Here is a 55,419-nt window from a genome sequence, read left to right as displayed (position 1 = left end):
AGGCCCTGGTGCTCTGGGAGGCCCAGTTCGGCGACTTCGTCAACGGCGCCCAGTCGATCATCGACGAGTTCATCTCGTCGGGTGAGCAGAAGTGGGGCCAGCGCTCCTCGGTCGTGCTGCTGCTGCCGCACGGCTACGAGGGCCAGGGCCCGGACCACTCCTCCGCCAGGGTCGAGCGGTTCCTGCAGATGTGCGCCCTGGACAACATGACCGTGGCGCAGCCGACCACTCCGGCGAACTACTTCCACCTGCTGCGCTGGCAGGCGCTGTCGGACCGGCGCAAGCCGCTGATCGTGTTCACGCCCAAGTCGCTGCTGCGGGCCAAGGCCGCGGCCTCGGCGACGGCGGACTTCACCTCGGGCGCGTTCCGGCCGGTGCTGGGCGATGAGACGGTGGATCCGGCGAACGTCAGCAAGGTGGTGCTCTGCTCGGGCAAGGTCTACTACGACCTGGCCGCCGCCCGGGACAAGTCGGGCCGCCAGGACGTGGCCGTGGTCCGGCTCGAACGGCTCTTCCCGTTCCCGGAGAACCCGCTCAAGGCGGAACTGGGGCGTTATGCCCCGGACGTCGAGCTGGTCTGGGCGCAGGACGAGCCGGTCAACATGGGGCCGTGGCCGTACCTGACGCTGCGGCTGACCGAGCGGCCGGACACGCTGGGCGGGCGTCGCCTGCGCCGGGTGTCGCGGACGCCGAACTCGTCGCCGGCGGCCGGTTCGCACGCCGCGCACGACGCCGAGCTCGCCGCGATCGTGGAAGAGATCTTCGGATAGCACGTCGCCGGGAAGTCCCCCACGGCCGCCGCCGTGGGGGACTTCTCCGTATAGGGAGGAAACACTGTGTATTTCACCGACCGGGGCATCGAGGAACTGGTCGAGCGCCGGGGCGAGGAGGAGGTGGCGATGCTCTGGCTGGCCGAGCGGCTGCGCGAGTTCGTCGACCTCAATCCCGACTTCGAGACCCCGATCGAGCGCCTGGCGACCTGGCTGGCCCGGCTGGACGACGAAGACGAGTAACGCGATACATCTTGACTTTCGCCTAACGCGACATATCGTGTTTGTAGTGATGTTCGCGTGAAAGGCACTGCGCCATGTCCCAATGGACCGTAGAGAAACCTGAGCAGCTGACGTTCGGCCCGGTCACCGCGCTGTCGGTGCGGATCGTCGGCGGCCATCTGGCGGTGCTCGCCAGTGATGGGCCGCCCACCCTGGAGGTCAGCGAGATCGGCGGCGCGCCGCTGGTGGTCGAGCACGACGAGGAGGGGCGGCTGACCGTCAGCTACGGCGACCTCACCTGGGAGGGCCTGCTGAGCTGGCTCAGGTCGGGCGACCGGCGCTGCGTGCTCACTCTGACAGTGCCGAAGGACTGCCCGGTGCAGGCCGGGGTGATCACGGCGGGGGCGGTGCTGGCCGGCTTCGAGGGCACCACCCGGGTCAAGAGCGTGTCTGGAAATATCGTGCTTGATGGGGTGAGCGGCAGCATCACCGCCGACACCGTGGCGGGCACGGTGGAGAGCCGGGCGCTGGCCGGGGATCTGACCTTCAGCAGCGTCTCGGGCGAGCTGACCGTGGCCGACGGCCTGCCGCACCGGCTGCGCGCCAAGACGGTGACCGGCCGGATCACCGCCGACCTGGAGCTGGCCCCGACCGGCAACGTCACCTTCACCAGCATCTCGGGCCCGGTGTTCGTCCGGCTGCCCCGTACGGTGCACACCGACGTGTCCCTCAAATCCACCTCCGGCACGCTGGAGAGCGAGTTCCCCGGGCTCGTGAACGGCGGCGGCCCCGGGCAGCGGTCGCTGTCCGGCCGGTTGGGCGGGGGCATGGCCTCGCTCCGGACCACCACCGTGTCGGGCGACATCACCCTGCTAAGTAAGGAAACACAGGCATGAGTCCCGTTTTCGGGCATGGACGGCTCCGGCTCTATCTGCTGAAGCTGCTGGAGGAGAGCCCGCGGCACGGTTACGAAGTGATCCGGCTGCTCCAGGACCGGTTCCTCGGCGTCTACTCCCCCTCCCCCGGCACGATCTACCCCCGGCTGGCCCGGCTGGAGGAGGAGGGCCTGGTCACCCACGAGGTGGTGGAGGGCAAGAAGGTGTTCACCCTCACCGACCTCGGCCGGGCCGAGCTGGCCGACCGGATGGACGAGCTGGCCGAGCTGGAGCGCGAGCTCACCGCCTCGGTCCAGGACATCGCCCGCGAGGTGGGCGAGGACGTGCGGCAGACCGTGCGCTCGCTCCGCCACGAACTCACCCAGATGGCCCGCAACATCAACCCGGACAGCGCCAGGGAGACCAGGGACGCCTGGCGCGACCAGAAGCACGAGTGGCAGCGCCAGCGGGACGAGCAGAAGGACGAGTGGCGGCGGCAGAAGCGGCAGTGGCGGGAGGAGACCGAACGCTGGAAGACCGAGTGGCGGCGGATCTGGACCGACACCTGGTCGATGACCGGCTTCCCGTTCGGCCCAGAACGGCCCGGCGGGGTCTCCGAGGAGCGGGCGACCGCCAACGACGCCTCGCTCGGCCACGCACTGGCCGACTTCGTCTCCGACCTCCGCTCCGCGGCGGCCGAGACCCGGCTGTCAGAGGCCGATCTGGCCGCCTGCCGGGCCATCCTGGACGAGGCCGCGACCCGGATCAAATCCCGCCTCGACTCCTAACTCTGGCCTGGTACGCGATCGGCAGGTAACGCAGCCGTTCGGGCAGCCGGGGCGCGACGGCGGCCACCATCCGGCCGAGCCGCCGCAACCGGCGCTCGTCGGCGGCCGACCAGTCCAGCCCGAGCCGGTCCCGGACGGCCGGCGGCAGCGTCCCCACGATCAGGAACAGGTTGACCCGGTTCGCCCCCAGCGCATGCTGTCCCCACAGCCGCCTGAGCACCCCCGGCAGGTACGGCGGCGCCCCCACCCGCCGGGCCGAGTCGAGCACGTCGTGCGCGGTCGGATGATCCTCCAGCGTGTTGGCCACCATGTCGTCTAAGTACGTCCAGTAGTCGGCGACGGTGGCCGGGAACATGCGTTCCGGCACCTGGAGGATCCGCCCGAGGTGCTTGACCTCCTCGTAGGTCCGCCGCTCCTGCTCCGGGGTGAGCTCCGTGCCGAAGTAGCGGGCCACGGTGACCGTCCGCTCGAACGCGGTCAGGTGCACCCACGCGTACGGCTCCGCCGACAGGGCGTGATATTTCCGGCCCTGGTGGTCGACGCCGCTGATGTCCTTGTGGAGTTCCCGGAGGCGGCGGCCCTCCTCGATCGCCCGTGGGCCGCCGTACACCCAGGTGAGCAGCGAGGTGAGCGAGCGGTCCAGCCGCCCCCACGGATCGGTCCGGTAGACCGACTGCTGGCCCACGGCCGCGCCGATCTGCGGGTGCATCACCTGCATGACCAGCGCGCCGCCGAGCACCAGCATCAGCCGCCGGTCGCCCATGCCCTCCCAGAGCAGCGAGCCGGGCCCGAACGGTTCCACGCGAGTGGTCTCCATATATCCAAGTAAATCTTCACTTATGTGGTGAAGACCACCTTCCCGAACAGTTCACCGGCGTGCATCGCGGCGAAGCCCTCAGCGGCCCGGTCCAGCGGCAGCACCCGGTCGATCACCGGCCGGATCCCGGTCTGGTCCAGGAAGACCGCCAGCCGGGCCAGCTGCTCCCGCGTCCCCATGGTCGAGCCGATGATCGACTTCTGCTGGAAGAAGACCTGGGCCAGCTTGGTCGGCGCGACCATGCCGCTGGTCGCCCCGGAGATCACCACCCGCCCGCCCGGCCGCACCGCGCTGAGCGAGTGGTCCCAGGTGGCCAGCCCGACGGTCTCCATCACCGCGTCCACCCGTTCGGGCAGCCGGGCGCCGCTTTCGAACACCCGGTCAGCGCCCAGCTCCAGGGCCCGCTCCCGCTTCTCCGCCCACCGGCTGGTCGCCCACACCCGCAGTCCCCCCGCCCGCCCCAGCGCGATCAGCGCGGTCGCCACCCCGCCCCCGGCGCCCTGCACCAGCACGGTCGCGCCCGGCTGCACGCCGGCCTTCTCGAACAGCATCCGGTAGGCGGTCAGCCACGCCGTCGGCAGGCAGGCCGCGTCCTCGAATGACAGCCCCGCAGGTTTCGGCACCAGGTTGCCGCGCGGCACCGCGACCTGCTCCGCGAACACGCCGTCGTAGCTCTCCGACAGCAGTGACCGCTTGGGGTCGAGGGTCTCGTCCCCGTGCACCGGCGTCCCGATGACCGCGTGCACGATGACCTCGCGCCCGTCCTCGTCCACCCCGGCCGCGTCGCAGCCGAGCACGATGGGCAGCCGGTCCTGGCTGATCCCCACGCCCTTCAGGGTCCACAGGTCGTGGTGGTTGAGCGCGGCGGCGCGGACCGTGACCGTGGTCCAGCCGTCGGGGACCACCGGGTCAGGGCGCTCGCCGAGCGTCAGGCCCTTGAGCGGGTTGTCGGGATCGGTCTGCGTGGCGGTGACAGCGAACATGCCAGAACATTACTCGGGACGGATCCTGATGCCTTCGAGCGCCCGCGCCACGAAGTCGCGGCGGCCCGACGCCGACACCTGGTAGTCGCCCCGGCAGGTCATGCCGAACGAGCCGGACCTGCGGGTGATCTCGGGCGCGATCCGGGAGCTGCCGTCACAGTCCGGCATGGGCGCGATCACCACCAGCGGGCCGACCCCGCCGCCGATCCAGAGTTGCGGGCCGACCGGCTGCCCGGCCAGGATCCTGCCCGGCTCCATCATCTTGACCGGCGGATCCGTACGGAAGGTGAGGAAGCCATCCGAGGTCACCTCGCCGTGCACGCTCTCGGCCAGGGTGAGCCGCTCCTCGAAGGTGAGCGGCATCGGCTGGTCGCGGAGGGTGATCCGCCAGTCGTCGAAGCCGTACAGCAGGATCTGCCCGCCGCCACCGACCTGGCGCGGCCAGAGCGTCACCGCCGGGGTCAGCCGGCGGATCATGGGACCGCCCGCGACCACCTCCGCGTCGCCCTGATAGGGCGCGACCAGCTCGCGGAAGGCGGTCCCCATCAGCACCGTCGCGTACGGCCGCAGCCCCAGCTCGGCCAGGCGCAACTCGGCCGGATAGCTGACCCTGGCCCGGCTCCCGTCCGGGAAGGCCACCTTGATCGTCCGGGTTTCGCCGCCGCTCGCGTCCGGATGCACCATGTTCACCGTCGGCCGGAACGTGGACAGCGCGGGGAGCGGCGTCGGCGTCGGCTCGGGCGCGGGGGTCTCCCGGCTGAGCAGCACGCCTCCCACCGGAACCGCCACCGCCAGCGCGATCACCACACCCGCGATCCAGCGCCGCCTGGACGGCCGCTGTTCGATCACGTCGAACCTTGCCACAGCGAAATCATGGTCCTTCGGCGCGCGGCTGGCAACCAAAACTTTTGGGACGCCTGTTGCCAGCGGGATGGAAATCGATGGAGACCGGCCCGGAATAACTTGTCAACCGATTCCCGGTAGGCCTGTGACCTGCGAGAACAATTCATAACCGGGGGTTATGAATAACGGAAGGGCCACCAAGCGGAGCCTTCTCGTTATAGCTGCGCCGGACGCGGCGAACGGTCATTAACGTTCTATGCGTTTCCTCTGGATTGGGACGTGCCCTCGAATTCGTCCCAACTGTTTAACGAGAAAGGCGTGAGGTGGATCGCCGCGACGACGGTGCCCTGGTGGGTGCCCGCGCGGCCCGTCCAAGCACGCGGGACTCGTTAAGAAAGGAGTCACATTGATCTCCCGAGCACGGCGTATCTCAATCCCCGTCGCCGGCGCGCTGGTCGCGTTCGGCGTCGTCGGCGCCAGCACCTCCGCCGCCGCGACCGACCCCCAGGACGTCACCGCCAAGGCGGCCGTCACCACCGCGGACGCGGCCACCGCGTTCTGGACGCCCGAGCGGCTTCGGGCGGCCAAGGACCGCACCGAGGAACTGGGCAACTCCGTCAAGGGTTCCGGCCAGCCCAGCTCGGCCGAGCCGGACGGAAAGCCCGGCCTGGTCCCGCCGATCGGCGGCGAGGCGAAGACGTCCAACAAGAGCAAGCAGGTCAACCTGCCCAACACGGTCGGCCGGGTGTTCTTCACCCTGCCGGGCAAGAACCCCTTCGACCCGAAGAGCTGGAAGTACTGCTCGGGTACTTCGCTGCAGGGCAAGTACCGCAACGTCGTCGCCACCGCGGGACACTGCGTGTACGACCCCGCCAGCAACCGGTTCTACGACAACTGGATCTTCATCCCGTCGTACTGGGATGGGAACCAGGCCTGGGAGGGCAAGACCCCGTACGGGATCTACCCCGCCAAGTGGTACCAGGCGCACGACGACTTCGTGGTGAAGGAGGACTTCGACTACGACTACGCGTTCGTCAACGTCGCCTCCGGATTCAAGGTCAGCTGGGACAAGGGGAAGCTCACCAAGACGCCGGTCGGACGGCTCGGTGACAACGTGGGCGGCCAGGGCTTCACCTGGAACCGCAGCACCAAGGTCACCGTGTTCTCCTTCGGCTACCCCGCGGGCCCGCACCCCGACGGCGACCGTCCCTTCACCGGGCGGACGATGAAGTGGTGCTACGGCAAGACCGCGCCGATGCCGGCTGCTGCCAAGTTCAACGTGCAGGAGCACATCGGGATCAAGTGCGGCATGACCGCGGGCGCCAGCGGCGGCCCCCTGCTCCTGAACTACAAGAGCAAGAGCCGCACCGGCTACCTCAACGGTGTCAACAGCATCGCCTGGGACACCGACGGAAACGACCGGTACGACCGTCTGTCCTCGCCGTACTTCAACAGCGAGACCTACGACGTCTACAAGGTCGCGGCCAACCGGTGGACCCAGTGATCCATCGATAGCGACCAAAAAGGGCCCGGCTCGCCTGAGCCGGGCCCTTCGCGCTGTCAGAAGTCGAAGATCGGGCCGGTCATCGCGCGCAGTTCGCACGCGTTCCCGTAGGTACGCTCGAATGAGAACGTTCCACCATCCCAGCTGCCGGTGGCGGTGACCGTGACCGGATCGAAGATCAGCGTGCAGACGGTGCCGTCCGGCTCCAGCACGGAGAGGTCCCCCCTGACCTTGGCCAGTTTGGCGCACGCCTCCGCGGCTTTGGGGTGGGTGCCGCGCGGCGGCGAGCAGGCCAACAGCGCCACCCGGGTGAACGGCCGCCGGGAGTCGGATTTGGCGATGGTGAGGACGAAAGCCCTGACTTTTCCGGGTAGCGCGCTATCAGCGGAGATATCAGGCTGGACCGCTGGCGGCGGCGTGGCCGCCGTACAGGTCGCGATGATGGTGGCGGCGAGCAGGGCGGCCAGACGGCCGCCAGACGGCTTGATCATGAGCGCAACGATCTCCCCGGGTCACAGGATGATCAAGCGCCCACTCCGCACCATGGGGAAATCTGACGCAGTCCAGTCTCGTTCGGTTCCCGTTGTTTCATAACGAGAAGGCCAAGAAGGTGTGCCGAACACCTGTTGATCTGGAAAAATCACCCCTTACGATCGATATCACCAGCGGAAAGGCCCCCCGATGTCCAGGCGAACCCCCCTCACCGCCCTCGGCGTGAGCGTGGCCGCCGTGCTCGTGGCGTCGGGACCGGCCCTCGCGCAGGCTCCCCAGACCCAGCTTCCAGGCGACGTGGTGACGTACCCGCTCGGCTCTTCCAGCGCCGAGATGCAGCGGATCGCCGCGTACTGGACGCCGGAACGCCTCAGGTCGGCGAGCACGTACGTGCCGAGCACCAAGCCCTCCGCCAGCGCGCGGGCCGCCCCCTCGATCGCCGAGGTCGTGCCGTCCGGCAAGAGAGCCGCCAAGGCTCCCAAGAAGAAGGAGCCCGGCGAGCCGCCCATGGTCGGCAAGGTCTTCTTCAAGCTCGGCGCCAAGGAGTACTGGTGCTCCGGCTCGGTGGTGCACTCCAAGAACCGCAACCTGGTGGCCACCGCCGGCCACTGCGGCTACTCGCTCCCGCAGAACCGCCCGGTGGAGAACTGGATCTTCATCCCGTCGTACGCCAACGGCAGCACCGACGCCGGGATCTACGTCGGCCACACCCTCTTCCTGCACCTGGACTATCCCGGCAAGGGCGACTTCGACCGGGACTACGCGTTCGTCACCGTGCACCGCGGTTTCACCTGGAAGACCACCTCGGGCGGTTATCAGCGGACCGACGTCGGCCGCCTGGAGGACAAGGTTGGCGCGTTCCGATTCGCCGCGACGAAGGGCACCTCGCTGGCGGTCAACGCGTTCGGCTACCCGGCGGGGGCGCATCCGGACGGGAGCCGGCCGTACAACGGGCAGGCGGTCCGGGCCTGTAGCGGGGTCACCGACCGCAAGTACGTGACCGCGCCGACCTACCTGCTCAGCCACGGCGTGCTGCTGCGCTCCTGCGGCTTCACCGCCGGGGCCAGCGGCGGCCCCTGGGTGCTCAACTACGACCGGGCCAGGCGGACCGGGTTCCTCAACGGCGTGACCAGCCTGACCTGGAACGTCAACGGCGACGGCCGGCTGGACGCGATCTCGACGCCGTTCTTCAACGCCATCACCCAGCGGGTCTACAACGAGGCGGCCAAACAGGCCACCGGGTAAGTGGTCTGCAAGCCACTTGAAGGCGCTGGTCTTTACCTTCATCCCAGCACACCCTCTGGCTTGAAGGAGTCCCATGCACACCCGTGCGAAGAACCTCGTCCTCCTCACCGCGTCAGCCGGCTTACTGAGCGCCGCGCTGGTCTCCCCCGCCGCGGCCGCCGACGACGTCGCCGCCGACCCGCTGGCCGGCAGCGGCATCGCCGCCTGGAACGTCGTCGCCTTCTGGTACGCGCAGAGTAAGGCCAACCTCCTCGCGGCCACTCCCTACGACGTGGAGACGAAGGTCGTCGCCAAGCACCTCTCCAAGGGCGGCCCGGCCGCCGACGGCAAGCCCGGCAAGGTCGAGCCCATCGGCGGCGCCGGCCCCACCAGCTCCAAGAACGTCAACCTGCCCAAGACCACCGGCAAGGTCTTCTTCCTGGACGCCGACAAGAACCCGCACTGGTGCACCGCCACCTCGCTCCAGTCCAAGTACCGCAACCTGGTCGCCACGGCCGGCCACTGCGTCTACGACACCGAGTCCAACGCGGCCACCATGAAGTACTGGATCTTCGTGCCCGGCTACTACCAGGGCAAGACCCCGTGGGGCATCTACGTGGGCAAGCAGGCCTTCACCCACTACGACTTCGACGTGTACGAGGACTTCGACCGCGACTACGCCTTCGTCACGGTCTACAACGGCCTGAAGGCCCCGCACAGCGGCGGCCCGGTCGACGGCGACTGGAAGCAGGTCAGCAAGACCGAGTACGACAAGTACCGCAGCTACGGCAGCAACCCGTGGGTGGTCAGCCACTACACCAAGAAGGTCGGCAGCAAGTACTACATCTGGAAGTTCGTCGACGCCGGCCGCCTCGGCGACAACGTCGGCGGCCAGGGCATCGCCTGGAACCAGAGCCGCACCGTCAGCGACTACGTGTTCGGCTACCCGAGCGGCTCGCACCCGGACGGCAACTACGCCTACTCCGGCCAGACCCAGAAGTGGTGCTACGGCAAGACCTTCGGCGCCTCGGCCGCCGCCATCAAGGCGGAGGAGCTGCTCGGCATCAAGTGCAGCTTCACCGGTGAGGGCTCGTCGGGCTCTGCCTGGCTCTACAAGTACAGCAACAGCACCCGCCGCGGCTTCCTGAACGGCGTGACGGCCGCGGTCTCCGACACCGACGGCAACGACCGGATCGACACCAGCCTCTCGCCGTACTTCGACGGGGAGACCTACGACATCTACAAGCACGCGGCCAACCTGTGGTCGGGTTCCATCGCGTAACAACCCCAGATAACCCCAGAGACCGAAGGGCCCGGCTGCGGCGCACACCAAGCCGGGCCCTTCGCATGCCCTGACTTTTGACTCAGAAAAATTGGCGTAAAACCAGGTAAACCAAAGGGCTCGCTCAAACGACAGGGCCTCTATAGGTTGTGTGATCTGCGTCACACTCGAAAGTGGCCCGTTCCACAGCGGCCTCACCTGCCCCTGGGCCCCGGGGAGCCTCACCAGGCCATTCAGCTGCCCAAATACCGCCAGCACCGGGCAAACCAATAGTTTTTCCGGCAGTCAACTGAATAACGGGAATATCTCGGGTACTCAGCGTAATGATCCGACTCCGGCGATCGGCTTATCGTTCCCAAGATCCGCGCGATATGGTCCGGGCTATCCCTTTCCTGACGCATGGGACGCAAGAAGCGTTCCACGACAGACCAAGGAGTTCCCCCATGAAGCGCACTCTCGCCTTTGGTGGCGTTGTCGCCACCGCTGGCCTCCTGGCCGCGGGCCTCGCCGCCCCCGCCCAGGCCTCCGGTGACGTGGTCGGCACCCCGCTGGCCAACACCGGTCTCGCCGCGTACGAGATCACCGCGTTCTGGCTCACCGAGCGCGCGGCCAACCTCGTCGCTGCCACGCCTTACGACGTGGAGACGAAGATCGTCGCCAAGCACATCTCCACCGGCGGCCCGGCTGCGGACAGCAAGCCCGGCGTCGTCCCGGCGATCGGCGACGAGAAGAAGACCACCTCGAAGTCGAAGAACATCAACCTGCCCAAGACCACGGGCAAGGTGTTCTTCAGCGACGGGTACGAGTGGGTCAAGGTGCCCAACACCGAGAACCGCTGGTACAAGAAGGCGAAGAACCCGCACTGGTGCACCGCTACGTCGATCCAGTCGGCGTACAAGAACCTGGTCGCCACCGCGGGTAGCTGCGTCTACGACACCGTCGGCAACAAGTCCACGATGGACAACTGGATCTTCGTCCCGGGTTACTACCAGGGCAAGACCCCGTGGGGCATCTACGTGGGCAAGCAGGCCTTCACGCACTACGACTTCGACGTCTACGAGGACGGCGACCGCGACTACGCGTTCGTCACCGTCTACAACGGCGTCAAGGGCCTGCACGACGGCAGCGCCGTACTGGGCGGGTACAAGGAAGTGTCGAAGGCTGTCTACGACAACTTCCCGTACGCGTGGAAGGAGAAGGGCTACTACTGCTGGTTCTTCAACGGCAAGTACTACGTCTGGGCGTTCGAGGACGCTGGTCGTCTCGGCGACAACGTCGGTGGCCAGGGCCTCGCCTACAACCAGAAGGTCGGCAAGCCGGTCTTCGTGTTCGGTTACCCGAGCGGGTCGCACCCGGACGGCAACTACGCCTACTCCGGCCAGACCCAGAAGTGGAGCTACGGCAAGACCTTCGCTGCCAGCGCTTCGGCCATCAAGGCTGAGGAGCTCATCGGGGTCAAGTCGTCCTTCACCGGCGAGGGCTCGCTCGGTTCGTCGTGGCTGGCCGGGTACAAGAACACCCGCCGTCTCGGCTACCTGAACGGTGTCACCATCGGCGTCTCCGACACCGACGGCAACAACCGTTACGACACCAGCATCTCCCCGTACTTCGACGGTGAGACCTACGGCGTCTACAGCGCGGCCAAGAACCTGTGGTCCGGCTCGATCGCGGTTCCGTCCTACAGCTAGGACGGGGTCGGGTTACTGGAACCTGACTGACACCACACTCTGAAGGGTCCGGCCTTGGCCGGGCCCTTCATTGTTGTCGGGGCCCGGCTGGGAATCTCCGGGGAGCCCTCTGGGGACCTCTGGGGAGAGTGCTGGGAGGGGCCTTAGACGCCTGGATCGCTCCTGCGGTGCCATTTGGAAACTGTGATTTACGTCACATCGCGTAAACCTCGCGGGCACCCCGCGCCTCCCCGTGCACCACCCCACCGTCCGTAAATCCAGTCAATGATCTGGCCAAACGTCGCTGCGGCATCACAGCTTGACCACCCCGCCTGACTGATCACGGAACCGTAACGGGAATCCGGGGCCTTCCGGGCACCCCCGAACGACTACCCGTTCCCAAGATCGGCACTGTAAATTCCGGGCTATCCCTTTCCTGACGCATGGGACGCATGAGGCGTTCCACGACAGACCAAGGAGTTCCCCCATGAAGCGCACTCTCGCCTTTGGTGGCGTCATCGCCACCGCCGGCCTCCTCGGAGCCGGCCTCGCGGCTCCCGCCGGCGCTGCCGGTGACGTGGTCGGCACCCCGCTGGCCACCACCGCGATCGCTGGCAAGAACATTGCGGCGTTCTGGTTTGCCGAAGGTGCGGCCAACCTGATCGCCGCTACGCCTTACGACGTTGAGACCAAGATCGTCGCCAAGCACATCTCCACTGGCGGCCCGGCTGCGGACAGCAAGCCCGGCGTCGTCCCGGCGATCGGCGACGAGAAGAAGTCGACGGCCAAGTCGAAGAACATCAACCTGCCCAAGACCTCGGGCAAGGTGTTCTTCCTCGGCTCTGACTTCAAGCCGCACTGGTGCACCGCCACGTCGATCCAGGCCGCCTACAAGAACCTGGTCGCCACCGCTGGTAGCTGTGTCTACGACACGGTTTCCAACAAGGCCACGCTCGACCGCTGGGTGTTCGTCCCGGGTTACTACCAGGGCAAGACCCCGTGGGGCGTGTACGTCGGCAAGCAGGCGTTCACCCACTACGACTTCGATGTGTACGAGGACGGCGACCGCGACTACGCGTTCGTCACCGTGTACAACGGTCTGAAGCTGCCGCACGGTGGTTTCGCCGACATCAAGAAGCCGTCCGACATCGGCTCCTTCGCCGAGGTCACCGAGGCCGTGTACAACACGTACTCGCCGTGGGCGCGCTGGAAGGTCGGCAGCAAGTTCTACGTCTGGAAGTGGATCGACGCTGGCCGCCTCGGCGACAACGTCGGTGGCCAGGGCCTGGCCTACAACCAGAAGGTCGGCAAGCCGGTCTTCGTGTTCGGTTACCCGAGTGGGTCGCACCCGGACGGCAACTACGCCTACTCCGGCAAGACCCTCAAGTGGAGCTACGGCAAGACGTTCGCCGCCAGCGCCGCCGCCATCAAGGCGGAGGAGCTCATCGGTGTCAAGTCGTCCTTCACCGGCGAGGGCGCGCTCGGCTCGTCCTGGCTGGCCGGGTACAAGAACACCCGCCGTCTCGGCTACCTGAACGGTGTCACCATCGGCGTCTCCGACACCGACGGCAACAACCGTTACGACACCAGCATCTCCCCGTACTTCGACGGTGAGACCTACGGCGTCTACAGCGCGGCCAAGAACCTGTGGTCCGGCTCGATCGCGTAGCGTTCAGCCAGCAGTGAGCGAAGGGCCCGGCCATCGGCCGGGCCCTTCGTTTTGCCCGGAATCATCAGATAAATCATGAAATCCGCAACAGTCGAGCGATCTTAGACGTAACGAGGCACCCAATCGGTGCCATCTGAGCACTGTGATTTGCGTCACAGCGCCGACGCGGCGCCGGCCCCTCTTGTCACAGGACCATCTCGGACTCCACGGTCATCATCCAGTCAACCAACTGGACAAACGTCGCTTTAGCATCACGACTTGACAAGAAATCCTGACATGTCACGAAATGATAAAGCGCACATGGGCGTCACACGGTCCCCTCTGAACGGGTTCCTATGGCCAAGATCCGCACGATAAGTTCCGGGCTATCCCTTTCCTGACGCATGGGACGCAAGACGTGTCCCACGACAGACCAAGGAGAACCCCCTTGAAGCGCACTCTCGCTCTGGGTGGCGTCGTGACCGGCCTGCTGGCCGCCGCGATCGTCAGCCAGCCCGCCACCGCCAGCTCCGACGTCGCCAGCGACACGCTGGCGAACACCGGTATCGCGGCGTACAACGTTGCCGCCTTCTGGCTGGGCAACAAGGCGGAGAACCTCGTCGGCGCAACGCCGTACAACGTGGAGACCAAGGTCACCGCCAAGCACGTGTCCACAGGCGGACCGGCGGCCGACAGCAAGCCTGGCGTCGTCCCGGCCATTGGCGACGAAAAGAAGTCCACCTCCACGTCGAAGAACGTCAACCTGCCCAAGACCCAGGGCAAGGTGTTCTTCACCGTTCCGGACGGCTCCGACAGCGACACCAAGCCCGACGCGCGCTGGTGCACCGCCACCTCCGTGCAGTCGACCTACCGCAACCTGGTCGCGACCGCCGGCCACTGTGTCTACGACACGGTGACCAACAAGGCCACCCTCGACCAGTGGGTCTTCGTGCCGGGCTACTACGACGGCAAGGTCCCGTGGGGCCTGTACGTGGGCAAGCAGGCTTTCACCCACTACGACTTCGATGTCTACGAGGACGGCGACCGCGACTACGCGTTCGTCACCGTCTACAACGGCATCAAGTACGTCCCCCGGCCGGGCGAGACCGGCACGCCTTTCGTGCCGTCCGCGACCCTGACCGACTGGCGCGAGGTCACCAAGGCCGTCTACGACAACCCGGCCATCTGGTCGGGCTTCAAGTGGACCAACGGTGGCAAGTACTACCTGCGGAAGTTCACTGACGCCGGTCGTCTCGGCGACAACGTCGGCGGCCAGGGCCTGGCCTACAACCAGGCGGTCGGCAAGCCCGTCTTCGTGTTCGGCTACCCGAGCGGCTCCCACCCGGACGGCAACTACGCCTTCTCTGGCAAGACCCTCAAGTGGTCGTACGGCAAGACCTTCGCCGCGAGCGCCGCGAGCCGCAAGGCCGAGGAGCTCATCGGCGTCAAGTCCAGCTTCACCGGCCAGGGCTCGCTCGGCTCGGCGTGGCTGGCGGGCTACAAGAACACCCGTCGCCTCGGTTACCTGAACGGCGTCACCAGCGCCGTCTCCGACACCGACGGCAACAACCGCATCGACACCTCGGTCTCGCCGTACTTCGACGGTGAGCTGTACGGCGTCTACAGCGCGGCCAAGAACGTCTGGTCGGGCTCGATCGCGTAGCGATCTGCTTGCGAAAGGCCGGGCGCGACGTCGCCCGGCCTTTTGTGCGCAGTTAGACGGATTCGTCGCCCTCGTTGTAGGTTCCCAGTGATCCATTTCTGACGTATGGGGCGCAAGAGGCGAACCACGACAGACTGAGGAGTTCTCCCCCCAATGAAGCGCATCACCGCAGTCAGCGGCTTAGTGGCCGCGGGCGGCCTGCTGGCCGCCTCGTTCACCGGCGCCGCCAACGCCGCACCCAAGTTCACCACCTCGGCCAAACTGAACACCCCCGCCCAGGCCGCGGCCACCCTGGAGTTCTGGACCTCGGACGGCGGCGCCAACCTCAAGGCCGCCGACCCCTTCGGCCTGGAGCACAAGCGGGTGCCCAAGCACGTCTCCACCGGCGGGCCCGCCGCCGACGGCAAGCCCGGGGTGGTCCCGGCCACCGCCGACATCCCCGCGGCCGCCGCCAAGACCAAGAACGTCAACCTGCCCAAGTCCACCGGGCGGGTCTTCTTCGTGGTCGGGGACGACCTCTACTCCTGCTCCGCGTCCTCGGTGCAGTCGACGTACAAGAACCTGGTCGCCACGGCCGGGCACTGCGTCTACGACCCGGTGGGCAACACCGGCACCCTCGACAAGTGGATCTTCGTGCCCGGCTACTACCAGGGCAAGTCGCCCTGGGGCGTCTACATCGGCAAGCAGGCTTTCACTCACTACGACTGGGACGTCTACGAGGACGCCGACCGCGACTACGCTTTCGTCACCGTCTACAACGGCATCGCCAGGTCCAAGGGCCAGTGGATCGATGTCGGCCCGCTCGGCGCCAAGGTCGGCGGCCAGGGCCTGGCCTACAACCAGGCGGTCGGCAAGGCCACCTACGTCTTCGGCTACCCGACGATGGCGCACGAGGACGGCGACTACGCCTACACCGGCCACACCCTCAAGTACTGCTACGGCAAGACGCAGTACCCGCTGGTGGAGTCGTCGGTGAAGGTCGAGGAGCACGTCGCGCTCCGCTGTTCGATGACCGGCGGCGCGTCCGGCGGCCCGTGGCTGATCGGCTACAGCTCCAACCGGCGGCTCGGGTACATCAACGGCGTCACCAGCCTCGGCGGCGACACCGACGGCAACCTGCGCAGCGATCTGATCACCTCGCCCTACTTCGACAGCGAGACCTTCGGCGTCTACAAGGCCGCGGCCCCGCTGTGGTCGGGCTCGATCGTGAAGAAGGACGGCACGCTCGGCCTCACCGAAGTCAAGTAGCATCCCCGGGGTCCGGCCCAGGCCGGACCCCGGTCTCCAGCACCGCCGCCACCGCAGGTTCCCGCTCGTACGGGCCGAGCCGGCGGCACAGATCCTCCAGCGAGGAGCGGGTCCTGGCCGACTCCAGGCCCTCGCCCAGCGCGACCGCCTCGACCGCCACCACGCAGGCCTGCTCGACCTCGCCGGCCAGCACGTGCGCGGAGGCCAGCAGGGTCAGGTTGAACATCCGGCCGCGCACGTACCGCCCGTCCATCTCCAGCGACCTGGTGGCGTGCCTGACCGCGTGCGGCCCATCGCCGAGATCGCGGAAACACTGCGCGAACCTGGCCGACAGGTAGGCCTCGTCGAAGTAGCCGATCCACTCGGGCTCGTTCCCGCCGGCCCGCCGGTCGAAGGCGAGCTCGGCCGCGTGCAGCGCGTGCGCGCAGGCGGCCGGGTCGGCCAGCAGGGCGTGCGCGTGGGCCTCCAGCGCGTACGCCTCGGCCTGGAGCGCGGCCACGCCGGAGCTGCGGGCCGCCACCTGGGCCGCTCTGGCCAGGTCGAGCCCGTGCCTGGGCTGGCCGACGTAGAGGGCCTGGTGGCTCATCCCGGCCAGGATCTCGCCGCCCAGGCCGTCGTCACCGGCCCGGCGGGCCAGCCGGAGCGCCTGGATCAGGTAGCGCTGGGCCAGGCCGTGCTGTTCCAGGTCGTAGGCCATCCAGCCGGCCAGCCGGGTGAGTTCGGCGGCGGCTCCGGCCAGGGCGCGGCCGGTGGCTTCGCCGTACGAGCCGGCCAGCAGCGGCCCCACCCCCGTGTCCAGATATTTCACGACCGCGGCGCGGACCCTGCCGCCGCCGAACCGGTTGTCGAGCTCCCCGAACGACCGCGTGACCTCGCGGATCGCGCCGACGTCCGAGGCGCCCACCCGGCGGCTGCCGGCCACCGGGGACGGCTCCTCGCCGGGGAAGGTCAGCCAGCGCACGATCCCCGCGGAACCCGCGCCGATCGCGAACGTGGAGTCGATCAGGAACCGGCGTCTTTCCACGTCGGCCCGCCAGAGTGCTGTCACGATCCGCACGCCCTCCTGCCACGAGTGGGAGAATTCCTGTCCGAGGTCGAGGGGCGTCGCTTCGCGGGGCATACCGATGTCCTCGGCGGAGACCGGCCGGCCCAGGCGCAGCGAGAGGATCTCCGCGAGCAGCCCCGGCACGGGGTCGCGCGGGCGCTGGCCACTGATCCAGCGCAGCACCGAACTGTGGTCATACCGGAGACCGAGCAGGCCACGGGCCTGTCCGAGGTCGTTCAGACGGCGGGCCAGGCCCTTGTGGGACAGGCCCGCCTCGGTGATGTGCCGGTGTAATGACGGATTGGGCTCGCGTCGCATCGCTCTCCCCCGGTAACGGAGAGCTTTTGTTATAGCACTTTCTGTTAAAGGAATCTCAAATTTACTTGCGAGCCACTCCGTCGAGCCGGGCCTGGCCGGCCACCGCGGCGGTCACGGCCGGGGCCACCCGGGCGTCGAACGGCGACGGGATGACGTAGTCGGCGGCCACCTCGTCGCCGACCACGTCGGCCAGCGCGATGGCCGCGGCCACCTTCATGTTCTCGGTGATCGTGGTGGCCCGCACGTCCAGCGCGCCGCGGAAGACGCCGGGGAAGGCGAGCACGTTGTTGATCTGGTTCGGGAAGTCGGAGCGGCCGGTGGCGACCACCCGGGCGTACTTGGCGGCGACCTCCGGGTGCACCTCGGGGGTCGGGTTGGACAGCGCGAACACGATCGAGCCGGCCGCCATCCCGGCGATGGCCGCCTCGGAGACGGTCGCGCCGGACAGCCCGATGAACACGTCGGCCCCGGCCAGCGCCTGCTCGGTGGAGCCCTTCAGCCCGCGCCGGTTGGTGTCCCTGGCCAGCGCGTCCTTGATCGGGTTCATCCCCTCGCGGCCTTCGAAGAGCAGGCCCTTGCTGTCGGCCACCGCGATGTCGCCGATCCCGGCGTTGACCAGGATCCGGGTGACCGCCACCCCCGACGCGCCCGCGCCCGCCACCACCGCGCGCAGCTCGGACAGCGGGCGGCCGGTCAGCCGGGCGGCGTTGCGCAGCGCGGCCAGCACCACGATCGCGGTGCCGTGCTGGTCGTCGTGGAAGACCGGGATGGACAGCAGCGCGCGCAGCCGCTCCTCGATCTCGAAGCAGCGCGGCGCGCTGATGTCCTCCAGGTTGATGCCGCCGAAGGAGGGCGCCAGCCGGGCCACCGTCTCGACGATCTCGTCGACCCCGGTGCAGGCCAGGCAGATCGGCACCGAGTCGACCCCGCCGAACTCCTTGAACAGCAGCGCCTTGCCCTCCATGACCGGCATGGCGGCGGCCGGGCCGATGTCCCCGAGCCCGAGCACGGCGGTGCCGTCGGAGACCACGGCGACCACGTTGGAGGTCCAGGTGTAGTCCTGGGCCAGTTCGGGATTGTCGGCGATGGCGCTGCACACCCGCGCGACCCCTGGCGTGTACGCCAAGGCCAGGTCGTCCGCGTTGCGCACCGGAATGGTGGAACGGATCTCCAGCTTGCCGCCCCGATGCAGGGCGAACGCCGGATCAAGATCGAGCGCTTCGAGGGAAGCAGTCATTGATGACCCCAGTTGTCTAGAAAGCACGTTAGACGCCGCAAGAGAACGAGGGCCCAGGCATGGGTATATGCCCCTGCGCCGTCGCCGTTGACGGTGTCTCCTGACGGGGTACGGGGGTCACCCGCGTGTCGTTGATTGTGCCACATGCTGAGATGGCGACACCCGGGCGGGGCATCCAAGCAGCGGAGGGAGATTTACCACCGTCACAACCCCTTTGGAACTTTCCTCAACCATGTAATACTCAAAGTCCGGAGTCACTTCTTACAAGGTCTCACGGTGGATCTGACGTCTTATGCAGAACTCGCCGTGCTTCTGGTCAACCGGAAGCACGGGCTGAGGAGCCTCGAAGCGCTTCGCGATCTCCTGTCCGAGACGGGCAGGACCGAGGCCGCCGCCCGCGCGACGCGGCGCGATCTGGACGCTATTTGCGAACTCCGCGAAGAGCTCACCGGGGTGTTCGAGTCGGCCGCGCAGGGGGATGCGGCCGATGTGGTCGAACGCCTCAACGGTTTACTGGTCCGCCATCCGGTGCATCCGCAAATTTCCGGTCATGACGGGCAGTCCTGGCATATGCACCTGACCGAGGGCGGCCGGGTCGCCGACGCCGTCGCGGTCGGCTCGGTGATGGGCCTGGCCAGCGTGGTGACCGGGCTCGGCCCCGACCGCCTGGGCATCTGCCAGGCGCCCCCGTGCCGCAACGCCTACCTGGACACCTCGTCCAACAAGTCCCGCCGGTACTGCTCGGAACGCTGCGCCAGCCGGGCCAACGTGGCCGCCTACCGAGCTAGGAAGCGGAACGCCTGACCGGCCAGTAGCGCAGCAGCACCCGGCCGAGGACGTCCTGCTCGGGGACGGCGCCGTAGTCCCAGCTGTCCTGCCGTCCCGCGGCCCGCTGGTTGTCGCTCTCCAGCCACCAGCCCCCGTCGGTACGGCGGAACGCGCGCTTCACGATCAGGCCGTGCGGGCGGCGGGCGATGACCAGATCGCCGGGACGGACCGGGGCGCGGAGCCGTACCAGCAGGCAGTCACCAGGGCGAAGACCCGGCAACATCGAATCTCCGGCCACTCGGACGGTGGTGAACATGATCAGCCTCGGCGAGGGGAGTACGGTTGGATGTTGTAGCCAGTCTGAGGAAAGGAAACCCCGATGCTTGCCAAGCACGTGGCATCGGCCCATTGTGACCTGCCGTGCGGTGTCTACGACCCCGCGCAGGCCCGCATCGAGGCCGAATCGGTGAAGGCCATCATGGCCAAGTACGCCGACAACGATGACCCGGTTTTCCGCTCGCGCGCGCTCTCCATCAAGGAGGAGCGGGCCGAGCTGGTCAAGCACCACCTCTGGGTGCTGTGGACGGACTACTTCAAGCCGCCGCACCTGGAGACCTACCCGCAGCTCCACCAGCTGTTCTGGGACGCCACCAAGCTGGCGGGCGCGGCCGGCGCCAAGGGCACGGTCGACCTCGGCAAGGCCGACGACCTGCTCGCCAAGGTCGACGAAATCTCCAAGATCTTCTGGGAGACAAAGGCGGCCTAACCTTTGCCAAGCCGGGCAAGCCCGCCGTGCCGAAGGCGCGGCCAAAGTGACGGACCCCGCGCGAAAGTCGTGCGGGGTCCTCGCATTTCGGGCATCGGCGCGTCCAAGCCGAGCAATCCGGTGCCGAGGGCGGTAGGTTGCAGGGAAGCGGCCCCCAAAGAACTCGGCCGACAGGGCAAGGAGGAACGTGACCGACGCAACTGATGTCACAGGGGATCTGGCTGGGATCAGGGACGCGGTGAGCGTCCGGCTGCCCGCCGCCAGCGCCTATCTGTCCGTGCTGCGGACGGCTACGGCCGGCCTCGCCGCCCGGCTCGATTTCACGCTCGACGAGATCGAGGACCTGCGGATCGCGGTGGACGAGGCGTGCGCCATGCTGCTCAGGCAGGCGGTGCCGGGCACCGATCTCACGGCTGAGTTCGAGCTGACCGGGCAGGAGATGTCGATCCGGGTCGAGGTCAGCACGGTCGGCATCGCCGAGCCCAAACGCGATGACTTCGCCTGGATGGTGCTCACCGCACTCGCCGACGACGTCGACGCCGTGTCCGACTCCCCCGATCACATGGCGATCGTGCTGCGCAAGCGGCGAGGCGCGGCGAGGCCGGCGTGACGGAAAGGACCCGTGCCATGGCCTCCAGCGACTCCGGCGTGCCGGATCGGGTGCGCGCGCGCACGCTGTTCGGAGAGCTGGCGGAGCTGCCGACCGACGACCCGCGCCGTCAGCGCATCCGTGACGAGCTCGTGGAGCTCCATCTGCCGCTGGTGGAGTATCTGGCCCGCCGGTTCCGCAACCGCGGCGAGTGGCTGGACGACCTCACCCAGGTGGCCACCATCGGCCTGATCAAGTCGATCGACCGGTTCGACCTGGGCCGGGGTGTGGAGTTCTCGACGTACGCGACGCCGACCATCGTCGGTGAGATCAAGCGGCACTTCCGCGACAAGGGCTGGGCGGTCCGGGTGCCGCGCCGCCTGCAGGAGCTCAAGCTGTCGCTGACCAAGGCGATCAGCGAGCTGTCCCAGCGGGAGGGCCGCGCGCCCACCGTGGCCGAGCTGGCCGCGCACCTGCAGATGACCGAGGAAGAGGTGCTGGAAGGCCTGGAGTCGGCGAACGCCTACTCGACGGTCTCCCTGGACGCGCCCGACTCGGGCGACGACGACGCGCCGGCCGTGTCCGACTCGCTGGGCATCGTGGACGAGTCACTGGAAGGGGTCGAATACCGGGAATCGCTCAAACCGCTACTCGAACGGCTGCCGCCGCGCGAGAAGCGCATTCTGCTGCTCCGGTTCTTCGGCAACATGACCCAGTCCCAGATCGCCACCGAACTGGGCATCTCGCAGATGCACGTCTCCCGGCTGCTGGCCCGCACGCTCACCCAGCTCCGTGAAGGCCTGACGGCCGAGGATTGAGACCGCGCGCACCCGGCGTGCGCGCGGTCGATCATGCTCGTGGCGACAACGTTCAACCCCGCGCTCAGTTCGCGGCGTGCTCCTGCGTGAGCAGGGCGCCCAGCCGTTCCACGGCCGGGCGGGACTCGATGTGCAGGCGGCCGACGTCCAAGCCCTCGTCGGCCAGCACCGCCAGCAGCGCCACCTGCCCGACCGCGTAGACGACGATGTATCCGCCGCGACAGCGGATCACCACCTCACGCAGTTCGCCCATGCCGACCTCGTGGCCGGTGCGCTTGCCCAGGCCCAGCGTGGCCGCCGCGAGCGCGGACACCACCTCCGGCTGAGCTCCGTCGGTGTCGGCGACCACCAGCAGCCCGTCCACGGTGGCGACCGCGGATTCCATGACCCCGGTGACTTGGTCGCGAAGCCAATGCAACTCGGAAAGTAACGCGTTGTGCGCCATGTTCTGACCTTCTATTTCTTTGGTGCGGGAGTGTGGTGCCAAGCCGCCTCTCACGGCCCTTGGAGCGCTAGGGCGGTCGGGATGTCAGGCTTCCGGCTCATCGTCAGGGTTCTTGTCTGGGCGCACCGCGAGGTCAGGCGGGATGCGCGGGCCAAGCAGCGGACGGCGACCGTCCGGCTTGCCGGTCTGGGGTGGCAGCACTTTGTTGACCTTGCTGGAGCCCCGCCGGCGTTGCGGCAGCGAGGGGGGCTTCGTCGGGTCTTCGGCTGACACGGCCGGGCGGGTCCGCAGCTCCGGCGGGCTGGGTTCCAGCAGCCCGGCCTCGGCCAGCGAGGCGATCTCCTGCATGATCACGTAGAGGCCCTGGCCGAGCGCGAAGGCGATGTCGCGGGGGGTTCTGCGGCCGTTGGACTTCGTCAGCACGTCGTGGCGGATCTTCTCGGCCTGGAGTTGCGGTTCGGCGATCGGGTGGTGCGCGACCGGGCGGCTGTGGGCGGTGACCCCGATCTCCGCCCAGGCCGCGGTCATGGCCATCCGGCGGCTGAGGTCCCGGACCAGGCGGTCGGTGGTGATGCCCGGAAGGACGGGTAAAGGGGGGAGCAGCCCGTTCGGGCCGGTCGTCTCGGGTTCGCAGGTCTCCACCCCGAACAGCTCCATCGCGTACACCGCGTCGAAGATGGCCGACAGGCAGACGACCTCCAGCCCGGCCGAGCCGATGGCGCTCTGCCCGACCAGTTCCGCGGCCAGATGGCCGGAGGGGGCGCCGGCCGTGAAGGCCAGGTTCCAGGCCTCCTCGCTGATCCGGCCCGACCTGAGCAGCAGCGATTCCGGTCCCGGCGAGGCGGGGGTCGAGGCGGCGACGACCAGACCGTCGCGGAGAAACACGGTTCCGCCGGGGCTGCCGGTGATCCGCAGCAGGCCGGAGAAGTTGGCGCGCCCGTGCTCACGCAACATCGCCCCGACAGGGCCGAGGTCGTCCAGCGACGCGGTGGAAGGGGTGGAGAGGCCGTTGGAGTATTGCCCGTTCACGTTTGACGTCCTGCGTGATGGTGCCAGCGGGGGGGTCGGGGTCGGTCAGGGGGTGTTAACCGGGCGGCTTGTCACTCTGCACACTATGTCCCCTTCACTATCTGAGGCCGCAAGAGTACTTTATGTCCCTACAACTGCAAGAGCGTGTGACATCCAGCCCCTATCTGGGGGCCAGATCTGCCAGATCACGCGCTGAGTCGAAAGAGCTCTATGAACATCGAAACCGCACTGAAGGAAGCCATGACCATCGACGGCGCGCAGGGCGCGGCGCTGGTGGACTACGGGAGCGGAATGTCGCTCGGAACGATCGGCGGGGGCCGGGCCCTCGACCTGGAGGTGGCGGCCGCCGGAAACACCGAGGTGGTCCGGGCCAAGCTGCGGACCATGGCCTCACTGGCGCTCGACGACACGATCGAGGACATGCTGATCACGCTGAACAAGCAGTACCACATCATCCGGCTGCTGGCCGCGCCAGGCGGGCAGCTGTTCCTCTACCTGGTCCTGGACCGGGACCGCGCGAACCTGGCGCTGGCCCGCCACCACCTCAAGCGCATCGAGCGCGAGCTCTCGCTCTGAAACTTCGCCCCGCTGGGCAGTGCCGGTCCCGCTCGTCGGACCGGCGTGGGGCTGCCCGGCCGGGCTCGGTTCCTAGTCGTCCGTCAGCGCCTTGGTGGACGGCGGGGCGAGCAGCGTGACCAGCGCCACCGCGGCCGCGACCACCAGCGGGACACCCCAGAGGTACTGCTGCGACTGGATCAGCGTCACCGCGAGCGGCAGCGCGAAGATCTGGGCCACCACCGCGGGGCCCCGGCTCCACCGCAGCACCCGCAGCGTCCCCAGCGCCACCCAGCCGAAACCGGCCGCCACGGCGAACGCGAACCCGGCCAGCGCGAACGCGCTGCCGATGTCCTCGCCCTGGCCGATCACAATCTCGTAAAGGACATATCCGCCCAGCACCAGGGCGGTCAGGCCCTGCAGAGCCAGTACGGCGGCTGCCACGGTCAAGGTCACCGGACGATTCGACACAGTTGCCGACCCTATCGCTGGTCTAACCTTCAGGCATGCGGGCTCTTCTCCTGGTCAATCCCAAGGCGACCTCCACCAACCGGCGCTCCCGCGACGTGCTGATCCGGGCCCTCGGCGCGGCCGTGGAACTCACCGTCGAGGAGACCCGCTATCGCGGCCACGCCGCCGTGCTGGCGGGGACGGCGGGGGCCAAGGGTTTCGACGCGGTAGCCGTACTGGGGGGCGACGGCACGGTCAACGAGGTGGCCAACGGGCTGATGGCGGGCGAGGCCCGGCCCAAACTGATCATCATCCCCGGGGGCAGCGCGAATGTGCTGGCCCGCGCGCTGGGCCTGCCGAACCATCCGATCGAGGCCACCGGCGCCGTCCTGGAGGCGCTGCGCGACGGCCGGCACCGCACGATCAGCCTCGGCCACGCGACCTGGGACCTGGACGAGACCCTGGGCGACGGCGGCGGGCTGGCCGCCGAGATCGCCGGGGCGTCGGATGTCAGCGGACCGCGGCGGCGGGCAGGGGGCGGGTCTCGCTACTTTACATTCTGTGCCGGGCTCGGCTACGACGCCGAGGTCATCCGGGCGGTGGAAGGTCTGCGGAGCGCGGGTTACCGGGCTTCGCCGACGCTCTACGTCAACACCGCGCTGCGGCACTACTTCATGACGGACCGGCGGCATCCCGCGATGACGCTGCACCGGCCGAGGCTCGCGGACGAGCGCGGGATCTTCCTGGCGATCGTCTCGAACACCGCGCCGTGGACGTATATCGGAAACCGTCCGGTCAACCCGACGCCGTGGGCGGGATTCGACACCGGATTGGACCTGATCGGCCTCCAGCGGCTGGGGTTGCCTGCCATGCTGGGGCTCGTCCGGCAGATCGTCGGAGAGCGCGCTGGGTTGCCGGCGGGTAAACACCTCGTGCAAGCGCATGACGAGGCCGAGTTCACCTTGTCAGCGGAACGCCCGGTCGCTTTCCAGCTTGACGGCGATTACCTGGGTGAACGGGAACGGGTGGTTTTTCGCTCTATCCCGGACGCGTTACAAGTTCTGGTCTAGCCCGTTACATGCGGTCATAGTGTGACGCATCCGACAGCTATAACCGGCAAAACGTTCTCCCAAACCTCTTGTGTGCGCTAGGCGTGCCTGAAAAGCTGAACGCGACGTCGGAACGTAGGACCTTTGCGGGAGCCACAGCTTCCGGAGGGTCCCCGGCGATCACAATCGCGGACACGGGCCCCGACTCCGGGGGGCACGCGTTCGCCCCAGTTAGTGAAAGAGTTCACAAAGGTGCAGGAGCCGTGGAGGCTCCACTTACGAAGGAGTGGAACGCATGGACTGGCGCCACCGCGCTGCCTGCCGTGACGTGGACCCCGAGCTGTTCTTCCCGATCGGCAACACCGGGCCCGCGCTGATGCAGATCGAAGAGGCCAAGCAGGTCTGCCGAGCGTGCACGGTCAGCGAGCACTGCCTCAAGTGGGCCCTCGAATCCGGCCAGGACGCCGGTGTCTGGGGCGGGCTGAGCGAAGACGAACGCCGCGCCGTGAAGCGCCGGGTCGCCCGCGCGCGGGCCCGTGCCACCGCCTGATTAAAAACGCTCGAAATTTCGCTGAAACTGATCTTCGTATTGTCGGGCGCGGCTTTGCTCCGCGTCAATTCCGGTGAATGTCATTTGTCACATGGGCAATGGGCGGCATTCACCGGCGATGGCTCATGCCGGACTGACCGGAATGCTGAGCGTCACCTCCGTGCCGCCGCCGGGGCGCGGCGCGATTCCCAGCCGGCCGGACAGTTCTCCCACCACCAGCGTGCGCACGATCTGCAGGCCGAGGTTGGAGTTCACCTCCAGATCGAAATCCTCGGGCAGGCCGCGGCCCGCGTCGGCGACGACCACCTCCAGCAGGTCCTGATCCCGCGACACGAGCACCTCCACCCTGCCGGTCTGGTGCTGGAAACCGTGCTCCACCGCGTTCTGCAGCAGTTCGGTCAGGACCATCGCGATCGGCGTCGCCACCGCCGCGGGCAGGATGCCGAACGAGCCCACCCGCCGGACCATCGCCGGCGTCACCGACACCTCGGCCGTCATCGAGATGACCCGGTCCGCGATGTCGTCGAACTCGACCAGCTCCTCCGGCATCTGCGCCAGCGTCTCGTGCACGATCGCGATCGAGCCGACCCGCCGCACCGCCTCCTCCAGCGCCTCCCGGCCCTCCGGGATGCGCATCCGGCGCGCCTGCAGGCGCAGCAGCGCCGCCACCGTCTGCAGGTTGTTCTTCACCCGGTGGTGGATCTCCCGGATGGTGGCGTCCTTGGTGAGCAGCTCACGCTCCCGCCGCCGCAGCTCGGTCACGTCCCGGACCAGGACCAGCGCGCCGATCCTGCCGCCGCCCACGATCAGCGGGATGGCCCGCAGCTGGACCACCGTGCCGCCCTTCTCCACCTCGGTCTCGCGCGGCGCCTTCCCGCTGGCGACCAGCATCAGATCCTCGTTGATCGGCTCGTCCCGGTAGCAGAGATCCGCCGTCGTCTTGCCCAGCTCAGAACCGACCAGGTCGGCGTGGAGCCCCAGCCGCCGGTAGGCGGACAGCGCGTTCGGCGACGCGTACGTCACCCGCCCGGCCCGATCCAGCCGCAGCAGCCCGTCCCCCACCCGCGGCGAGCGCACCAGCATCGGCTCGGCCTCCGCGAACGGGAACCGCCCCTCCGCCACCATCTGGGCCAGATCCGAGGCGCTCTGCAGATAGGTCAGCTCCAGCCGCGACGGCGTACGCGCCGACGACAGGTTCGTGGACCGCTGGATGACCGCGATGAAGTCGCCCTCCAGCGACCGCCGCACCGGGATGGTCTCCTCCCGCACCGGCACCCCGGTCGACCAGTCGGGGTCGCCCTCCCGGCAGATCCGCCGCTCGTTCCAGGCCGTCTCGATCAGGGAACGTTCCCCCTTGGCCACCACGGAGCCGACCACGTCGTCGTGGTAGACAGTGGGACCGGTGGTCGGGCGCATCTGGGCGACCGCGAGCCATCCCTCCCGGCTGGGGATCCAGAGGATCAGGTCGGCGAAGGACAGGTCGGCCAGCAGCTGCCAGTCGGAGACCAGCGAGTGCATCCATTCGAGGTCTGCCGAGTCGAGGTCACTGTGTTTCACGACCAGATCGCTGAGAGTGGGCACCTGTGCATGATGCGTGCTTCGCCGGGTCGAAAGCGAATCGACCCACGCGACCTGTCAGGATGCCTCCATGAAACCCCTGGACCAGCTGCGGGCGGACACGGCGGCGCGCGAGCGGGCGGGGCTGCGCCGGATCCTGCGCCCCCGGGACCCCGACCATGACGGCCTGATCGACCTGGCCTCCAACGACTACCTCGGCCTGTCCAGGGACCCGCGCCTGATCGAGGCCGCCGTGGCGGCCACCCGCGAGTGGGGCACCGGGTCCACCGGGTCCCGCCTGGTCACCGGCAGCACGCTGCTGCACGCGGAGTTAGAGGCGCGGCTGGCGGCCTTCACGGGGGCGGAGCGGGCGCTGGTGTTCTCCTCCGGGTATCTGGCCAATCTGGCGGCGGTGGCGACGCTGGGGCGGGGCGGGCTGGTGGTGTCGGACGCGGGCAACCACGCCTCGATCGTGGACGCCTGCCGGCTGGCCAGGGCGCGGGTGGTGGTGACGCCGCACGGGGACGTGGCGGCCGTCGAGCGGGCGCTGGGCGAGCGGGCGGAGGAGCGGGCGGTCGTGGTGACCGACGCGGTCTTCTCGGTGGACGGGGATCTCGCGCCGTTGCCGGGGCTGGCGGCGGCAGCCGTACGGCATGGGGCGCTGCTGGTGGTGGACGAGGCGCACGCGCTCGGGGTGGTCGGCCGGCACGGACGCGGCGCGGTGCACGAAGCCGGGCTGGCGGGGAATTCTTCCATTGTGAGAACCGTCACGTTGTCGAAGTCCCTGGGTGCGCAGGGTGGCGCCGTGCTGGCCGCGGCCGACGTGATCGACACGCTGATCGACACCGGCCGGTCGTTCATCTTCGACACCGGTCTGGCCCCGGCCTGCGCGGCGGCCGCGCTGGCCGCGGTCGATCTGCTGGATCAGGGCTCTGACCTGCCGGAACAGGCCAGGTCGCGGGCTCGGGAGCTGGCCGCTCTGGCCCGCGACCTGGGCCTGGAGAGCGCGGATCCGGCCGCCGCCGTGGTGCCCGTGGTGCTGGGCGCGCCGCAGGCCGCGCTGGCCGCCGCGGCGCTGTGCGCGGAGTATGGGGTCAGGGTCGGATGTTTCCGTCCGCCGTCCGTCCCGCAAGGTCGCTCTTGTCTTAGGTTGACCGCTCGGGCCAATCTGGGGTGCGATGATCTCGCGGTGATCGGGCGCGCGCTCGCCGCCGTGGCCGGAACGAAGGTGACCGCGTGACCGAAGACACTCCCCGGGTGCCGAAGTACTACGACGTCAAGCGCAGCCTGCTCGAACTGACCAAGAGCCTCTCCGCCGGCAGCGCGCTCCCCCCGGAGCGGACGCTGGCCGTGCGCTTCGAAACCTCGCGCACGACGGTACGGCAGGCGCTCACCGAACTGGTCGTCGAGGGCCGCCTGCTCCGCATCCAGGGCAAGGGCACCTTCGTCGCCCAGCCCAAGGTCGCCCAGGTCCTCCAGCTGACCTCCTACGTCCAGGACCTGCGCACGGTCGGCCTCGAACCGGACACCAAGATCCTCGACATCAGCTACATCACCGCGGACGAGAGCCTGGGCCGCCGCCTGGCCATCAACCCGGGCGGACGCGTCCTGCGCATCCACCGCCTCCGCCTCGCCAACGGCGAACCCATGTCCATCGACACCACCCACCTCTCGGCCCGCCGCTTCCCCCGCCTCCGCCGCGAGCTCGAAGGCCACCCCTCCCTCTACGAGACCCTGCACAACGCCTACAGCGTCCGTCTCACCGACGCCGAGGAAATCATCGAGACCGTGCTGGCCACCCCCTACGACGCCCAGGTCCTCGGCGTGGACGTGGGCCTCCCGATGCTGCTGCTCACCCGCCACGCCTTCGACGCCGACGGCAACCCGGTCGAATGGGCGCAATCCCTCTACCGCGGTGACCGCTACAAATTCGTCACCCGCTTGCGCCGCCCATAGCCGGGACGGGTGCACCCCTAAGGTGGGGCGAATGAGCGTGCTGGTGATTGCGGGAACCGATACGGGTGTCGGCAAGACGGTGGTCACCGCCGCGATAGCGGCGCTGGCCGTCGCCCGAGGCTCGTCGGTCGCGATCGTGAAGCCCGCGCAGACCGGAGTCGCCCCCGGCGAACCCGGGGACCTGGACGACATCATCCGCCTGGCGGGTGTGACGACGACCTTCGAGTTCTCCCGCTACCCGGACCCGCTGGCCCCGGCCGCCGCCGCACGCGCCTCGGGCCTGCCGCCGCTCTCCCTGAGCTCGGCGGCGTCCCGGATCAGCGAGCTGGCCGACTCCCACCGGCTGGTCCTGGTCGAAGGCGCCGGCGGCCTGCTCGTCCGCTTCGACGAGGAGGGCGGCACGATCGCGGACCTCGCCCACGCGCTCCAGGTCCCGGTGCTGGTCGTGGCGCGCTCGGGCCTGGGCACCCTGAACCACACGGCGCTGACCCTGGAGGTGCTCGCCAACCGCGGCCTCGAACTGGCCGGCGTCGTGATCGGCTCCTGGCCTCGCCACCCCGGCCTCGCCGACCGCTGCAACGTGCCCGACCTCGAAATGCTGGCGGCCCGCCCGCTCACCGGCGCCATCCCGGAAGCGGCGGGCGACCTCCCGGCAGCCGGCTTCCGCGACCTGGCGCACCGCTCCCTCGGCCCGAGCCTGGGCGGCGCCTTCGACGCCCAGACCTTCCGGTCGACCTTCGCCCTGCCCCACTGAAGGACCACTCGGCCGTCTCATTCGCCGGTGAGTGGTGCTGGGCAGCGCCCTCACCCCGGGTTCCCATGGAGTTCCACAAACCCACCGGGAATCGTGATCATCCATGAGGTTCGGGTTAATCTTGGCGGCCTCGCTCGTCGCCACGTTCGCGAGCCAGCCGGCCGCCGCGGACGTCCAATACGGCTCCAAGCCCTACGCCTGGGGCAGCAACGAGTTCGGCCAGTTCGCCGACGGCACCGTCGGCGCCCGCCCCACCCCGGGACCGATCCCCGGACTCGACCACTTCACCAAGATCGCGGCCGGGTGGACCCATACCCTCGCGATCGGCGAGTCCAATTCGGTCTGGACGTGGGGCTCCAACGAGCACGGCGAGCTCGGCAACGGCACCACCTCCACCGGCGCCACCATCAAGCCCGCCCGGGTGGACGGCCTGACCGGCGTCGTGGACGTCTCCGCCGGTTGGGGCTTCTCGATGGCGGTCACCGCCGACGGCACGGTCTGGACCTGGGGGGACAACGCGCGGGGACAACTGGGCGACGGCACCCATAAGCCGCGGACCCTGCCGGTCCCCGTCACCCAGTCCACCGGCCTGCCCGCCATCGCGGCCGTGTCGGCGGGCCGTGACTTCTCCACGGCGAGGACCGAGACCGGCGAGGTCTGGACCTGGGGGGCCAACAGCGAGGGCACCCTGGGCCTGGGCGTCACCGGCGACCGGCCGACTCCGTCCCTGGTCACGTCGCTGACCGGGGTGCGCCAGATCTCGGCGGGCGGCAGGCACGTCCTCGCCCTGCGCACCGACGGCCGGGTCTGGGGCTGGGGCGACAACGGCGCCGGCCAGCTGGCCACCTCCGTGAGCAACGACGCGCTGAGCCCGGTGCCGGTCTTCTCGTGCACCTGCGTGGACGTGGCCGCCGGCGGCATGCACAGCCTGGCGGTGCGGTCCGACCGCACCCTGTGGAGCTGGGGACACGGCGCGTTCGGCGAACTGGGCGACGGCCTCGCGATGGGCCGCAGCACCCCCAAACGGATCGCGGTCCGCCTCCCGGTCGTGGACGCCGCCGCCGGCCACTCCTTCAGCCTGGCCGTGAGCGGCGACGGCCGGCTCTGGACCACCGGACGCAACGCCAAGGGACAGCTGGGCAACGGCACCTTCACCCAGGGCAACGTGTTCACCACCGGTCCTGGCCTGCACCACGTGGCCCAGGTCACCGCCGGGCGCGACCACACCGTGGCCGTCACGTTCTGATCCCCGGTGGGTTGGAGCCCGTGGGAATTGGCTCACCCTTAGGCTTTGGCCTGTGACGGAGACCGCGGAGATTCGCAGTGAGGTTCAGGGCGACATTCTCGATGTCGCGCGGCGGCAGGTTCTGGAGGAGGGGCGGGGGCTCTCCAGGGAACAGGCGCTCGCCTGCCTGACCCTGCCCGACGAGCGGGTGGCCGAGTTGCTGGCGCTCGCGCACGAGGTGCGGATGAAATGGTGCGGGCCGGAGGTGGAGGTCGAGGGGATCATCTCGCTGAAGACGGGCGGCTGCCCGGAGGACTGCCACTTCTGCTCGCAGTCGGGGCAGTTCAGCTCGCCGGTGCGGGCCGTCTGGCTGGACATCCCCTCCCTGGTCCAGGCGGCGGTGGAGACGGCCGCCACCGGCGCGACCGAGTTCTGCATCGTCGCCGCCGTACGCGGGCCGGACCGGCGCCTGATGGAGCAGGTCAGGGAGGGCGTCAAGGCGATCAGAGCAGCGGTCGACATCAACGTCGCCTGCTCGCTCGGCATGCTCACCCAGGAGCAGGTGGACGAGCTGGCCGCGATGGGCGTGCACCGCTACAACCACAACCTGGAGACCTGCGAGTCGCACTTCGCCAAGGTGGTGACCACGCACACCTGGGAGGAGCGCTGGGACACCTGCCTGATGGTCCGCGAGGCCGGCATGGAGCTGTGCTGCGGCGGCATCATCGGCATGGGCGAGACGGTCGAGCAGCGCGCCGAGTTCGCCGCCCAGCTGGGCGAACTGGAGCCGGATGAGGTGCCGCTCAACTTCCTCAACCCGCGCCCCGGCACCCCGTTCGCCGACTACCCGCTGGTCGACGGCACCGAGGCGCTCAAGACCATCGCCACCTTCCGGCTGGCGCTGCCCCGCACGATCCTGCGCTACGCGGGCGGCCGTGAGCTCACCCTGGGCGACCTCGGCACCAGGGACGGCATGCTCGGCGGCATCAACGCCATCATCGTCGGCAACTACCTGACCACCCTGGGCCGCTCGGCCGAGCAGGACCTCGGGTTGCTCGTCGACCTGAAGATGCCGATCAAGGCGCTTTCCCAGACGCTCTGACAGGCATGAACGCGAGCGGGGCGGGAAGCATGAACATCTCCTGCCCCACTAGTTAACCCACTGGTAGGTTTCAGCGCATGGACAAGCATGCCGGCGACATCGCGGTCGCCGTCTCCCAGGCATACGGCGTCGACACCATGTTCACGCTGTCGGGCGGCCACGTCTTCCCGTTATACGACGGCGCCGTTCACGAGAACATGCGGATTCTGGACGTGCGCCACGAGCAGAGCGCCGTCTTCGCCGCCGAGGCGACCGCGCGGCTGACCCGCAAACCGGGCCTGGCGGTCCTGACCGCGGGCCCCGGCATCACCAACGGCGTGTCGGGCGTCGCGACCGCGCATTTCAACGGCTCCCCCGTGGTCGTCCTGGGCGGCCGCGCGCCCGCGTCCCGCTGGGGTTCCGGCGCGCTCCAGGAGATGGACCACCCGCCGCTGTTCGAGTCGATCACCAAGCTGGCCTTCACCGGTTCCGGCGCGGACGCGATCGGCCAGGACGTGGAGATGGCGTTCCGCACCGCGCTGGCCCCGCACCGCGGCCCGGTGTTCCTGGACTTCTACATGGACCACCTGTTCGCCCCGGCCGCCGAGCGGGTCACCGAGACGCTCGCGCCGTCCCCGCTGGAGCCCGACCCGGACCGGCTGGCCGAGATCGCCCGCCTGCTGGCCGAGGCGGAGCGCCCGGTGCTGGTGCTCGGCTCCGACGTCTGGATGGACCGCGCCGAGGAGGCCGCCCGGGACTTCGCCGAGGAGTTCCGGCTGCCGGTGATCCCCAACGGCCAGGGCCGCGGCATCCTGCCCGCCGGGCACGAGCTGCTGGCCACCCGGGCCAGGGGGCTCGCGTTCGGCCAGGCCGACCTGGTCATCGTGGCCGGCGCCCCGCTGGACTTCCGGCTCGGCTACGGCTGGTTCGGCGGCAAGAACGGTGCTCCGCTGGCCCGCGTCGTGCACCTGGCCGACGCGCCGTCCCAGCTGGCCACCCACACCGGCCTGGCCGGTTCGGCGGCAGGGGACCTGTCGATGCTGTTCTGGGCCCTCACCCAGGCCTGCGCCACCGCGGGCGTCACCCCGCGCGCCGACTGGGCCGAGAAGCTGCGCGAGGCCGCCGCCGCGGCCATCGCCGCCGACACCGGCCTGCTGGAGTCCGACTCCGACCCGATCCACCCCATGCGCGTGTACGGCGAGCTCAACCGCCAGCTGGCCGACGACGCCGTGGTCATCGGCGACGGCGGCGACTTCGTCTCCTACGCCGGCAAGTACGTCGAACCACGCAACCCCGGCAACTGGCTCGACCCGGGCCCGTACGGCTGCCTGGGCACCGGCCTGGGCTACTCCATCGCGGCCCGGCTGGCCCGCCCGTCCTCCCAGGTCGTCCTGCTCCTCGGCGACGGCGCGGCCGGCTTCTCGCTGATGGACGTGGACACCCTGGTCAGGCACAACCTGCCGGTCGTGATGGTCTGCGGCAACAACGGCATGTGGGGCCTGGAGAAGCACCCGATGCGGATGCTGTACGGCTACGACGTGGCCGCCGACCTGCAACCGCAGGCCCGCTACGACCAGGTGGTCACAGCTCTGGGCGGCGGCGGCGAACTGGTCACCAAGCCGTCCGACATCGGCCCGGCGTTGCAGCGCGCCTTCGACTCGGGCGTGCCGTACCTGGTGAACATCGCCACCGACCCGGAAGTCGCCTACCCGCGGACCACGACCGGCGTTTAGGGGCTCGGCGTGGGGGATGGCGTGACCGACGGGCACGCCATCCGGCGCACCGACACGATCACGGTCGAGTTGAGCGGGGCCAGGGTGTTCGCCTGCGGAACCTGCTTGTACACCGTGGTGCAGTCGCCGTCGCCGTCGAAGGTGAACTTGGCCCGGAACCCGGCGTTCAGCAGGATGGTGTTGGCCTGCGCCTCGGTCTTCTGCCACAGCGTGGGCACCCGCTTGGTCGGCCCCTTCGGGGTGGGCGACGGCGTCGGTGTCGGCTTGGGGGTGGCCTTCGGCGTCGGGGTGGGCGTCGGCTTGTCGATGGACGGTGTCACGCTGGGCGTGGGCGTCTCCCGGGTCGGCGACGGCGTGGGCGTCGGCGACCGGCGTGGCGACGGCTTGGTCTTGGACGGTGACGGGCTCGGCGTGTCGGTTACCACGCCGCCCTGCGGTATCTGCGTGGGCTCAGGGTCCGCGTTGGCGACCATGTTGGCGCCGAGCACCGCGAGCCCCGAGACGAGCGCGACCCCGACCACGGCCGCCGCGATGACCGGGCCCTTGCCCAGCTTCCTGGCGGCCCGGCGGGACGGCCGGTTGGGCTGCTGCTGCGGGGTGACGGCGGTGATCCCGGTGGGCGCCTCGCCCAGCCGGACCTCCTCGTTCCAGCCGGTCATCCCGGTCGCGGGCCCGCTGTAGCCCTGGCCGGCCGCGAAGCCGCCGGTCTGCGGGTACTGCTCGGGGAACACGGCGGAGACAGGACCGGCGGCGTTGATCGACGCCGACGCGGCCTGGCTCATCGCCAGGGCGGTCGGCCAGCGGTCGGCCGGGGCCTTGGACAGGGCGCGCTCGACCACGTGACGGATGGCGGGCGGGATGTCGGCGGGCAGCGGCGGCGGCATCTCGCGGATGTGCTTGAGCGCGATCGTGACCGGCGTGTCGCCCTCGAAGGGGCGTCGCCCGCGCACGCACTCGTACGCGACCACGCCCAGCGCGTAGATGTCCACCGCGAACGTGACCGGCTCGCCCTCGGCCTGCTCCGGCGCGCAGTAGGCGGCCGTGCCGAGCACCATGCCCGCGTCGGTGAGGCGGCTGGCCGCGTCCGAGCGCGCGATGCCGAAGTCGGTGAGCACCAGTGTGCCGTCCGGCCGGACCAGCAGGTTGCCGGGTTTGACGTCGCGGTGCACGATGCCGCGGTCGTGCACGGCCTGCAGCGCGGCGGCGGCCTGGGCGATCAGCTCCATCGCCGGTTCCGGGCGGATCCGGCCGAGCCGGGACAGCAGCCGGTCCAGCGGCTCGCCGTCCACGAACTTCATCACCAGGTAGGCGGTGGCGCCGTCGCCGGGGACCTCGGTGACGCCGAAGTCGTAGACGTCGACGACGCCAGGGTGGTTGATGGTCGCCATCGCGCGGGCCTCGTGCTGGAAGCGCACCCCGAAACCGGGATCGTCCAGGCGGCCCGGGAGCAGCACCTTGACAGCGACGGTGCGCGCCAGAACCGTGTCCTCGCCCCGCCACACCTCGCCCATACCACCGGCGCCGATTCGGACGTCCAAGCGGTAGCGCCCGTCGAGCGTCGTCCCTTGGGCAACCATGGTGCCCCTGTACCCCCTAAATCACTCCACCCCGGAGTTGTCCAACCAAGCAGATCGGCATCGCGGGCGGGTCACGTCACGGTCACAGACCCTGTGCGGAAGTGTAGCGGGCCACCGACGAATGGATTTTACCCCCGCAAAACTGGTCAGGAGGCAATCACGCCGTGCTCGGCGCAGCGCGCCGTCCACCCGGTCGGCGTGACCTGCACGACCATTCTCCGGCGGCACGCGCCGCAGTATCGCGGCGGCTCCATCACCCGCGCGGTACGGCAGGCATCATGATCGCCCACATCCACCGCCTCGCCGCAATGGTCACAGTAGGTATTCACAGCGCTCCCCTACAATCGCCCACATGACTCTGGCACCCGGCCTCCGCGCCACCCGGCTGATCATGGTCGAGCGCGACGACACCGCCATCGCGGCCGGCAGCGGAGACGTCCCCGTGCTCGCCACCCCGAGGCTGCTCGCCTTCGCAGAAGGCGTCACCACGGTGGCCATCGCCAAGGAGCTGGAACCCGGCCAGACCACGGTCGGCACCCGCGTCGAACTCAGCCACCTGGCCGCCAGCGGCGTCGGCGCGCACGTCGAGATCGCCGCCGAGCTGACCGAGGTGGAGGGGAGACGGCTGGTCTTCTCGGTCACCGCGGTCGACCGGCACGGCACGCTCGTGTTCACCGCCACCATCGAACGCATGCTGGTCGACCGCGCCCGTTTCCTGGCCAGAATCACTCAATAACGGCGATCAGGTCGCCTTCCTGGATCACGTCGCCCTCGGCCACCTTCAGCTGTGCCACCACACCGGCGTCCTCGGCCAGCACCGGGATCTCCATCTTCATGGACTCCAGGATGACCAGGGTGTCGCCGTCCTCGACCGCGTCCCCGGGGGCGACGACGACCTTCCAGACGTTCGCCACCATCTCCGCGCGCACTTCAGCCATGGTTGTCTCCCCTTCAATCTTTCCTGATCACGATCTCATGCGGGACACCAGGCCGGTGTCGTAGTCCCCGCTGACGAACTCGGGGTGGTCCAGCAGTTCCGCGCAGAACGGCAGGTTGTTCTTGGGGCCTTCGAGCGCGAACGAGGCCACCGCGACGCGGGCCCGGTCCAGGGCTGCTGCGCGGGTCTGGCCGTACACACAGAGTTTGGCCATCAGCGGGTCGTAGAAGGGTGTCACCGTGTTGCCCTCGACGTAGCCGGAGTCGACCCGGACGCCCTCGCCGGTCGGCTCCTTCCACACGGTGATCTGGCCGGGGCCGGGGAAGAACCGCTTCGGGTCCTCCGCGTAGACCCGGAACTCGATGGCGTGGCCGGACGGCGTGGCGTCGATCCGCAGGTCCTCGCCCGCCGCGATGCGCAGTTGGGCCTCGACCAGGTCCACGCCGGTGACGAGTTCGGTGACCGGGTGCTCGACCTGGAGGCGGGTGTTCATCTCCAGGAACACGAAGTCCTGCGCGTCGGCGTCGACCAGGCACTCGACCGTGCCGGCGCCCCGGTAGCCGACCGCCTCGCCGGTCCGGACGGCCGCCGCCAGCATGCGGGCGCGCAGCTCGGGGGTGATGCCGGGCGACGGGGACTCCTCGACGACCTTCTGGTGCCGCCGCTGGACCGAGCAGTCCCGCTCGCCCAGCGCGATCACGGTGCCGTCGGCCAGGCCGAGGATCTGGACCTCGACGTGGCGGGCCCGCTCGATATAGCGCTCCAGCAGGATGGCGGGGCTGCCGCCGAACCTGGCCGCCGCCCGGGAGGCCTGCTCGAAGGCCTTGGCCAGGGACGCCTCGTCGTAGGCGACGCCCATGCCGATGCCGCCGCCGCCCCCGGCGGTCTTCACCATGACCGGGTAGCCGATCCGCTCGGCGGCGGCCGCGGCCGCGCCTGGCTCGGTCACCGGCTCGCGGGTGCCCGCGGCCACCGGGACCCCGGCGGCCTCCATCAGGTTCCGCGCGTTGATTTTGTCGCCCATCCGGCGGATCGCGTCCGGCGACGGGCCGATCCAGGTGAGGCCGGCGTCCAGGACCGCCTGCGCGAAGTCCGCGTTCTCGGAGAAGAAGCCGTAGCCGGGATGGATCGCCTGCACGCCCGAGTCCCGCGCGGCCTGTAGGACCTTGTCCTGGTCCAGGTAGCTCTGCGCGGGATTGGCCGGGCCGATCAGGATGGCCTGGTCGGCTTCGAGCACGAACGGCAGTTCGGCGTCGGCCTCCGAGTACACGGCGACGGCCCGCAGGCCCAGGCCGCGGACGGTCCGGCTGATCCGGCGCGCGATCTCACCACGATTGGCGATCAGTACAGAGTCGAACACGCAGCCAACCCTACGGGCAGTGCCTGTTGTCAGCCGTACATCGCAAACCACCGATCACCCGGCCTGGAACTGTAGGAAACCCACAATTGGGCTCCTCAGAGGCGGTTCACCGGGGCGAGGCGGTCGACCACTCGGGCCATCGCGGCCACGACCTCCTGGTCGTACTCACTGCCGCCGTCCAGGCGGAGCCGTTCCAGCGCGGCGGCGGCCCGATCCCGGTCGGTGGAGCCGCTGACGAGATCATCGTAGGCGTTCGCGGCCTTGATGATCCTACTGGCCGCCGGGGGGTTCTTCTCCAACCCCTCACACTGCCGCCTGACGATCTCGGCGACCCGGCCGAGCACGCCGGTCTCCCTGATCACCTCCGCGCCCAGCGCGGCGATCCGGTGCGCCTGGTCGGCGTCGGTGAGCACGGTCGCGCCGCCCGGGATCGGGTCGCTCAGCGAGAGCTGGCCGATGTCGTGCATGAGCGCCGCGTACTCCAGCTCCAGCAGCTCCGGCTCGGCCATGCCGCGCTCCCGGCCGACCGCCACCGCCAGCCGGCTGACCCGGCGCGAGTGGCCGGGCTCGACGTAGCCGCCGACCTCGGTGACCCGGGCCAGCGCCCGGATGGTCTGCAGGTAGGTGGCCCTGATCCCGGCGTACTTGCGGAAGGCCACCTGGGTGACCAGCAGTGGGGCCGCGAACGCCAGCAGCGCGGTCATGTCCATGCTGTGCGAGGCCAGCGCCAGCAGGATCCCGGACGCGGCCACCGCCGCCCCCAGCGGCGCGGCCATCCTGGTCTCGTCCCGTACGGCCACGCCGAACGCGGTGCGCACCTGCTCGGCCCGGAGCATCGACGCGATCACCACGTCGGCCGCCAGCATCAGCCCGATCAGCACGGTCATCACGCCCAGCGCCGCCCACCAGCCCTCCCCCGGCTCCGGCCGGAGCACGTCGGCCAGCGGCCGGAACGCGAAGGCCAGCAGCGAGCCGGAGAACAGCCGCCTGGCGATCGCGTCCAGCCGGGGCGCGCGGCCGACCGCCAGATGCGGCAGCCCGCCCGCGATCATGCCGACGGCCATCACCGCGACCACCTGGAGCGCCGAGTGGGTGGCGGGCTGCCCGCCGACGTCCAGCAGGAGCGCGTAGCCGAGCGCGGCGGCGGTGCTGATCGGGGCCACCTCGCGGTTGCCCGGCATGGTCAGCCTGGCCAGCTCGCCGGCCGCGATCAGCGCGCCGAAGCCGATGGCCACCGGCGCGCCGACCAGCCCGACGGCGGCGGTGTAGGCGATCCCGGCGATGGTCAGCAACCCGGCCGCGCAGATCAGCAGCAGCTGGCCGGAGTCGAGTTTCTGGATGCCGCTCTGCGCGCCGTGGACGCCGCGGCCGGTCACCGTCATCGCTCCGACACCACCTGGATCGGCGTGGTCGGGTCGTCGTGGTCCTTCGCGGCCGACTCCCTGGCCAGGTCCGCGGGTTCCGGCTTGGTGCGCGGCGGCTGCCAGCCGTCCCGGTCCAGGGCCCGGATGAAGGCGCTCACCATGACCGGGTCGAACTGGGTGCCGGCGTTCTTGCGCAGCTCGCCGACGGCCTCGGGAAGCGGTTTGGCCTTGCGGTAGGAGCGGTCGGAGGTCATCGAGTCGAACGCGTCGGCGACCGCGATGATCCGGGCGAACTCCGGGATCTCGGCCCCGGCCAGGCCCATCGGGTAGCCGCGGCCGTCGTACTTCTCGTGGTGGTGCATGATGCCGGCGAACGCCTCGTCCAGGAAGTCGATGCCGCGGACGATCTCCAGGCCGCGCATCGGGTGCAGCTGGATGGCGGCGAACTCCTCCTCGGTGAGGGTGCCGTCCTTCTGCAGGACCTTGGTGGGCACGCCGAGTTTGCCGACGTCGTGCAGCATGCCCGCGTAGCGGATGGCGTTGAGCCGCTCGGTGCCCATCCGGATCTCCTCGGCGATCATCGAGGAGGCCAGCGAGACCCGGGTGCAGTGGCCCCGGGTGTAGTAGTCCTTGGTCTCCACCGCCTGGCAGAGCGCGGCGATGGTCGCCTCGTACGAGCGCTGCTGCGCGTGGTACTGCCCGAACGCCCACCGGGCCACGAACAGCGGCAGCAGCACCAGCACGGCGGAGATCGACTGCACGGTGGCCCACAACCCGGCGATCAGCACCCCGAACGTCGCGTACCCGCAGTACGAGACGAGGAACTGCACCATGTTGCGGACCGGGACCTGCCGTTTGCCGACCCCTTCGGCCAGCGCCAGGATGAGCGCGGTCAGCAGGAAGTTCATCGCCACGAAGACCCCGGTGGCCGCCCCGTAGGGCAGGATGATCTCCGGAAAGTCCGTCTTCTCCGGCAGCCCGACCGTGCCGCCCGCCCACCCGTACGCGAGCCCGGCCGCGTATCCGGACACCGCGAACTGGGCGCCGTTGAACAGCCGTTTCACCATCGGCAGGCCCGGCCGCACGCTGAGCACCGCGGTGGCCGCGACCAGGGCCGCGCCCTGCGGCCCGACCAGCACCACCGCGGCCAGCGCGGCCGAGAAGCTGACCGACACCGCCGCCTGCCGCACGCTCAGCAGGGTGGGAACGGACTCGCACACCAGGAACAGCAGCGCGAGCACCAGCAGCGTCGACCACTCCAGGCGGTCGTAGGCCAGTGCGCTGCGGGCGAGCAGCACTCCGGCGGCCCCGATGAGAACGACGAAGTAGACCTTGGCAGGCCACGGTAGTTCCCGCAATGCGGCCATCCCTCACGAAGGCGCGTGCTCAGGTCCAGGAGATTCCCGGGTGCGCTGTTGACATGCGCTGCCTCCACTCGATTCGCCACTCAGGCTACAGAAATCAACGTGCCTGGTCAGGGATGTCGGCGAACCGCCGCCAAAACGTAATCAAGCAATCACTTTCCGTGGTTGCGCACCCAGTCCACCGTGATCTTCAAGCCGGTGCGGAGGTCGGTTCTGGGCTGCCAGCCGAGGCCGTCCCTGGCGGGGGCGGGGTCGACGGCCATGGCGGGGAGGTCGCCGAGGCGGGCCGGGGCCAGGGCAGGCAGGTCGGGCGCGCCGGCCGCGGCGGCGATGAGCGTGTGCAGGTCGCGGTCGGTGGTCTGGAGGCCGGTGCCGAGGTTGAACCGCCGGCCGTCGCCGCGGGGGCCGCAGGCGCGGGCGAAGCCGTCCACCACGTCCTCCACGAAGATGTAGTCGCGGGTCTGGCCGCCGTCGCCGAACAGCACGGTGGGGCGGCCGGTGAGGAGCGCGTCGGTGAAGATGGCGACGACGCCGGCTTCGCCTTCGGGGGATTGGCGGGGGCCGTAGACGTTGGAGAGGACGAGGGTGGTGTATTCGAGGCCGTGCAGGGCGCGGTAAGAGGACAGGTAGGTTTCGGCGCTCAGTTTGCTGGCGGCGTAGGGCGAGCGGGGGTCGAGGGCCGCGTCGGCGGGTACGGGGATCTTGGCGGGGGTGCCGTACACGGCCACGGAAGACGCGAACACGACCTTGCGAACACCGGACCTGCGTGCGGACTCCAGAACGTTGACCGTGCCCTGCACGTTCACCTGTGCGTCCAACACCGGGTCGGCCACGCTCCGCCGTACCGAGATCTGGGCGGCCAGGTGGCAGACCACCTCGACGTTTTTCGCGACCTCGGCCAGTGCCGGGTCACGCACGTCCAGTCCGTGCAACGGCGCGTCCACGTTGCGGTGAGTCCCGGACGACAGATCGTCCACGACCAGCACCTCGTGCCCGTCCACCAGCAGCCGATCCACCAGCGTCGAGCCGATGAAACCCGCGCCGCCGGTGACCAGGATCCGCATGGGCACCGATCCTAGGTCACTCGACCAGTTCGGCGCGGACCTCGTCGATTCTGGTGCGGATCCTGGCGCGGAGGTCGTCCGGCACCGGGTCACAGCCGCAGTGTTTGGCGACCAGCTGCTTCACGACCTTGTCCAGGCCGTATTCGCGCAGGCACGGGCTGCACTCGTCGAGATGCTGCCTGATGTCGTCGCATCCGGCGTCGTCCAGCTCCCCGTCCAGGTAGCTGTACACGCGGTCCAGCACGTCACTGCAGTCCGTGTCGTGGTGGTCGCCACAGCTCATGCCTCGTCCTCCGATCGCACAAGCCCGCGCTCGCGCGCGTAATCCTCCAGTTGCGACCGCAGCTGCCTGCGACCGCGGTGCAGACGCGACATCACGGTCCCGATAGGGGTCCCCATGATGTCGGCGATCTCCTTGTACGGGAAGCCCTCTACATCAGCCAGATATACCGCGATACGGAACTCTTCCGGCAGGGCCGCCAGAGCGTCCTTCACATCGCTGTCGGGCAGATGTTCCAGCGCCTCGATCTCGGCCGACTTGAGCCCGCTGGAGGTGTGCGACTCCGCCCGCGCGAGCTGCCAGTCCTCGATCTCCTCGGTCCCGGCCTGCTTCGGTTCCCGCTGCTTCTTGCGGTAACTGTTGATGAAGGTGTTCGTCAGGATGCGGTAGAGCCAGGCCTTCAGGTTGGTGCCCACCTGGAACTGGTGGAACGAACCGAAGGCCTTCGCGAAGGTCTCCTGCAGGAGATCCTCCGCGTCGGCGGGATTTCGGGTCATCCGGAGCGCGGCAGAATAAAGCTGGTCCAAATACGGCATGACATCCCGCTCGAACCGCTCACTGCGCTGCTCCAGAGTCTCCTCGGCTGTCTTGGAGACCGGACCCACCCCCTCAAGGACGTCTAACGCCCTTGAGAATACCGGCACGGTATCGGCAGCCTGTGAAGGCCTCACCAGCAACGCGTTCATGCTCGTCTGTAACCGGGCAGGCGTAGAGTCTGTTCCCGTGGAAAGGTACACACGGCCAAGTTCGGGGAAAAAGCTACGTACCGGCTGGTAGCCCGGAAACCAAACGTCCAGGAGCCGCGTGTGCTGCCCATTCCGGCCACCCAATCCAACGGCACGGGAACTCTCGGGCCGTACTGGACCTTTTACCACGCGGTCGTCGCCGAGCAGCTGCGGCGCTGGCTGCCGGACCGGCCGTCCCTGCTGCTGGATCTGTCCGGCGGGCGCGGGCGCTGGCCCGCCCAGGCGGCGCGGGCCGGGCACCGGGTGGTGGAACTGGTGGACTTCCGCCGCAACGGCGAGCCCTGGCTGCGGGAGGCGTCCGACCTGATCCACAAGGTCCGGGCCGACGACCTGAGCTTCCTGCCGGACGAATCGGTGGACGCCGTGGTCGCCGAGGAGCGCGCGCTCTCCATGGAGATCATGGCCGAGTCCGCGCTGGCCGACGTGGCCCGGGTGCTCAAGCCCGGCGGGCGGGCCCTGGTCTGCGTGGACTCGCTGGTGCTGGGCATGGCGATCCTAGCCGAGCAGAACTACTGGGCGCACCTGTGCCAGACCGGCGAGGTCATGCTGGTGCCCTGGCCGGACGGCAACATCACCCGCTGCTTCACCAGCCTCCAGCTGCGCGAGGTGCTCACCGACGCGGGCCTGGAGGTCGAGTGGGTGCGCCCGCGCACGGTGCTGTCACCGTCCACGGTCGACCACGTCCTCGGCGCCGACGGCCGCTCCCTGTCCTGGCTGGTACGGACCGAGCTGGACGCGCATCCGGACGACGACGACACGGTCGGCATCCACCTGGTGGCCAGCGCCCGCAAGCCCGGCTAGCGGCGGCGCTCCACCCTGGCCTGGCAGTTCACGCAGCGGGCGGCCTCAGGACGCGCCTCAAGCCGCCCCTCGGGGACGATCTTGCCGCAGTCCACGCAGCGGCCGTACCCGCCCTCGTCCAGGCGTTTCAGCGCGGCCAGCACGGCCGTACGCTGCCGGGTGGCGACGTCGATCATCGCCCGGTTCCGGTCCGCGTCCGTCAGGTCGGCCCCCGCGTCGGCGGCCGACCGCTCCCGCACCGAGACCGGGTCGCCGGTCAGCACTCCGATCGAGCGGTCCAGTTCTTCGAGCATGCTCTCCAGGCGCATACGCGCGGTCGCGTCGTTCACGAACCCGCACCTCCGGGAAAATGGGGGGAAACCCCTGCCGGGGATGTCCCCCGGTCTCCCGGCAAAGGCCATTTGTTACATGCTTTCCTCACCGGATGCCCACTTGGGGGTCTTCTTACACCAGTGGGCGGTTAGAAGAGCGTGCTGGGGTCCCCGGTGTCCTGAAGTGGGTCGATGAGTTCGGGGCCGTTGTTCCTGACGTTGTTGACCGCCGTGGAGACCGGGTCCGCGACCAGTCCGGCGGCGCCGGCCGGAACCAGGAGTTCGGCGGCGTCCGTAATGCGAGGGTCAAGCCAGTCGGCCCAGTGGGCCCGGTCGATGCACATCGGGGTGCGGTCGTGGATCTCGCCCAGGTGGTCGGCGGCGGCCGTGGTGATGATCGTGCAGGTGCAGAGCCACTCGCCGCCGGGGTCCTTCCAGAACTCGTACAGACCGGCCATGGCCAGCAGGCCGCCGTCGGCGGGGTGGATGTAGTACGGCTGCTTCTTCTTGTCCGCCGTCGGCATCCACTCGAAGTAGCCGTCGGCGGGGAGCAGGCAGCGCCGGGACGCGAACGCCCGGCGGAAGGCGGGCTTCTCGGCGATCGTCTCCATCCGGGCGTTGATCAGGCGGGAGCCGATCGACGGGTCCTTGGCCCAGCTGGGGACCAGGCCCCAGCGGATCACGCGCAGTTGCCGTACCGGCTCGGTGGCGCCCTCGACCTTGGGCACCCGGCTCAGCACCGCGTACACGTCCTTGGTGGGGGCCACGTTGTAGTCGGGCTCGATCTCTTCCTCGTCGTCGAGCTCGACCTCGAACTCCTCGAGTAGATCGTGCCGATTCCGCGCCGACGCATATCTTCCGCACATTAATGAGAAACCCGTCCCATAGACAGCCGCACCACACCGACCGGACACCTCGCCGCGGCGGCTGCCCAGATCACGACTTTCTCATTAATACCCACAGCCCGCCCCACCGATAAGCTTGCCGCATGTCCGTTCCCCTGTGGCCCGCGCCGACGGTCGCCGACCCCGTGACCGCGACCGTCCGGCTGCCCGGCTCGAAGTCGGTGACCAACCGCGCGCTGCTGCTGGCCGCGCTCGCCGACGGCCCCGGGTGGGTCCGGCTGGCGCTGCGCAGCCGGGATTCCGACCTGATGACCGCCGCGCTGACCACGCTCGGCGCCCGCATGACCGCCTCCAACGAGACCGCCGCCAGCTTCGACTGGGCGTTCACCCCCGGCCCGATCACCGGCGGCGGCCACATCGAGGTCGGCCTGGCGGGCACGGTGATGCGCTTCGTTCCCCCGATGGCCGCGCTGGCCGACGGCGAGGTCTCCTTCGACGGCGACCCGCCCGCCCGCAAACGCCCGATGGGCGCCATCCTGTCCGCGCTGCGCACCCTCGGCGCGCAGGCCGGCCCCGACACCCTGCCCTTCACCGTCCGGGGCCCGCTGACCGGCGGCGAAGTCGTCCTGGACGCCTCGGGTTCGTCCCAGTTCGTCTCCGGCCTGCTGCTGACCGCCGCCCGTTTCGAGAAGGGCATCACGGTCCGGCACGTCGGCCCGCCGGTGCCCTCGATGCCGCACATCGCGATGACCGTCCAGATGCTGCGCGCCCGCGGCGTCGAGGTGGACGACAGCGAACCCGACCTCTGGCGGGTGGCCCCCGGCCCGATCGCGGCCACCGACTTCACGGTGGAGCCCGACCTGTCCAACGCGGCCCCCTTCTTCGCGGCCGCGATGGTCACCGGCGGCGCGGTGACCGTGCCCGACTGGCCCGCCGAGACCACCCAGCCAGGAGACCACCTGCGCCGGCTGCTGGCCGAGATGGGCGCCCAGGTGAACCTGGTGCCCGGTGGCCTCGAAGTGCGCGGCACCGGGACGATCACCGGCCTCGACGCCGATCTGCGCGCGGCGTCCGAGCTGGCGCCGACGCTGGCCGCCCTGGCGGCGCTGGCCGACTCGCCGTCCCGGCTGCGCGGCATCGGCCACATCCGCGGCCACGAGACCGACCGGCTGGCCGCGCTGGTGGCCGAGATCAACCGCCTCGGCGGCGACGCCAACGAGACCGAGGACGGCCTGGAGATCCGGCCGCGCCCGCTCACCGGGGGCGTCTTCCACTCCTACGAGGACCACCGGATGGCCACCGCGGGCGCGGTGCTCGGCCTGGTGGTCCCGGGCGTCGAGGTCGAGGACATCGCCACCACGCGCAAGACCCTGCCGGAGTTCCCCCGGATGTGGGCGCGAATGCTCGGAGACCTCTCCTGAGGAAAAGGGAATACGACGAGGACGACGTCAGGATCCGCCCAGGGAAGGGCTCCCGCCCGCGGACCCGGCTCCGCCCTGCCCACGAGGAGGCCGTCGAAGGCTTCGTGGTGGCCGTCGACCGGGGCCGCATCACCTGCCTGATCGGGCCCGACATCCCGGCCCTGCCGCCCCTGGTGGACGACGGCGAGGCGCCGATCCCGCGCCGCCGGAGCGCCGGCACCGCCGTCGTGGTGGCCATGAAGGCGCGCGAGCTCGGCCGCAAGGGCATCGTCGTCGGCGACCTGGTCGCGCTGGTCGGCGACGTGTCGGGCCGGCCGGACACGCTGGCCAGGATCGTCCGCAGGGAAGCCCGCCGGTCCATGCTGCGCCGCAGCGCGGACGACAACGACGAGGTCGAGCGCCCGATCGTGGCCAACGCCGACCAGCTCGTCATCGTCACCGCGCTGGCCGACCCGGAGCCGCGGCCGCGGATGATCGACCGGATGCTGGTGGCCGCCTTCGACGCCGACATCGAACCGCTGCTCTGCCTCACCAAGGCCGACCTCGCCTCGCCGGACTCGCTGGTCGCGCAGTATGAGCCGCTCGGCGTGCCGTACCTGGTGGTGCGGCGGGGCGGAGATCTGAGCGAGGTGCGCGACCATCTCGTCAACCGGGTCAGCGTGCTCGTCGGGCATTCGGGCGTCGGCAAGTCCACCCTGGTCAACGCGCTGGTGCCGACCGCCGCGCGGGCGGTGTCCGACGTGAACGCGGTCACCGGGCGCGGGCGGCACACCTCCACCTCCGCCGTCGCGCTGGAACTGCCCGAGGGCGGCTGGATCATCGACACGCCCGGGGTGCGCAGCTTCGGACTCGGCCACGTGGAGATGGAGAACGTCCTGGTGGCCTTCCCCGACTTCAACGAGGCCGCCGTCAACTGCCCGAAGGGCTGCAACCATCTGGGCGAGGACTGCGCGCTGAACGCCTTCGTGGCCGAGGGAAACGCCGAACCGGCCCGCCTCGAATCACTGCGCCGGCTGCTGCTCAGCCGGGAGGGCAACGCCGAGGAGTAACTACCGGCGCGTAGCATTTGGACCGATCCCAGTCCTGATGCACCCCGTGTAGACGCGATAGCGTTGTGTCCCGTGATGGGATACAGCGACGACCTGCGCCTCGCGCATGTGATGGCGGACGCCGCCGATGACATCACCATGCGCCGCTTCAAAGCCGTCGACCTCAAAATCGACACCAAACCCGACCTCACCCCGGTCAGCGACGCCGACCGCGCGGTCGAGGAGTCCATCCGCGGCACCCTGCGCCGGGCCCGCCCCCGCGACGCCGTCGTCGGCGAGGAGTTCGGCAAGACCGGGTACGGCATACGCTCCTGGGTCATCGACCCCATCGACGGCACCAAGAACTACGTCCGCGGCGTCCCGGTCTGGGCCACCCTGATCGCCCTGATGGACGAGGGCAAGGTCGTCGTCGGCGTGGTCTCCGCGCCCGCGCTGCAACGCCGCTGGTGGGCCGCGAAGGAGGGCGGCGCCTGGACCGGCCGCAGCCTGACCAAGGCCACCCGCTGCCAGGTCTCCTCGGTGCGCCGCCTGGACGACGCCTCGGCGTCCTTCTCCGACCTGCACGAATGGGAGCAGGCGGGCAAGCTCGAAAACTTTCTCGACCTGAACCGCGCCATCTGGCGGAGCCGCGGCTACGGCGACTTCTGGTCGCACGTGATGGTCGCCGAGGGCGCGGTGGACATCTCCGCGGAACCCGAGCTCTCGCCCTGGGACATGGCCGCCATCACGGTGATCGTGGAGGAAGCGGGCGGCACATGCACCGGGGTGAACGGCGCCTCCCCTCTCGAAGCGGGCAACCTGGTGTGCACCAACGGCCTGCTCCACGGTGAAGTGCTCAAACGCCTCGGTGGCTGATCAGTAACGGCTGATCTAGTAGACGCGGCCCGCGAACAGGTCGGCCCACATCTGCTCGGCGCGCACCGCCAGCATGCGCTCGGTCTCCTCCATCGCGCCGTTCGTCAGAGTCGTCCGCCGGATGAAGTACTGCCCGGCCGCGCCGACGAATTCGTACACCACCCCACGGCACGAGCACGAATGGGCCCTGACACGTTCCCGATCCGTCCACCGGATTCCGGGACGCCAGCTGAGCGCTTTGGCGTCCGGCTCCGGCCGACTCGGCACGTGCGGGCCGTGATAGCTGGTCATGACCTTTCCACGCGGGCCTGTTCTGATGAGTGCGTCCATACCCGCGATCCTCATCAGGGGGTGCGGACCGGAGGAATACGCGACCACGATCAGCAATCGCACTATTCGTGAGACGAATTCCTGCGTGACGCCGGGAATGGGGGTAACTTACCGTCATGGGTCATGACGGAAACGGTCTACAGCCCGAATTCTGGGCCCGCCCCCGGGTCGCCACCGCACTCGCGGAATGCGACATGGCGGCACTTCTCGACGAGGTCCGCTCCGCCCACGGGTGGACCCAGAGCCAGCTCGCCCACGCGGTCGGCTACTCGCAAAGCTGGGTGTCCAAGATCCTGCGCGGGCAGCAGATGCTCTCGGTCGACCAGATCAGGGACATCGCCAGGACGCTCGGCGTCCCCCAGTACCTACTCAGGATTGGCGACCGGGGAGGTGAGGATCCCACGAAACGCCGCGACTTCAGCAAGGTAGCCTTCCTGGCCGCGCTGCCGGTGGCGCCGTCCATCTCCTACCGGGCCGCCGACGAGACCACCGCCTCCTCGCTCGCCGCGATCACCGGCGCGCAGCGCAGGCTGGAATCCGACACGCCCGCGCGCGAGCTGGCCAGGGGCGCGGTCGCGCACGTGGAGCTGACCAAGCGCGCGCTGGCCCGGTCGGCGGAGACGCCGTTCGCGGTCGAGGTGTGCCCCACGGTCAGCGAGGCCGCCGGGTTCGCCGCCTGGCTGCACGCCGACATGCAGGACATCGGCACCGCCCGGATGTTCTACCGGTTCGCGGTGGACTCGGCGCGCCGGGCCGAGCACGGGCTGCTTGAGGCGTACATGCTGGGCAGCCTGGCCGCCTTCGAGATCGACCACGACGACCCGCAGCTGGGCCTGTCCATGGTCGCCCAGGCGCGGGCGCAGACCGGCTCGCACCCGCCGCCGACCGCGCGGGCCTGGCTGTCCTGCATCGAGGCGCTCGGCCACGCGGCCCGCCACGACGTGCACGGCGCGCTGCGCTGCTTACGCGAGGCGGAGCTGGCCGTGGCCGCCAGCGAGCGGGCCGAGTCGCCCCCGTGGCCCTGGGTGTTCCCCTTCGATCCCGGCAAACTGGCCGGCTACCGGGCGCTGGTGATGGTCCGGCTCGGCCGCCCCCAGGACGCCGTCGCCGCCTTCGCCGAATCCCTGGTGTCGGTACGGCCCGCCGCCAAACAGCAGGCCCTGCTGATGCTGGAGATCGCGACCGCCCGGCGAATGGCCGGCGAAGTGGACGAAGCGTTCACACTCGCCCAAGAAGCCCTCAAAGCGGGCGTCGTCTATTCCTCCGAGCGTGTTCTCCAGCGCGTTCGGCGGTTCCGGCGCGACTACGAGGGCCCGCCATCCCTGCTGGTCCGCGAATTCGACGACCGGCTCAGATCAACCGCCGTCTGACTGGCGGGGCGTGCCGACGCCCCGCCTCGAATCCCCTATCTCAGATGAACATCCATGGCGTGACCTGCTCGTAATCTGCAGTGAGATGACCGGGCCCGTTCATTATGCGTTCACCTTTGCCTGGGGAATAGGTCACCTTGGCTGCTTAGCGTCCTACCCGTTGATGAAACAAATGGGAGGACGAAGACCGTGAAGTATGCAGGTCGACTCGCCGCGGTGACGCTCGCCGGCGTGCTCTCGCTCGCTGCATGTGGCGGCGGCGAAACGGGCACTACGGCCGACCCCGGCGCCGAAGCTACCTCGGGCGCGGAAAGTGCGCCCGCCGCCGCCGCGCTCGCCGGCGAAATCAAGATCGATGGCTCGAGCACGGTGGCCCCGCTGATCCAGGTCGCCGCTGAAATCTTTGGTGAGGAGCAGCCGCAGGTCAAGCTCGCGGTCGGCACCTCCGGCACGGGCGGTGGCTTCGAGAAGTTCTGCGCCGGTGAGACCGCCATCGCCAACGCCTCCCGTCCGATCAAGGACGAGGAGAAGGCGGCCTGCACGGCCAAGGCCATCAACTTCGGCGAGCTCCGCGTCGCGACCGACGCACTCACCGTGGTCGTGCCCAAGGAGAACACCTGGGCCACCTGCCTCACCGTCGACCAGCTCAAGAAGATCTGGGAGCCGGGCGCCGAGGGCAAGGTCATGACCTGGGACCAGGTTGACCCCAAGTTCCCGAAGGAGGACCTGAAGCTCTTCGGTCCCGGCACCGACTCGGGCACCTTCGAGTACTTCACCGAAGAGATCAACGGTGAGAAGAACGTCAGCCGCAAGGACTACTCCCCGAGCGAGGACGACAACGTCATCGTGCAGGGTGTCGCCGGCGCCAAGGGTGGCCTTGGTTACTTCGGTTACACCTACTACGAGGAGAACATGGACAAGCTGACGGCCGTGCAGGTCGACTCCGGCGCCGGTTGCGTCGGGCCGAGCGCGCAGTCCGCGCAGGACGGGACCTACACCCCGCTCTCCCGGCCGCTGTTCATCTACCCGAACGTCACCGAGCTGAAGCGCCCTGAGGTCACCGCGTTCGTGGACTACCTGGTGGCCAACATCGCGACCATCGCGAAGGACGCCAAGTTCATCACGCTCAACCCCGAGCAGGAGGCCAAGCTCAAGACGGACTCCGCGTCCCTCAAGACGCAGGCCGGCTGATGGCAGCGGGCCACAACCGAGCGACCGCGCCGGGACCCAACCGGTCCCTGGCGCGGTCGCGCCCGCGTTACGGCGAGGCCGCCATCAAGGTGCTGCTCCTCGCCGCCGCGCTGGTGTCGATCGCGACCACGCTGGGCATCGTCGCCGCCCTGCTGGAGCCGACCATCGAGTTCTTCTCCGAGGTCAGCTTCGGCGAGTTCTTCGGCTCCACCTCGTGGGGCCCGCTGTTCTCGCCGCCGGCCTTCGGCGTCTGGCCGATCATCGTGGCCACCCTGGAGATCACCCTGATCGCCGTCATCGTGGCGATCCCGCTCGGCCTGGCGGCGGCGATCTACCTGTCCGAGTACGCCACCACCCGGGTCCGCAAGATCTTCAAGCCGGTGCTCGAGGTGCTCGCGGGCATCCCGACGGTGGTCTTCGGCTTCTTCGCGTTCAGCTTCGTCACTCCGCTGCTGCAGGACATCCTGCCGTTCACGCTCGACCCCAGGAACGCGCTCAGCGCGGGTCTGCTGGTCGGCGTCATGATCATCCCGATCGTGGCGTCGCTGTCCGAGGACGCCATGTCGGCGGTGCCGCGCAGCCTGCGGGAAGGTTCGTTCGCGCTCGGTGCCTCGAAGATGACGACGTCGGTCAGCGTGGTGCTGCCGGCGGCCTTCTCCGGCATCGTGGCGGCCATCATCCTGGCCATCTCCCGGGCCGCGGGCGAGACGATGATCGTGGCCATCGCGGCCGGGTTCAAGTCGATCTTCACGTTCAACCCCGGCAGCGAGATGGCGACCATGGCGGCCTTCATCGCGAGCGCCGGGTCGGGGGACGCTCCGGTGGGGTCCATCGCGTACAAGACCATCTTCGCGGTCGGGTCGTTGCTGTTCATCATGACGTTCGCGATGAACTGGTTCAGCGCCCGGATGGTGAAGAAATACCGTGAGGTGTACGAGTAATGGCACTTCTCTCGACACCGCGCTCCCAGGTTGATCTGGTCGGCAAAGGGCGCCCGATCCGCGAGCATCTGTTCCGGATCGCCCTGCTGTCCAGCCTGGCCGTCGCGCTCATCTTCCTCGGCCTGCTCCTCGCGTACACGCTGACCGAAGGCTGGCCGCGGCTGGACTCCCGCCTCTGGGAGAACTTCCCGTCGGTCCGTCGCCCGGAGACCTCCGGCGTGCTCTCCGGCATCGCCGGCACCCTGTGGATCATCGGTCTCACCGCCGTGATGGCACTCCCCACCGGCGTCCTCGCCGCGATCTACCTGGAGGAGTATGCCGACAACACCAAGTGGTACAACCGGCTGATCGAGCTCAACATTGCCAACCTGGCCGCCGTCCCGTCCATCGTGTACGGCATCCTCGGCCTCGGCATCATCGCCCGCTGGCTCGACTTCGGCTTCACGGTGATGACCGGCGCGGTCACCATCTCGCTGCTGGTGCTCCCGATCGTCATCATCTCGGCCCGGGAGGCCATCCGCGCGGTGCCGCCCTCCATCCGGGAAGGCTCCCTGGCGCTGGGGGCCACCCAGTGGCAGACGATCTACCGGCAGGTGCTGCCCGCCTCCATCCCGGGCATCGCCACCGGCTCGATCCTGGCCCTGTCCCGGGCCATCGGCGAGGCCGCCCCCTTCCTCATGCTCGGCGCGGCGACGCTGGTGCGCTTCAACCCCGACGGGGTCTGGAGCAGCTTCACCGTGCTGCCGCTGCAGATCTACAACCTCATCAGCCAGTCCCGCGAGGAGTTCCACATCCTCGCCGCGGCTGCGATCGTCGTGCTGCTCGCGATCCTGCTGCTGATGAACTCCCTCGCCATCTGGCTCCGGAACCGCTACCAGAAGCGCTGGTGACTCCTTTGAAGCACGGAACGACTCAGGCAGGCAGAGTGACCCAGCCCAACGTGACCCTCCGCGGCCCCGAGGTCCCCAACACGCCCGGCTCCCTCGACCCCGTCTTCACCGTCGAGGACCTCAGCGTCTTCTACGGCGACTACGAGGCGGTCCGGAACGTCGACATGATGATCGGCCGCCGCGAGATCACCGCCATGATCGGGCCCTCGGGCTGTGGCAAGAGCACGGTGCTGCGCTGCTTCAACCGGATGAACGACCTCATCCCCGGCGCACACATCAAGGGCAAGATCCTCTACCACGAAGAGGACCTGTACGGCGACCACGTCGACCCGATCGAAGTCCGCCGCCGCATCGGCATGGTGTTCCAGAAGCCCAACCCGTTCCCCAAGTCCATCTACGACAACGTGGCGTACGGCCCCCGGGTCAACGGCATGAAGAAGAATATGGACACCGTCGTCGAAGAGGCCCTGAACAAGGCCGCCCTCTGGGACGAGGTCAAGGACAAGCTCAAGCAGAACGCGCTCTCCCTCTCCGGCGGTCAGCAGCAGCGGCTGTGCATCGCCCGGGCCATCGCGGTCAAGCCCGAGGTCATCCTGATGGACGAGCCCTGCTCCGCGCTCGACCCCATCGCGACGACGAAGATCGAAGACCTGATGCAGGAACTGCGCCAGGAGTACACGATCCTCATCGTCACCCACAACATGCAGCAGGCAGCCCGCGTCTCCGACCGGACCGCCTTCTTCACCGCCGACGTCGACAGCGCCGGAGTCCGGCACGGGCGACTGGTCGAATTCGACCAGACCACCCGGATCTTCACCAAGCCCTCGGACAAGCGGACCGAGGACTACATCACCGGGCGCTTCGGCTGACCTTTCTCCGGACTGGCGCCGGCTCGCAGGCAGACTCGCAGGGAGGACTCGGGTGACGGCACCCGCAGTGGAGGGGGACACTCGATCGGCGCCGGTGCTTTTGGTCGCGGATCCCGACAGCGACCTGGTGCAGGCGCTGGTGTCCGAACTCCAATCCGAGGGCATAGACGTCACCGGTGTCTTCGACGGGGCGCAGGCCCTGCTTCAAGCAGGCGCCCTGCGCCCCGACGCCGTGCTGATCAGCGCCTCACTGCCCATCATCGGCCCAGTCGACTTCGTCCGCGCCGTACGGCTCGCGCGGGCGATACCCGTGCTCCTGGGCGTCGGCGAGGGGTACGCGGAACAAGCCATGGAAGCGCTCGCGGCGGGGGCCACCGCCTGCGTCGCCCGGCCCTACCGCGTCCCCGAGCTGCTGCCCCTGGTACAGGCGGCCTTCCGTCGTCAGGGAATCCAGCGAACGGTTCTCACCATCGGGGAAGTGGCCCTGGACGTCACCGCCTACCAGGTGAAAGTCGACGGGCGGGTGGTACACCTGCCCCTCCGTGAGTTCGAACTGCTGCACTACCTGATGCGAAACGCCGACCGGACCGTCACCCGGGAACAGATCATGCGCCACGTCTGGCACGCGGTCGACGCCATGTCCACCAACACCATCGCCGTCCACGTCAAACGCCTACGCGCCCGCCTCGGCGACGAGGACGACAAGCTCATCCAGACGGTACGAGGAGTCGGCTACCGCCTCGTCACCCCTTAGACCTGCGACAGAGGGCCCGGTTACCCGGGTCCTCTGTTTTCGTTACCCCGCCGGAGCCCACCCGAACGGCGTCGCGCCCTACGACGGCAGGGCCCAGGGAAGTCGTCGAAGGGGACGATCGGCCCTCCAGCTGTTGATGGGGCTCAGTCTGTTGGGCAGGTGCGGAAAGCGGTCATCAGGTATTCGGTGATGGCCTCGACCTTGGTTATGCCGGATTCGCTGGTGGGGTTGTCCTCGGTGAAGACCGAGAGGGCGAATCTGTTGGCTACGAGGCCGGCGCTGACGATGGCCCACTGGTCGTTGGCGACGTGTTTGAGCCAGCCGTTCTTGAGGGCGACGGTTTCGCCTTCGCAGGCGCCGGCGCTGATGCCCCACTTCTGTTCCGGGGCTACTTGTTCCATGAGTTTGAGGATGGTGCTGCGGTCTTTGAGGGGGCTGTCTTTGCGGGCCAGGAGCCTGAGCAGGCGGATCTGGTCGGGGGAGGTGGTCTTGGTGATGCCCCAGCAGTACAGGTCCACGCAGCGGCCGCCGATGGCGGTGGTCTGTTTCAGCTTGAAGGCTTTGTTCGCCGCGGTGAGGCCGGATTCGCGGCCGATTCGTTCCCAGAGGCGGTCGGCGGCTTTGTTGTCGCTCAGACGGATCATGATGTCGGCGTCTTTGCGGACCGAGGCCGGGAGAGATTTCCAGCGGGTTGTCCTGAGGAGGGCCATCAGGATGTTGACTTTGGCGGTGCTGGCGGTGGGGAGCTGCTCTTCGGGGCGGAAGTGGTAGACGCGGCCGGTCAGGAGGTCGGCTACTGACGCGGTGGTGCGGCCTGGGTGGGTGGCGAGGTAGCTGCGGAGGCGCTTGGTGAGCTGGGCCTGGTCGATCGGGGGGACTTGCTCGGTCTGTTCGGTGGGTACGGCGCTCAGGCCGGCGGGGAGCGATTGGTGCTGGGGGGTTGCCGCGGGGGTGGTGATGACCGTGGTGGAAGCGGGGGCGCAGGCGGTCAGGGCCAGGGTCGCTGCTGCCATCAGTTGCCTGAGCGCCATGGGGGGTGGTCTCCGGAGGGTGGGGGGTTTGGGTCCCAACTTAGTCCGGGTTTGGGCGCTGCGTCCCGTGCGCCCAGGTAAAAAGCGAAAGGCCCCAGCCATCGGGCTGGGGCCCAAC

Annotated in this window: 59 protein-coding genes (1 of these 59 only partly in view); 35 read left to right on the top strand and 24 right to left on the bottom strand. The window is 69.1% G+C overall.

Annotated features, from left to right (window positions below; genetic code table 11):
* The 4 genes from Acor_RS31710 to Acor_RS31700 all read left to right on the top strand — a co-directional run.
* Positions 1 to 770, top strand: partial view of a multifunctional oxoglutarate decarboxylase/oxoglutarate dehydrogenase thiamine pyrophosphate-binding subunit/dihydrolipoyllysine-residue succinyltransferase subunit gene (locus Acor_RS31710; RefSeq protein ID WP_155340452.1) — the end only. It extends 2,896 nt beyond the left edge of the window; only the last 770 of its 3,666 coding nucleotides appear in the window; its start codon lies off the left edge, out of view; the stop codon is at positions 768 to 770.
* A 66-nt stretch (positions 771 to 836) separates the two neighbouring features.
* A complete protein-coding gene (locus Acor_RS42430) occupies positions 837 to 1,013 on the top strand; it encodes a DUF6104 family protein (RefSeq protein WP_170317160.1) in 177 nt (58 codons plus the stop codon).
* A gap of 74 nt (positions 1,014 to 1,087) precedes the next feature.
* Positions 1,088 to 1,888, top strand: a complete 801-nt coding sequence (locus tag Acor_RS31705; RefSeq protein WP_155340451.1) for a DUF4097 family beta strand repeat-containing protein — start codon at positions 1,088 to 1,090, stop codon at positions 1,886 to 1,888.
* Complete coding sequence (locus tag Acor_RS31700; RefSeq protein WP_155340450.1) at positions 1,885 to 2,655, top strand: PadR family transcriptional regulator; 771 nt, start codon at positions 1,885 to 1,887, stop codon at positions 2,653 to 2,655. The genes Acor_RS31705 and Acor_RS31700 overlap by 4 nt, the downstream gene beginning before the upstream one ends.
* Here Acor_RS31700 and Acor_RS31695 read toward each other — a convergent pair.
* From Acor_RS31695 to Acor_RS31685, 3 genes are read right to left on the bottom strand one after another with little or no spacing between them, the layout of a single operon-like run.
* Positions 2,633 to 3,457 carry an oxygenase MpaB family protein gene (locus Acor_RS31695; RefSeq protein ID WP_246239401.1) on the bottom strand — a complete coding sequence of 275 codons (825 nt, stop codon included), beginning with the start codon at positions 3,455 to 3,457 and terminating at the stop codon, positions 2,633 to 2,635. The two genes, Acor_RS31700 and Acor_RS31695, sit on opposite strands and share 23 nt — an antisense overlap.
* A gap of 35 nt (positions 3,458 to 3,492) precedes the next feature.
* A complete protein-coding gene (locus tag Acor_RS31690) occupies positions 3,493 to 4,455 on the bottom strand; it encodes a zinc-binding dehydrogenase (protein WP_155340448.1) in 963 nt (320 codons plus the stop codon).
* A gap of 9 nt (positions 4,456 to 4,464) precedes the next feature.
* Positions 4,465 to 5,319, bottom strand: coding sequence for a hypothetical protein (locus Acor_RS31685; protein ID WP_155340447.1), 855 nt, complete (start codon positions 5,317 to 5,319; stop codon positions 4,465 to 4,467).
* A gap of 385 nt (positions 5,320 to 5,704) precedes the next feature.
* On the opposite strand from Acor_RS31685, the gene Acor_RS31680 reads away from it, so the two are divergent.
* Complete coding sequence (locus Acor_RS31680) at positions 5,705 to 6,802, top strand: trypsin-like serine peptidase (protein ID WP_155340446.1); 1,098 nt, start codon at positions 5,705 to 5,707, stop codon at positions 6,800 to 6,802.
* 56 nt (positions 6,803 to 6,858) lie between these two features.
* On the opposite strand, the gene Acor_RS31675 is transcribed toward Acor_RS31680, so the two are convergent.
* Positions 6,859 to 7,293, bottom strand: coding sequence for an SSI family serine proteinase inhibitor (locus tag Acor_RS31675; protein WP_155340445.1), 435 nt, complete (start codon positions 7,291 to 7,293; stop codon positions 6,859 to 6,861).
* A gap of 190 nt (positions 7,294 to 7,483) precedes the next feature.
* Here Acor_RS31675 and Acor_RS31670 point away from each other — a divergent pair, with 190 nt between their 5' ends.
* From Acor_RS31670 to Acor_RS31645, 6 genes are all read left to right on the top strand, one after another.
* Complete coding sequence (locus Acor_RS31670; RefSeq protein WP_155340444.1) at positions 7,484 to 8,539, top strand: trypsin-like serine peptidase; 1,056 nt, start codon at positions 7,484 to 7,486, stop codon at positions 8,537 to 8,539.
* Positions 8,540 to 8,612: 73 nt separating this feature from the next.
* Positions 8,613 to 9,800, top strand: a complete 1,188-nt coding sequence (locus Acor_RS31665) for a trypsin-like serine peptidase (RefSeq protein ID WP_155340443.1) — start codon at positions 8,613 to 8,615, stop codon at positions 9,798 to 9,800.
* A gap of 443 nt (positions 9,801 to 10,243) precedes the next feature.
* The gene (locus tag Acor_RS31660) at positions 10,244 to 11,488 is read left to right on the top strand and encodes a trypsin-like serine peptidase (RefSeq protein WP_155340442.1); all 1,245 of its coding nucleotides are present in this window, start codon (positions 10,244 to 10,246) and stop codon (positions 11,486 to 11,488) included.
* 466 nt (positions 11,489 to 11,954) lie between these two features.
* On the top strand, positions 11,955 to 13,136 hold the full coding sequence (locus Acor_RS31655; protein WP_155340441.1) for a trypsin-like serine peptidase: 1,182 nt from the start codon (positions 11,955 to 11,957) through the stop codon (positions 13,134 to 13,136).
* Positions 13,137 to 13,563: 427 nt separating this feature from the next.
* Complete coding sequence (locus tag Acor_RS31650) at positions 13,564 to 14,778, top strand: trypsin-like serine peptidase (RefSeq protein WP_155340440.1); 1,215 nt, start codon at positions 13,564 to 13,566, stop codon at positions 14,776 to 14,778.
* Between the two features lie 153 nt (positions 14,779 to 14,931).
* Positions 14,932 to 16,026, top strand: coding sequence for a trypsin-like serine peptidase (locus Acor_RS31645; protein ID WP_155340439.1), 1,095 nt, complete (start codon positions 14,932 to 14,934; stop codon positions 16,024 to 16,026).
* Here Acor_RS31645 and Acor_RS31640 read toward each other — a convergent pair.
* Both Acor_RS31640 and Acor_RS31635 read right to left on the bottom strand, forming a co-directional pair.
* Positions 16,019 to 17,389, bottom strand: a complete 1,371-nt coding sequence (locus Acor_RS31640) for an NsdA family TPR-like regulatory protein (protein ID WP_155340438.1) — start codon at positions 17,387 to 17,389, stop codon at positions 16,019 to 16,021. The genes Acor_RS31645 and Acor_RS31640 overlap by 8 nt on opposite strands.
* Positions 17,390 to 17,450: 61 nt before the next feature.
* Positions 17,451 to 18,626, bottom strand: a complete 1,176-nt coding sequence (locus tag Acor_RS31635) for an NAD(P)-dependent malic enzyme (RefSeq protein WP_155340437.1) — start codon at positions 18,624 to 18,626, stop codon at positions 17,451 to 17,453.
* 276 nt (positions 18,627 to 18,902) lie between these two features.
* On the opposite strand from Acor_RS31635, the gene Acor_RS31630 reads away from it, so the two are divergent.
* Entirely contained in the window at positions 18,903 to 19,430 is a 528-nt protein-coding gene (locus tag Acor_RS31630; protein ID WP_155340436.1) for a CGNR zinc finger domain-containing protein, read from the top strand.
* Here Acor_RS31630 and Acor_RS31625 read toward each other — a convergent pair.
* On the bottom strand, positions 19,411 to 19,710 hold the full coding sequence (locus Acor_RS31625; protein WP_155340435.1) for a S24 family peptidase: 300 nt from the start codon (positions 19,708 to 19,710) through the stop codon (positions 19,411 to 19,413). The two genes, Acor_RS31630 and Acor_RS31625, sit on opposite strands and share 20 nt — an antisense overlap.
* A 63-nt stretch (positions 19,711 to 19,773) precedes the next feature.
* Here Acor_RS31625 and sodN point away from each other — a divergent pair, with 63 nt between their 5' ends.
* From sodN to Acor_RS31610, 3 genes are all read left to right on the top strand, one after another.
* Positions 19,774 to 20,160: a superoxide dismutase, Ni gene (sodN, locus tag Acor_RS31620; protein ID WP_155340434.1), complete on the top strand. Its 387-nt coding sequence runs from the start codon at positions 19,774 to 19,776 to the stop codon at positions 20,158 to 20,160.
* 187 nt (positions 20,161 to 20,347) lie between these two features.
* Positions 20,348 to 20,770 (top strand): ATP-binding protein, encoded by a 423-nt coding sequence (locus Acor_RS31615; RefSeq protein WP_155340433.1) that lies wholly within the window; start codon positions 20,348 to 20,350, stop codon positions 20,768 to 20,770.
* A gap of 17 nt (positions 20,771 to 20,787) precedes the next feature.
* Positions 20,788 to 21,567: an RNA polymerase sigma factor SigF gene (locus Acor_RS31610; RefSeq protein WP_174876227.1), complete on the top strand. Its 780-nt coding sequence runs from the start codon at positions 20,788 to 20,790 to the stop codon at positions 21,565 to 21,567.
* A 64-nt stretch (positions 21,568 to 21,631) separates the two neighbouring features.
* On the opposite strand, the gene Acor_RS31605 is transcribed toward Acor_RS31610, so the two are convergent.
* Positions 21,632 to 22,012, bottom strand: a complete 381-nt coding sequence (locus tag Acor_RS31605; protein ID WP_155340432.1) for a roadblock/LC7 domain-containing protein — start codon at positions 22,010 to 22,012, stop codon at positions 21,632 to 21,634.
* An 84-nt stretch (positions 22,013 to 22,096) separates the two neighbouring features.
* Positions 22,097 to 23,041: a hypothetical protein gene (locus tag Acor_RS31600; protein WP_155340431.1), complete on the bottom strand. Its 945-nt coding sequence runs from the start codon at positions 23,039 to 23,041 to the stop codon at positions 22,097 to 22,099.
* A 210-nt stretch (positions 23,042 to 23,251) separates the two neighbouring features.
* On the opposite strand from Acor_RS31600, the gene Acor_RS31595 reads away from it, so the two are divergent.
* The gene (locus Acor_RS31595; RefSeq protein WP_155340430.1) at positions 23,252 to 23,617 is read left to right on the top strand and encodes a hypothetical protein; all 366 of its coding nucleotides are present in this window, start codon (positions 23,252 to 23,254) and stop codon (positions 23,615 to 23,617) included.
* Between the two features lie 72 nt (positions 23,618 to 23,689).
* Here the strand turns inward: Acor_RS31595 and Acor_RS31590 are convergent, their stop codons facing one another.
* The gene (locus tag Acor_RS31590) at positions 23,690 to 24,052 is read right to left on the bottom strand and encodes a hypothetical protein (RefSeq protein WP_246239397.1); all 363 of its coding nucleotides are present in this window, start codon (positions 24,050 to 24,052) and stop codon (positions 23,690 to 23,692) included.
* Between the two features lie 50 nt (positions 24,053 to 24,102).
* Here Acor_RS31590 and Acor_RS31585 point away from each other — a divergent pair, with 50 nt between their 5' ends.
* Positions 24,103 to 25,116: a diacylglycerol/lipid kinase family protein gene (locus tag Acor_RS31585; protein ID WP_155340428.1), complete on the top strand. Its 1,014-nt coding sequence runs from the start codon at positions 24,103 to 24,105 to the stop codon at positions 25,114 to 25,116.
* Between the two features lie 274 nt (positions 25,117 to 25,390).
* On the top strand, positions 25,391 to 25,645 hold the full coding sequence (locus tag Acor_RS31580) for a WhiB family transcriptional regulator (protein WP_155340427.1): 255 nt from the start codon (positions 25,391 to 25,393) through the stop codon (positions 25,643 to 25,645).
* A 123-nt stretch (positions 25,646 to 25,768) separates the two neighbouring features.
* On the opposite strand, the gene Acor_RS31575 is transcribed toward Acor_RS31580, so the two are convergent.
* Complete coding sequence (locus tag Acor_RS31575) at positions 25,769 to 27,226, bottom strand: PAS domain-containing sensor histidine kinase (RefSeq protein ID WP_155340426.1); 1,458 nt, start codon at positions 27,224 to 27,226, stop codon at positions 25,769 to 25,771.
* Positions 27,227 to 27,293: 67 nt separating this feature from the next.
* On the opposite strand from Acor_RS31575, the gene Acor_RS31570 reads away from it, so the two are divergent.
* The 6 genes from Acor_RS31570 (at position 27,294) to Acor_RS31545 (ending at position 33,951) form a co-directional block, all read left to right on the top strand.
* Complete coding sequence (locus Acor_RS31570; RefSeq protein ID WP_155340425.1) at positions 27,294 to 28,442, top strand: 8-amino-7-oxononanoate synthase; 1,149 nt, start codon at positions 27,294 to 27,296, stop codon at positions 28,440 to 28,442.
* On the top strand, positions 28,439 to 29,158 hold the full coding sequence (locus Acor_RS31565; protein WP_155340424.1) for a GntR family transcriptional regulator: 720 nt from the start codon (positions 28,439 to 28,441) through the stop codon (positions 29,156 to 29,158). The genes Acor_RS31570 and Acor_RS31565 overlap by 4 nt, the downstream gene beginning before the upstream one ends.
* Positions 29,159 to 29,189: 31 nt before the next feature.
* The gene (gene bioD, locus Acor_RS31560; RefSeq protein ID WP_155340423.1) at positions 29,190 to 29,912 is read left to right on the top strand and encodes a dethiobiotin synthase; all 723 of its coding nucleotides are present in this window, start codon (positions 29,190 to 29,192) and stop codon (positions 29,910 to 29,912) included.
* 103 nt (positions 29,913 to 30,015) lie between these two features.
* Positions 30,016 to 31,158, top strand: coding sequence for an RCC1 domain-containing protein (locus Acor_RS31555; RefSeq protein WP_155340422.1), 1,143 nt, complete (start codon positions 30,016 to 30,018; stop codon positions 31,156 to 31,158).
* 52 nt (positions 31,159 to 31,210) lie between these two features.
* The gene (gene bioB / locus Acor_RS31550) at positions 31,211 to 32,239 is read left to right on the top strand and encodes a biotin synthase BioB (protein ID WP_155340421.1); all 1,029 of its coding nucleotides are present in this window, start codon (positions 31,211 to 31,213) and stop codon (positions 32,237 to 32,239) included.
* A 77-nt stretch (positions 32,240 to 32,316) separates the two neighbouring features.
* Complete coding sequence (locus Acor_RS31545; RefSeq protein ID WP_155340420.1) at positions 32,317 to 33,951, top strand: acetolactate synthase; 1,635 nt, start codon at positions 32,317 to 32,319, stop codon at positions 33,949 to 33,951.
* Here the strand turns inward: Acor_RS31545 and Acor_RS31540 are convergent.
* Entirely contained in the window at positions 33,948 to 35,528 is a 1,581-nt protein-coding gene (locus Acor_RS31540) for a serine/threonine-protein kinase (protein WP_155340419.1), read from the bottom strand. The two genes, Acor_RS31545 and Acor_RS31540, sit on opposite strands and share 4 nt — an antisense overlap.
* A gap of 146 nt (positions 35,529 to 35,674) precedes the next feature.
* Positions 35,675 to 35,857 carry a biotin synthase auxiliary protein BsaP gene (gene bsaP, locus Acor_RS46665; RefSeq protein ID WP_479688463.1) on the bottom strand — a complete coding sequence of 61 codons (183 nt, stop codon included), beginning with the start codon at positions 35,855 to 35,857 and terminating at the stop codon, positions 35,675 to 35,677.
* A gap of 23 nt (positions 35,858 to 35,880) precedes the next feature.
* On the opposite strand from bsaP, the gene Acor_RS31535 reads away from it, so the two are divergent.
* Positions 35,881 to 36,264 (top strand): thioesterase family protein, encoded by a 384-nt coding sequence (locus Acor_RS31535; protein WP_155340418.1) that lies wholly within the window; start codon positions 35,881 to 35,883, stop codon positions 36,262 to 36,264.
* Here Acor_RS31535 and Acor_RS31530 read toward each other — a convergent pair.
* The 7 genes from Acor_RS31530 to Acor_RS31500 all read right to left on the bottom strand — a co-directional run bounded on the left by Acor_RS31530 (position 36,254) and on the right by Acor_RS31500 (position 42,502).
* A complete protein-coding gene (locus Acor_RS31530; protein WP_155340417.1) occupies positions 36,254 to 36,466 on the bottom strand; it encodes a biotin/lipoyl-binding carrier protein in 213 nt (70 codons plus the stop codon). The genes Acor_RS31535 and Acor_RS31530 overlap by 11 nt on opposite strands.
* Positions 36,467 to 36,493: 27 nt before the next feature.
* Positions 36,494 to 37,825, bottom strand: coding sequence for an acetyl-CoA carboxylase biotin carboxylase subunit (locus Acor_RS31525; RefSeq protein ID WP_155340416.1), 1,332 nt, complete (start codon positions 37,823 to 37,825; stop codon positions 36,494 to 36,496).
* Between the two features lie 95 nt (positions 37,826 to 37,920).
* A complete protein-coding gene (locus tag Acor_RS31520; protein WP_155340415.1) occupies positions 37,921 to 39,207 on the bottom strand; it encodes an HD-GYP domain-containing protein in 1,287 nt (428 codons plus the stop codon).
* On the bottom strand, positions 39,204 to 40,556 hold the full coding sequence (locus Acor_RS31515; protein ID WP_155340414.1) for an HD-GYP domain-containing protein: 1,353 nt from the start codon (positions 40,554 to 40,556) through the stop codon (positions 39,204 to 39,206). The genes Acor_RS31520 and Acor_RS31515 overlap by 4 nt, the downstream gene beginning before the upstream one ends.
* 149 nt (positions 40,557 to 40,705) lie before the next feature.
* Positions 40,706 to 41,617 (bottom strand): NAD-dependent epimerase/dehydratase family protein, encoded by a 912-nt coding sequence (locus Acor_RS31510; protein ID WP_155340413.1) that lies wholly within the window; start codon positions 41,615 to 41,617, stop codon positions 40,706 to 40,708.
* A gap of 16 nt (positions 41,618 to 41,633) precedes the next feature.
* Positions 41,634 to 41,900, bottom strand: coding sequence for a mycothiol system anti-sigma-R factor (rsrA, locus tag Acor_RS31505; RefSeq protein WP_155340412.1), 267 nt, complete (start codon positions 41,898 to 41,900; stop codon positions 41,634 to 41,636).
* A complete protein-coding gene (locus tag Acor_RS31500; RefSeq protein ID WP_155340464.1) occupies positions 41,897 to 42,502 on the bottom strand; it encodes a sigma-70 family RNA polymerase sigma factor in 606 nt (201 codons plus the stop codon). The genes rsrA and Acor_RS31500 overlap by 4 nt, the downstream gene beginning before the upstream one ends.
* A 201-nt stretch (positions 42,503 to 42,703) precedes the next feature.
* On the opposite strand from Acor_RS31500, the gene Acor_RS31495 reads away from it, so the two are divergent.
* Positions 42,704 to 43,444 (top strand): class I SAM-dependent methyltransferase, encoded by a 741-nt coding sequence (locus Acor_RS31495; RefSeq protein ID WP_155340411.1) that lies wholly within the window; start codon positions 42,704 to 42,706, stop codon positions 43,442 to 43,444.
* On the opposite strand, the gene Acor_RS31490 is transcribed toward Acor_RS31495, so the two are convergent.
* The gene (locus tag Acor_RS31490; protein WP_155340410.1) at positions 43,441 to 43,773 is read right to left on the bottom strand and encodes a TraR/DksA family transcriptional regulator; all 333 of its coding nucleotides are present in this window, start codon (positions 43,771 to 43,773) and stop codon (positions 43,441 to 43,443) included. The genes Acor_RS31495 and Acor_RS31490 overlap by 4 nt on opposite strands.
* A 131-nt stretch (positions 43,774 to 43,904) precedes the next feature.
* The gene (locus Acor_RS31485) at positions 43,905 to 44,621 is read right to left on the bottom strand and encodes an SOS response-associated peptidase (RefSeq protein ID WP_155340409.1); all 717 of its coding nucleotides are present in this window, start codon (positions 44,619 to 44,621) and stop codon (positions 43,905 to 43,907) included.
* Between the two features lie 122 nt (positions 44,622 to 44,743).
* Between Acor_RS31485 and aroA the strand changes: the two genes are divergently transcribed.
* The 3 genes from aroA (at position 44,744) to hisN (ending at position 47,925) form a co-directional block, all read left to right on the top strand.
* A complete protein-coding gene (gene aroA / locus Acor_RS31480; protein ID WP_155340408.1) occupies positions 44,744 to 46,021 on the top strand; it encodes a 3-phosphoshikimate 1-carboxyvinyltransferase in 1,278 nt (425 codons plus the stop codon).
* Complete coding sequence (gene rsgA, locus Acor_RS31475) at positions 46,018 to 47,070, top strand: ribosome small subunit-dependent GTPase A (protein WP_155340463.1); 1,053 nt, start codon at positions 46,018 to 46,020, stop codon at positions 47,068 to 47,070. Before aroA ends, rsgA begins: the two co-directional genes overlap by 4 nt.
* Before the next feature lie 72 nt (positions 47,071 to 47,142).
* Positions 47,143 to 47,925 (top strand): histidinol-phosphatase, encoded by a 783-nt coding sequence (gene hisN / locus Acor_RS31470; protein ID WP_155340407.1) that lies wholly within the window; start codon positions 47,143 to 47,145, stop codon positions 47,923 to 47,925.
* A gap of 15 nt (positions 47,926 to 47,940) precedes the next feature.
* Here hisN and Acor_RS31465 read toward each other — a convergent pair whose 3' ends face one another.
* The gene (locus Acor_RS31465) at positions 47,941 to 48,216 is read right to left on the bottom strand and encodes a NifB/NifX family molybdenum-iron cluster-binding protein (RefSeq protein ID WP_155340406.1); all 276 of its coding nucleotides are present in this window, start codon (positions 48,214 to 48,216) and stop codon (positions 47,941 to 47,943) included.
* A gap of 155 nt (positions 48,217 to 48,371) precedes the next feature.
* Between Acor_RS31465 and Acor_RS31460 the strand changes: the two genes are divergently transcribed.
* The 6 genes from Acor_RS31460 to Acor_RS31435 all read left to right on the top strand — a co-directional run bounded on the left by Acor_RS31460 (position 48,372) and on the right by Acor_RS31435 (position 54,270).
* The gene (locus Acor_RS31460; protein ID WP_155340405.1) at positions 48,372 to 49,625 is read left to right on the top strand and encodes a helix-turn-helix domain-containing protein; all 1,254 of its coding nucleotides are present in this window, start codon (positions 48,372 to 48,374) and stop codon (positions 49,623 to 49,625) included.
* Between the two features lie 189 nt (positions 49,626 to 49,814).
* Entirely contained in the window at positions 49,815 to 50,816 is a 1,002-nt protein-coding gene (locus Acor_RS31455; protein ID WP_218034598.1) for a PstS family phosphate ABC transporter substrate-binding protein, read from the top strand.
* Positions 50,816 to 51,757, top strand: coding sequence for a phosphate ABC transporter permease subunit PstC (gene pstC / locus Acor_RS31450; protein ID WP_155340404.1), 942 nt, complete (start codon positions 50,816 to 50,818; stop codon positions 51,755 to 51,757). Before Acor_RS31455 ends, pstC begins: the two co-directional genes overlap by 1 nt.
* Complete coding sequence (gene pstA, locus Acor_RS31445) at positions 51,757 to 52,647, top strand: phosphate ABC transporter permease PstA (RefSeq protein WP_155340403.1); 891 nt, start codon at positions 51,757 to 51,759, stop codon at positions 52,645 to 52,647. Before pstC ends, pstA begins: the two co-directional genes overlap by 1 nt.
* 50 nt (positions 52,648 to 52,697) lie before the next feature.
* Complete coding sequence (gene pstB / locus Acor_RS31440; protein WP_218034600.1) at positions 52,698 to 53,516, top strand: phosphate ABC transporter ATP-binding protein PstB; 819 nt, start codon at positions 52,698 to 52,700, stop codon at positions 53,514 to 53,516.
* 52 nt (positions 53,517 to 53,568) lie between these two features.
* Positions 53,569 to 54,270: a response regulator transcription factor gene (locus Acor_RS31435; protein WP_155340402.1), complete on the top strand. Its 702-nt coding sequence runs from the start codon at positions 53,569 to 53,571 to the stop codon at positions 54,268 to 54,270.
* 143 nt (positions 54,271 to 54,413) lie between these two features.
* Here Acor_RS31435 and Acor_RS31430 read toward each other — a convergent pair whose 3' ends face one another.
* Entirely contained in the window at positions 54,414 to 55,283 is an 870-nt protein-coding gene (locus Acor_RS31430; protein ID WP_155340401.1) for a serine hydrolase, read from the bottom strand.
* Between the last annotated feature and the right edge of the window lie 136 nt (positions 55,284 to 55,419).

This window comes from Acrocarpospora corrugata (assembly GCF_009687845.1).
Taxonomy (GTDB): Bacteria; Actinomycetota; Actinomycetes; order Streptosporangiales; family Streptosporangiaceae; genus Acrocarpospora; species Acrocarpospora corrugata.
The sequence above is the reverse complement of the archived record's forward strand: the minus strand, read 5'-3'. Positions and strand labels throughout refer to the sequence as shown.

Excerpts from the sequence above, each read along its gene's own strand:
- Acor_RS31705 (WP_155340451.1), top strand. The coding sequence starts at position 1,088 with ATGTCCCAATGGACCGTAGAGAAACCTGAGCAGCTGACGTTCGGCCCG.
- Acor_RS31700 (WP_155340450.1), top strand. The coding sequence starts at position 1,885 with ATGAGTCCCGTTTTCGGGCATGGACGGCTCCGGCTCTATCTGCTGAAG.
- Acor_RS31690 (WP_155340448.1), bottom strand. The coding sequence starts at position 4,455 with ATGTTCGCTGTCACCGCCACGCAGACCGATCCCGACAACCCGCTCAAG.
- Acor_RS31675 (WP_155340445.1), bottom strand. The coding sequence starts at position 7,293 with ATGATCAAGCCGTCTGGCGGCCGTCTGGCCGCCCTGCTCGCCGCCACC.
- Acor_RS31670 (WP_155340444.1), top strand. The coding sequence starts at position 7,484 with ATGTCCAGGCGAACCCCCCTCACCGCCCTCGGCGTGAGCGTGGCCGCC.
- Acor_RS31665 (WP_155340443.1), top strand. The coding sequence starts at position 8,613 with ATGCACACCCGTGCGAAGAACCTCGTCCTCCTCACCGCGTCAGCCGGC.
- Acor_RS31660 (WP_155340442.1), top strand. The coding sequence starts at position 10,244 with ATGAAGCGCACTCTCGCCTTTGGTGGCGTTGTCGCCACCGCTGGCCTC.
- Acor_RS31655 (WP_155340441.1), top strand. The coding sequence starts at position 11,955 with ATGAAGCGCACTCTCGCCTTTGGTGGCGTCATCGCCACCGCCGGCCTC.
- Acor_RS31645 (WP_155340439.1), top strand. The coding sequence starts at position 14,932 with ATGAAGCGCATCACCGCAGTCAGCGGCTTAGTGGCCGCGGGCGGCCTG.
- Acor_RS31640 (WP_155340438.1), bottom strand. The coding sequence starts at position 17,389 with ATGCGACGCGAGCCCAATCCGTCATTACACCGGCACATCACCGAGGCG.
- Acor_RS31635 (WP_155340437.1), bottom strand. The coding sequence starts at position 18,626 with ATGACTGCTTCCCTCGAAGCGCTCGATCTTGATCCGGCGTTCGCCCTG.
- Acor_RS31625 (WP_155340435.1), bottom strand. The coding sequence starts at position 19,710 with ATGTTCACCACCGTCCGAGTGGCCGGAGATTCGATGTTGCCGGGTCTT.
- sodN (WP_155340434.1), top strand. The coding sequence starts at position 19,774 with ATGCTTGCCAAGCACGTGGCATCGGCCCATTGTGACCTGCCGTGCGGT.
- Acor_RS31610 (WP_174876227.1), top strand. The coding sequence starts at position 20,788 with ATGGCCTCCAGCGACTCCGGCGTGCCGGATCGGGTGCGCGCGCGCACG.
- Acor_RS31605 (WP_155340432.1), bottom strand. The coding sequence starts at position 22,012 with ATGGCGCACAACGCGTTACTTTCCGAGTTGCATTGGCTTCGCGACCAA.
- Acor_RS31595 (WP_155340430.1), top strand. The coding sequence starts at position 23,252 with ATGAACATCGAAACCGCACTGAAGGAAGCCATGACCATCGACGGCGCG.
- Acor_RS31585 (WP_155340428.1), top strand. The coding sequence starts at position 24,103 with ATGCGGGCTCTTCTCCTGGTCAATCCCAAGGCGACCTCCACCAACCGG.
- Acor_RS31580 (WP_155340427.1), top strand. The coding sequence starts at position 25,391 with ATGGACTGGCGCCACCGCGCTGCCTGCCGTGACGTGGACCCCGAGCTG.
- Acor_RS31570 (WP_155340425.1), top strand. The coding sequence starts at position 27,294 with ATGAAACCCCTGGACCAGCTGCGGGCGGACACGGCGGCGCGCGAGCGG.
- bioD (WP_155340423.1), top strand. The coding sequence starts at position 29,190 with ATGAGCGTGCTGGTGATTGCGGGAACCGATACGGGTGTCGGCAAGACG.
- Acor_RS31555 (WP_155340422.1), top strand. The coding sequence starts at position 30,016 with ATGAGGTTCGGGTTAATCTTGGCGGCCTCGCTCGTCGCCACGTTCGCG.
- Acor_RS31545 (WP_155340420.1), top strand. The coding sequence starts at position 32,317 with ATGGACAAGCATGCCGGCGACATCGCGGTCGCCGTCTCCCAGGCATAC.
- Acor_RS31540 (WP_155340419.1), bottom strand. The coding sequence starts at position 35,528 with ATGGTTGCCCAAGGGACGACGCTCGACGGGCGCTACCGCTTGGACGTC.
- Acor_RS31535 (WP_155340418.1), top strand. The coding sequence starts at position 35,881 with ATGACTCTGGCACCCGGCCTCCGCGCCACCCGGCTGATCATGGTCGAG.
- Acor_RS31530 (WP_155340417.1), bottom strand. The coding sequence starts at position 36,466 with ATGGCTGAAGTGCGCGCGGAGATGGTGGCGAACGTCTGGAAGGTCGTC.
- Acor_RS31520 (WP_155340415.1), bottom strand. The coding sequence starts at position 39,207 with ATGACGGTGACCGGCCGCGGCGTCCACGGCGCGCAGAGCGGCATCCAG.
- Acor_RS31515 (WP_155340414.1), bottom strand. The coding sequence starts at position 40,556 with ATGGCCGCATTGCGGGAACTACCGTGGCCTGCCAAGGTCTACTTCGTC.
- Acor_RS31510 (WP_155340413.1), bottom strand. The coding sequence starts at position 41,617 with ATGCGGATCCTGGTCACCGGCGGCGCGGGTTTCATCGGCTCGACGCTG.
- rsrA (WP_155340412.1), bottom strand. The coding sequence starts at position 41,900 with ATGAGCTGTGGCGACCACCACGACACGGACTGCAGTGACGTGCTGGAC.
- Acor_RS31485 (WP_155340409.1), bottom strand. The coding sequence starts at position 44,621 with ATGTGCGGAAGATATGCGTCGGCGCGGAATCGGCACGATCTACTCGAG.
- aroA (WP_155340408.1), top strand. The coding sequence starts at position 44,744 with ATGTCCGTTCCCCTGTGGCCCGCGCCGACGGTCGCCGACCCCGTGACC.
- Acor_RS31465 (WP_155340406.1), bottom strand. The coding sequence starts at position 48,216 with ATGACCAGCTATCACGGCCCGCACGTGCCGAGTCGGCCGGAGCCGGAC.
- Acor_RS31460 (WP_155340405.1), top strand. The coding sequence starts at position 48,372 with ATGGGTCATGACGGAAACGGTCTACAGCCCGAATTCTGGGCCCGCCCC.
- pstC (WP_155340404.1), top strand. The coding sequence starts at position 50,816 with ATGGCAGCGGGCCACAACCGAGCGACCGCGCCGGGACCCAACCGGTCC.
- pstA (WP_155340403.1), top strand. The coding sequence starts at position 51,757 with ATGGCACTTCTCTCGACACCGCGCTCCCAGGTTGATCTGGTCGGCAAA.
- Acor_RS31430 (WP_155340401.1), bottom strand. The coding sequence starts at position 55,283 with ATGGCAGCAGCGACCCTGGCCCTGACCGCCTGCGCCCCCGCTTCCACC.